This window comes from Panacibacter microcysteis, assembly GCF_015831355.1.
Classification (GTDB): Bacteria; Bacteroidota; Bacteroidia; order Chitinophagales; family Chitinophagaceae; genus Panacibacter; species Panacibacter microcysteis.
The window spans coordinates 288,356-346,026 of record NZ_JADWYR010000003.1 but is presented as its reverse complement, the minus strand read 5'-3'; the positions used below and the strand labels follow the sequence as shown (position 1 = coordinate 346,026).

Genomic DNA, 57,671 nt, shown 5'->3' with positions numbered 1-57,671 from the left:
GTCTTCCGCTCACAAAAAAACCGTCGTAAAAGACGGTTTTCTTTTTTTTAGTTTGCAGGCTTGCGCTCTTTCATTTGTTCTCTCATTCGCTCATCCATTTCCTTCATTTTCTTCACCTGTTCGGCTGTTAGCCCGGCATTTTTTAAACGCTCGTACATTTCCTTTTTCATAGCCTCCATCCTGGTGCGCTTATCGCCTTCCTGCAGGGATTGATCGGTCATAACAGCCCTCATTTTAGGCTGCATTTCCTGTCTTATCGCCACTACCGAATCTATCATTACGTCAGAAAGATTGAGCGAATCTTTCAACCGCTGTCTCATGGCCTCTTTCATCTGGCCTTTCTGGCCGCCGCCTTGCGCAGATGCGCTCAAAGCAAAAAACGATAAAGCCACAACGAGTACTACTGAGCATATTTTTTTCATAACCTGTCTTTTGTTTAAATGTGTAGTAAAGTGACTGATAAAAAACGGTATAGCTTAATGATGTGCTTTATTAAATTGCTAAAATTTGTAAAGAAAAATATGAGCCAGGCATTTGACCGCTCATCAGCATCGTTGCGTCGCACTCTTGTACGCCGGAATGTTAACGCGACTGCAGCCCCCGGTATCAGTCACTAAGCACTGTCCGCAACTTCCTGAAGTAATCAGCAGCATACAAAAGCCTGCTGCCATACCAGCTAAACATTTCACCATCTGCCAGCATAACCTTTACACCAGGCAATACATGTTTTAGTTCATCAATATGTTTTTCTTTGAACGGGAAGGGTTCAGATGAGAGTAAAACCACTGCAGGGTTTAAATCCTTTATCTCTGCCACAGTAATAACAGGGTAGCGATTTTTTGCAACGCAAACATTTTCGAAACCACAATATGCCAGCATATCACTGATAAACGTATCTCCACCAACAGTCATGTAGGGGTCTTTCCAAATGAGGTAACATACACGAATCTTACGATCGTTACCAACTGGCTGTTTAAAAAATTGACTAATGCGTGTGGTGATCTCTGCTGCCCGTGTTTCCCGTGCCGTAATGGCACCGATAGTATTGATCATAGCCAGTGCATCGACGAGTGTGTTTACATCACTGATCCATACCGGTGCAAAAGCCGAGAGCGCCTCTACCTGTTCTTTCACATTCTCTTCTTTGTTTGCAATAATAAGGTCCGGTTGAAGGGCTTTTACTTTTGCAATGTCCACATTTTTTGTACCACCTACCCGTTGCTTTTGCCTGAACCACTGTTCGGGATGCACGCAAAATTTTGTAATACCTGCCACTTCTTTATCAAGGCCAAGATCGAATAACAGCTCTGTTTGCGAAGGAACGAGTGAGACAATACTGCGTGGTGGATGATGCACTAAAGTAACAATGCGCTGTAACTGGTCTTTAATCCGGAACATGCAATAAAGATAAAAGCTAAACAGCTTATGACAATTTTATGCGTGCTGCTTTACCATTGAGACGTTTGTGGCGAAATATATGCGTTGAATTTTGTATGTGAAGCACTGCCTGTGTTCACGGTATTAACCATTGCTGTTTGCAACCACAGGTTACATGCTCCCGGTGTGGCACAGCCGCAGCGCTATCTGCCTGTGATCGCTGCAGCCGCCATAAAATACTATTGTACAAGTGAGTGACACAACAGGCGATGCCACGAAGGGCTATGCCCGTAACATTAGTATTAAACAACTGCTGCTTCTTTTTCGGCATTGCCTGTGGATACGTAAATGGTCTCATGTTCTCCTTTCACCTCGTCTTCTGCCAGTTTTTGTTTGGCCACTTTTGAGGTTTTGTGATCGCCTGTGTGGCTCCAGCCCGGCGGCATAATCATGTAAAGAAGTTTATTCTTCAGCCCGGGTGCATTTTTCATGTCGATGAACAAATAATAAATTTCACCAAAGTAAACATCCCAGAAATTGCGCGGGTTAATCTTTCTTGTAATGCCGTACTGAATGGGCAACTCTCTTTTTTCATCCTGGTATGTGCCAAAAGCCCTGTCCCAAATATTGAGAAGGTTGCAAAAATTGGTATCCATGTATTGCACATTTTTTGCATGGTGCACCCGGTGATGTGACGGCGTTAAAATAAAACGGTTAAGAAAACCAAGCCTGCCGTTTTTTATAATATTCTCCCCTACATGTATAAAACCGCCCCATGTGCCATCTATGAACATGATAAAAAATAACAATGGCGGATTTACACCCAGTAGAATGCAAATAGATGTTCTTATAAAATCTGCGTACGGTGCCTCCAGGAAAAAATGCGCATAGGTTACTGATAAATTCATCTGCTCCGGCGCATGGTGCGTGGAGTGTAAGCACCACAATATTCTAACCTTATGTGCCAGGAAATGATATACGAAATGCGCCAGCTCCCAAACAACATATCCATAGATAAACCAGTACCAGGTAAACGATGTTTTAAAAATGGCGAACTTTTCAAAAAGGCCGATACAGAAAGCCACCGCAGCAACCGAAATAACTCTTGAGATAAGCCTGTTTGCAATGAATATGAAAAACGGCACGCGGTAATCATCTACTTTAAACTTCTTATAAAATGCAGCGCGGATAATTTCAATCAGTAACAGGAATGGCACAAAAGGTACTACTACAGATATTACACCGTCTAACGTATGCAGCTTGCTGTAATCGCCTTTTTTTACCATCTCTATAACGCCACCAATACTAAAAAAGGAAACCACCTCATTGTATAAAAACTCAAATACATTCGCCATGACAAACAATTGGAAGTGAAGAAATAGTGATTCGTTAGTAAGCGCCAAATTACTATTTGTAAAGTTACAAACTCATTGTTTATTAGCACATGCTTGGTGCATATTAACATTTTGCCTGTTGGAATAATAAAAAAATATATACCTTACCTGACCAACTGATTTGTATGAGTAACCCAGGCAACCAGCCAGCCAAAAGGATCGTCTCAATAGATATACTGCGTGGTGCTGTAATGATCATTATGGCGCTGGATCATGTAAGAGATTTTTTCCATATTCATGCATTTGACGATGACCCCACCAATCTTGCCACCACCACACCGTTGTTGTTCTTCACCAGGTGGATAACACATTTCTGCGCACCCGTGTTTCTCTTCCTGTCCGGCACATCAGCATTTCTTGCAGGGCAGAAAAAAACAACCAAAGAGCACAGTATCTTCCTTATTAAAAGAGGCCTGTGGCTGGTGTTTGTGGAATTGATTGTAATTACGCTTGGCTGGACGTTTAACCCGCTTTACAACGTTTTTATTTTGCAGGTCATATGGGCAATTGGCTGCAGCATGATCATTCTTGGTTTACTGGTAAGAACATCACTGCCGGTGATTTTTATAACCGGTCTTATAATTACAGCGGGCCATAACATAATTGATTACATACAGCCTCCGCAGGAGGGGCCTGCATATGTGGTTTACACCATCCTTTTTAAAGGTGCATTTGCTTTTTTTCCTTACACAGCGCAAAGAGGCTTTCTCGATGTGTATGCTATACTGCCATGGACAGGCGTAATGCTGCTGGGCTATGCGGCAGGTAAATATTTTCTGCCGCAGGTAACAGCAGGAAAAAGAAAACAGGCATTAATGACTCTTGGCATTGCAACAACATTATTGTTTGTTGTATTACGTTTTATCAACGGGTATGGAGATCCCAAACCGTGGGCTGCGCAAACATCGGTACTTTATACAATTTTCTCATTTGTCAACACAACGAAGTACCCCGCATCACTACTATACCTGTGCATGACGATCGGGCCGGCACTCATCGTATTATCATTGATCGGGCATGTGCAAAACAGGGTGTCAGCCATACTTATCACTTATGGCCGCGTACCATTTTTATATTATGTGTTGCACTTTTACCTGATCCATCTTTTTTGTGTAATTGCATTTTTTGCTTCCGGGCATGGTGTACATGAAATCATTGATCCCAACTTACCGTTCCTGTTCAGGCCTGTTAAGTACGGCTTCGATCTGTGGGTGGTTTATCTTGTATGGATCATCGTGGTTGTAGTACTGTACTGGCCATGTAAGTGGTTTAACCGCTACCGTGCAACACACCGGCAGTGGTGGCTGAGCTATATATAATTTTTTTTCAGCCGGCTGCGGTAGTGCTATTGAGCTTCGTTGTGTCACTCACTTCAACGCCTTTTTCGTTAATCAACAGCGACCTTCGCAGATATTTTATCATGATCAATAATAATAATTTTTATCTTTCTTTTTCAACACCCTTTCATGCAGGCAACAAAACAACGCATCCATTCAATTGATATTCTCAGAGGTATTGTAATGCTGATCATGGCATTGGATCATGTAAGAGATTTCTTCCATATTCATGGTATGGATGATACCCCAACCAATCTTGCCACAACCACTCCCGCTCTTTTCTTTACGCGGTGGATCACCCATTTCTGTGCACCAACATTTGTATTTCTTTCCGGCATATCGGCCTTTATTGCAGGCCGGCGAAAAACAACAAAAGAACTCAGTGCATTTCTTATAAAACGAGGCCTGTGGCTTATACTGGTAGAAGTAGTGGTTATAACATTTGCCCTTTCATACGATCCTTTTTATAACAAAATATTTTTGCAGGTTATATGGGCAATCGGTTTTAGTATGATTATCCTGGGGGTACTGACAAGAACTTCCATCACTGTTATAACCATTACAGGCCTGCTGCTGGTGCTTGGTCACAACATTTTTGATTATATCAAGTTAGCTGATGGCGCCGGCGCTGCTATCCTCAAAGCCAGTATCGCATCCGGTTTTAACTTCATCCCGTTAGGTGGTAGCAGGGCGATCCTGATGTTTTATACAGCGCTGCCATGGACAGGTGTCATGCTGCTCGGCTATGCTTTTGGAACCATATATAAACAGGAGTACGAAGCCAAAAGAAGAAGGTACCTGATCTTTGTTTCCGGCATAGCAGTTACATTGGTCTTTATATTACTGCGACTGGTAAACATGTATGGAGATCCGGCACCATGGACGGTACAAAAAGACGGCATGCTGACTTTCTTATCTTTCCTGAATACAACAAAATACCCGCCATCGCTCATGTACGTGTGTATGACACTTGGGCCGGCGCTTATCGTTCTGGCACTTACTGAAACCGCGCAGAACAGGCTTGCTAAAATATTGATGGTGTATGGAAGAGTTCCTTTCTTTTATTACGTGCTACATTTCTTTCTTATTCATACGCTGCTGGTAGTTTTGTTTTACTGGTCTGGTTGTACTTCAAAAGATATTGTTGATCCCAATATTCCCTTCAACTTCAGGCCGCTGCATTTTGGTTACGGCTTACCAGTTGTATACCTGATCTGGTTTTGTGTAATTGCTGCGCTGTATTTTCCCTGTAAATGGTTTAACAGGTACAAGGCCACGCATGACCAATGGTGGCTGAGTTATGTGTAAAGTTATAAAACAAAGAGACCGGCGCCTGCGGCGCCGGTCTCTTTGTTTACGTTACAGCTATACAATCCTGTTGTTGTTAACAGAAGTTTTTAGAACCGGGTTTATCTGGTAAGTAACGATTGCACCTGTTTTTAAAACTTCCACGATCCTGTAACCCCTGTATGGCGTACCCCAGTTGCCGCCTGCATGCGAATCGAAAAAGTAGTATTTGTTTTCATGCTCTTTCACATTGTCCTGGTCATGATCATGGCCATGAAAAACAGCTTTCAGGTTTTTCTGGCTGCCAAACATATTCACCAGTTCCGGGCAAGGTAAACCGGCTTTGGTCCAGTTGAAAGGTGTTATATGCATAAATACAAACAACTGCTTTTTATGGTCATACTTTGCAAGTTGTTCTTTTGTCCAGCCAGCATCGGGACAAATATATTTACCGCTGTCATCCGCGCTGTTTAATACGATAAAACCAGTATCACCATGTTCAAACGCGTAGTGCCACCTGGTATTCCATGTTTGCTCCCATACGTTTTCATTTACGCGGTCGTGGTTGCCATGAGACACGTGATAAGGCATGACAAGCATATCCCATTGTTGCTTTACCAACGGCAGCATTGCCGGGTCGTCGTGCAAAAGATCGCCGTTGATAAAAGTAAAATCAACACCCCTGTTTGCCCGTTCTGCATTGATCCATGCTACCATTTCTTTATGCATCTCATCAAATGCAGTACCGGGCTGCCCGTAGTGACCGTCTGAAGCTATGGCAAAGCGCAGCAATACCTCTTCTTTGCGTGGCATCGTAAAATCTGCTGCCGCAAAAGACTGCATCGCATTACCGGCACTTATAATAACAGCACTCCGGAAACCAAGCTGCAGAAACTTTCTCCTGTTTATATACATGGTTCTGGTTTTGTATTGCTAAGTAACCAAATTTATATGATGCAATTGTTAAGTATATTACCACAAAAAAGTTCCGCTCTTTAAAGCGGAACTCTTGAAGATTCATGCTGTTGTTATCTTATTACCACAACGCGGTTGTCCCTGCGGTTTTTGTAAGGCGCATACCTTGCATCGCGGCTGTTTACAATTACAACCTGGCGGTTACGGAAATTTCTGTATTTCCTGAATTGATTCCTGTGGTAATCATGGTAAGCAAATGCCCCTGGCTGATTGAGCACTACTTTGTAACCTGAGTAAAGATCATAATTACGGTAGTTATAAGGCAATGTGTTTGCGTAGATCCACTGACCACGGTTTTGATACACGAATTGTCTTGCCATTACATCGTAATACATATCAATATCCGGCAGGTAATAAAACTGTGCATAATCATAACCTGCAGGCCCCCACATTGGCTGGTTGCCAATGTTGGCATTAATGCGAACACTTACCTGTGCACTTGCTGTTGCTGTGTAAACAATACTTCCAAGTAGTAATGCTGATACGAGTAAAAATCTTTTCATAGTTTTTATTTTTGTTTGATTGCTATATGCCAAAGCAAATGCCAATGATTGTTAGTAAAAACAGAAACATTCTTTATAAAAAACACAAATATTTCTGCAGTATTAAACCTTCTGAAAAACCTTTATGTTACCAGCTTTTGCAGTGCTATGAGGCTATCGTTGCGTCGCACTCTTGTACTGATGAAGCTATATTGGGCAACGCGAAGATTAACGAAGAAGATAATTACCGGAACCAGCAACATAAGACGCAACGAAACGATGCTATGAAAGCGGAACGCACAAGTGAGTGACACAACAGGCGATGACCAAAGAACAAATGCCGGTTACACAATCTTTTACAGCAATATCATAAAGCAGCAAACAAATGCGTTGTAAATTTGACTTTCAGCTATGCGAATAATACTTACAGCTATACTGGCATTGTGCATTTTACAAACAGGCGCGCAATACACAAAATGGGTAATACAATTTACCGATAAGCAGCACTCTCCCTATAGTTTAAGTAACCCTGCAGCCTATCTTTCTGCAAAAGCTATCGAACGGAGAAGCCTGCACCAGGTGCCGCTTGACAGCAGCGACCTTCCTGTAAACCCATTGTATATTCAACAGGTTCTTGCGACAGGCGATGTGACATATTTAAGCCAGTCCAAATGGCTTAACCAGGTATTGATTGTGTGTAAAGATGCAGCAACCATCAATGCTATTAATGCGTTGCCTTTTGTTCAACAATCAAGAGCAGGCAGCCTGTTTAAATCTGCAAACCCTAATACTGAGCGAAGCAATGAACGGATACAAAAACTTAATGTTACAAACAAAACAGCACAGGTGGCCGGTGAAGCATTTGACTACGGCGCAAACTATAACCAGGTAAATATTCATAATGGCGCATTCCTGCATGATAAAGGCTTTACAGGAAAAGGAATAACAATTGCTATACTCGATGGCGGCTTCAACAAGTACAAAGAACTGCGGGCTTTTGACAGCATACGTACACAGCAACTGGTATTGGGAGAAAAAGATTTTGTTGATTACGATAACAGCGTAAATGAAGATCACCCGCATGGTATGTATTGCTTGAGTACCATTGCAGCAAATGTTCCGGGTACCATGGTAGGCACTGCGCCACACGCATCGTTCTGGCTGATGCGTACAGAAAATACAGCGAGTGAATACCCTGTTGAAGAACACAACTGGGTGGCGGCTGCAGAATTTGCTGACAGTGCCGGTGCAGATATGATCAGCTCTTCACTTGGTTATTATGTTTTCGACGATGCCACCTTCAACCATAGCTACAACGACTTTTATAAAAACAGTACTACCGTGAGTATGGGAGCTGCAATGGCTGCAAAAAAAGGTATGATCGTAACCAACAGCGCCGGCAATGAGGGCGCCGGTAGCTGGAAATATATTATTTTCCCGGCAGACGGAGATAGTGTATGTGCCGTGGGTGCAGTAGGCAATGATGGCAACATTGCATCTTTCAGCAGTTACGGCTATCCCGGAAAAGTAAAACCGAATATTGTATCTGTAGGTGCAGGAACAGTTATCTGGGGAACAAATGATATCCCTGTATCGGGCAGTGGCACTTCTTTTTCAAACCCAAATATAAACGGGTTGATTGCATGTCTCTGGCAGGCATTCCCGGCATTTGAAAATATGACCATTCTGAATGCTGTTTATGAAAGTGCTGACCGTTATGCCAATCCCGGCAATCGTTATGGCTATGGTATACCAGACATGAAAAAGGCATACGCCATTTTAAAAAAGAAACAAAATACAGCGCTATACGGAAACGATTGGCTTTTTGCAACACCCAACCCCTTTACCACGAGGATAGATATAAAATTCATTCCACAGGAAGACGGGAACACCACAATATCGCTTATTGATAAAGAACGTAACATCATTCAATCTCTTACGCTATATACAGAAGCGCAGGAAGTGTATGATACCGCTTTTACAGCGCTTGATAATCTGCCGGGCGGCAATTACACGGTGTTGTATAATAATGGAACCAATGCAAAAAGCTTGTCACTGCTTAAGAATGGTATTATAATGCATGACTGGCTGATGGCGGCACCCATACCTTTCGGCAGGCAATTTACCGTTTACCTGGAGGCCCCGGAAACCGGCACGATCAATCTCAGGCTGACAGATGTGGCGGGAAAAACAATCAGTACCAAACAGTTAAACGTTTCCGCAGGTGTACATTACGCCATTCCGTTTAACAACCTCCATAACCTTTCTCACGGCGTTTACCTTCTTCAATATGTGGGCACCAAAAAGAAAACCATCAAAGTAATGCGATAGCACCAACAGCGTTTACCTTATAAACCACTTAAAAAAACGTAAACTACAGCTCTCCTTGCTGCACCTGTATATTCCGTTGCAACAAAAAAATACTGCCGCCAAAGTGCACAACAGCCGCGTTCCATAGCGCGAAAATCAATCGCAAAGCCTCTGCAGGATTAGGCATAACCAACAAACTATTTGGAATTCGGTAACGTTTACGGATTGCCATATGCATGAGTTTGGCCCGGAATTGCTTTTCTATTTTTGTTCAACAACAGCCATTAATTATGCATTAAACAACAGCGGGCAACCTTATCACATTAAATAAAAATATAATTTCGCTTAATCGTACCCAACATAGAACTGAACTACTGCCAGATCCCATGCATGAAAACTAAACCAAATGAATAAAACTTTAATCCGACTATCTTTTATTGCCCTTGTTATTTATGGATGCCAGAAATCTACTGAAGAAGAACAAAGAAATGAAAGCATAACAGGTTCAATTAGTGCAGACGATGCAAGTTCCACGCCTGCCGCGCTTGCTGCTTTTAAAATGCCTGCAAGCGATGACTATGCGGCAATTCCGCAAGACCCCAAAAACCCCATTACTGCCGAAAAAGTGGAATTGGGTAAACTCCTGTTCCATGATTCAAGAATGAGTTCTGCCAGTCTTGCGCACCGCGGGAGATCAACATATTCGTGTGCTACATGCCACCATGCCGAAGCCGGATTTCAGTCTGGTATGGCACAGGCAATTGGCGAAGGCGGGCTTGGCTTTGGCGTTGCCGGTGAAGGCAGATATGCAGACCCTTCCTACATCATAGATGCAATTGATATAGCACCAATCCGTACACCCAGTGTGTTAAACGTTGCCTACAGCGAAGTGCTGATGTGGAGCGGCCAGTTTGGCGGCACAGGTATCAATATAGGCACAGAAGCAAACTGGACACCCGGCACACCACGCTATAATAATTTCCTCGGTTACCAGGGTACAGAAACTACCGGGTTAAGTGCATCATCACGTCACCGGCTTTCCGTTGATGAAGAATATCTTTCATCTATACCCGAATACAAAAATCTTTTCGACCTTGCGTTTCCAGACCTCCCAGAGTCAGAACGCATCAGCAATCTTACCGCAAGTCTTGCCATGGGTGCATACCAGCGTACTTTATTGCCTAATCAATCGCCTTTCCAGTTGTGGTTACGGGGAGATAAAAGAGCAATGAACAAAGACATGACCGATGGCAAAACACTTTTCTTTGGAAAAGCTAAATGCGCAAGCTGCCATTCAACTCCGGGGCTTGGTGCTGCAACCTTTTATTCATTGGGCATGAATGATCTTGCAAATGGTGTGGGTGGCGCTGCAAACGTAGATCCAAAAGCTGTAGAACACCGTGGCAGAGGCGGTTTTACAGGGCTCCAAAAAGATATGTACCAGTTTAAAACGCCCCAGCTGTATAACCTTAAAGATGTGAGTTATTTCGGGCATGGTTCATCTTTTACTTCGTTGCTTGATGTGGTGCATTACATCAACAACGCGGTTCCGCAAAACGGCAACGTTCCTGCTACAAGAATCGCCAACCAGTTCAAACCGCTTTACCTTACTGAAGATGAAATAAACAAACTTGTTACATTTATAAGGGATGGTCTCTACGATCCAAACCTGTCAAGGTATGTGCCTTCAAGCGTACCATCCGGCAGTTGTATCCCTAACAATGATGAACAGTCCCGCACAGACCGTGGTTGTAATTAATTGGTTACCGCCGGCAGTGCTGCTATTGGGCTGTTGTTGTGTCACTCACTTGTACGCCACCGCATTGATCGACAACGATACTTCACTGGCAAAGCCCGTATAAACACAAAGACCTATATCGTTAAAATAAAAACTCCACCGTTTTACCGGTGGAGTCTTTTTATGTGCATAGCAATCGAAGAGGCATGTTTCAAACGACCAAAGCTTTTTAGAAAAAGTCGCTCAATATAAGTAGAATTATTTTGAAATAAGCAAAGGAGCAGCAGATAAAATTTCTTTATTTATACAATGTTCGTATTTCTCAAAGTTTTTAATAAAAAGGGCCGCCAGCTCCGCTGCCTGCCTGTCGTAAGCTTCTTTGTTTGTCCAGGTAGCCCGGGGGTCTAATAACGCTGATGGTACATCTGCACAACTTTTTGGAACCAGCATGCCAAAAACAGGATGCTTTTCATACTCCACATTATTCAGCCTGCCATTTAATGCTGCAGCAATCATTGCCCTTGTATAACGTAATTTAATGCGGGTTCCTACTCCATAGGCGCCACCAATCCAGCCGGTATTTACCATCCATACATTTACGTTGTGCGTTTTCATTTTGCTGCCCAGCATCTCAGCATAATAATCTGGTCTCAGCGGCAAAAACGGTGCACCAAAACACGCACTGAAGGTTGCCTTTGGTTCAGTAACGCCTGTTTCTGTGCCCGCCACTTTTGCGGTATAACCACTGATAAACTGATACATTGCCTGGCCAGGCGTAAGTTTACTAATCGGCGGCAATACGCCATAAGCATCGCAGGTAAGGAAAAATATGTTTTTGGGCAAACCGCCAACAGCCGGCTCAATGGCATTTTTTATAAAATGCAGCGGGTAACTAACCCGTGTATTTTCTGTAATTGTTTTAGAAGCAAAATCAATCTCATCTGTATCATCTATGAATGTTACATTTTCTACCAGCGCACCATCTTTAATAGCGCGGAAAATTGCAGGCTCTTTGTCTTCTGTAAGGTCAATGCATTTTGCATAACAGCCGCCTTCAAAATTGAAAACACAGTTATCATCCCAGCCGTGCTCATCATCGCCAATAAGCTTGCGGTAAGGATCTGCGCTTAAGGTTGTTTTGCCTGTGCCGCTTAAACCAAAGAACACGGCGACATCGCCGTTATTGCCCATGTTGGCGCTGCAGTGCATACTCAGTACGTTTCTATCATGTGGCAGTATGTAATTAAGAATTGTAAAAATACCTTTCTTCATTTCGCCGGTATAACCCGTACCACCGATAAGCACCGTTTTGTGCGTTAACGAAATGATGGCAAAATTTTCCTGGCGTGTGCCATCCGTTGCAGGATCTGCTTTAAAACCGGGCGCCTGTATAATGGTCCACTCAGGATTAAAGTTTTCCAGTTCCTCTTCTGCGGGGCGCAAAAACATGTTATAACAAAACAGGTTGCTCCAGGGGTTTTCATTGATCACCCGTATGTTTACCCGGTAATCCGCAGTAGCACAGGCGTAACAATCGCGTACCCAAACAGCATCTGTGTTGTTTAAATAGTTTAGCATCTTGTCTTTCAACCGGAAGAAATATTGCCCGGCGATGGGAATATTAAAATTGTTCCAGTAAACGGTATTTTCTGTAATGGCATCTTTTACAATAAACTTGTCCTGTGGGCTGCGGCCGGTAAATGCGCCGGTATTGATACAAAGTGCGCCGGTATTGTTTAAAACACCTTCTCCCCTGTTGATTGTTTGTTCGGTCAATGCATCGGGGCTTAGCTGATAATATATATTATTGTTTAGCAAGCCAAACTGGCGCAGGTGTTTTCCGGGTGTCGTCATTACTGATACAGACATAGTCATAGATTTTTAGAGCGACAAAATTAGACTTAAATAACTAACAGTAGTAAGTTTTTACTTTCAAAACTTCGATAACTTCTTTTGCACAACAAGTTTATTTAGATAACTTCTAAATTTTTATGATGCCTGTTGGTGATAAGAGCTAATTTTCATCAGCTCTTTTAAGGTGTACGAATTATGCAAAGCGCGGACTGCAGCTGCTCATGGAACAGGAAGATAAAGTGATTGCGACGCAACAGGCGATGCCATGAAAACTGCAGCCGGTATTACGTCTTTCACAACAGCCATTGCACAAATTAAAACTGGAAGTAAATAAACTGACCCCCATTGAATACACCCACCATTAACAAAATAGTGAGCAGCAGCACATACCCGGTGTACCTTACAACGATGTTTTTGCTGCGTATTATTTGAATGCCGGGATAAAATTCCTGCACATATTCTACGGTGAGCAATAACACGAGTGCAAAAACAAAATACCCGAATGATGAAGGCGGCTCGCCCTTAAAAAGACTGCCGGGTTGTAACGTAAGCATTTTATGCAGCATGGTCCATGCCTGTTCTATATTGGGCGAACGGAAAAATACTCCCATTAACACGAAAATTGAAATGGTAAAAAAGATGCGTACAACATGCTGCAGCGGGCCAAGAAACCTGTGCATGGTTTTGAGTGCGGGACTTAGTATTTGCTCCACCACCAGCACCACACCGTTGAGCAAACCCCATATTACAAACGTCCAGCCGGCACCATGCCATAAACCACTGATGGCGAAAACGATCAGCATGTTTCGCAGTTGTATCAACTTGCCTTTTTTACTGCCGCCCAATGGAAAATACAGGTAATCTCTAAACCATGTTGTAAGTGAGATATGCCAGCGCTGCCACACTTCCTGCACGCTTTTGGCGCAAAAAGGCCGGCGAAAATTGGTCATCAATTCGTAGCCCATTACTTTGGCCGAGCCAATGGCGATATCTGAATAGGCAGAAAAATCGCAGTATATCTGGAAGATAAAAAAGAAAGTTGCAATGATCATGCTGTAGCCGCTATGGTGCGCGTAATTTCCATATACAGCATCTGTATAAATAGCCAGCCTGTCTGCTACCACCAGCTTTTTTATAAAACCCCATAACATAAGGCGCAAGCCTTCTGCCACGCGATCGTAGTTGAAAAATTTTTCTTCGTGAAACTGGTGCAGAATATGCTGCGGTCTTTCAATAGGGCCCGCAACAAGCTGCGGGTAAAACATTACATACAAAGCATAGATACCAAAATGTTTTTCAGGTTCCTGGTTGCCCCGATACACTTCAATGGTGTAACTCATGGCCTGGAACGTATGAAAAGAAAGCCCTACAGGCAAGAGAATATGGAGGTATGGCACAGGATTTTCCTGGTTAACCAAACCAAGCAAACCGGTAAGGTTATCGTTGAGAAAATTATAATACTTGAAAAATGCAAGCACGCTGATGTTTCCTGCAAGGCTAAACACCAGCCAGCGTTTACGCTTTTTTCCCGCGCTTTGCGCAATATAAATGCCGGCGAAGTAATCAATAACAATCGTAAAGCCCAGTATAAGAATATAGATGGGCAAAAAATACATGTAAAAAAAACAGCTTGCTGCCAGCAATAAAAACCACCTGAACCTGTGGGGCAACAAAAAAAATAGCGTGGTGACTATTATAAAAAAGTAGACGAAAATAAGTGAGTTGAATACCATTGAGCAGGCTGTTTTTGTTCGTGTAATCTATTGCTGCCGGTAGTTGTCTTATTACACCTGTACGTTATTAATAACCTATACGTATAGCGGTATTGCCTTTGTGCCTGTTCTCATACATTACCTGCAATGCGCCGGGTAATTGCTCAAACGAAACTGTTTCTGTAAGCACAGGCTTTACTTTTCCATCCATCACAAGGTTATTAAACTCGTGGCATTCATCCACATTGGCAAAATGCGAACCCTGTATGCGTTTGCGTTGCAGCCAGAGATAGCGCACATCAAATGTTGCAAGATACCCCGTCGTTCCTGCACAGGTTACTACCATGCCATCTCTGTCGCATGCAAATAACGAAGTTGGCATGGTTGATTCACCGGGGTGTTCGAGTACAATCCGTGGCAGTTTGCCACCTGTTAACTCTGCTATACGTTTCACAAATTTTTTAGCTTTGGAGCGCCATAGCTCCTGCGTATCGGGCTGCAATGAACCGGGAGGTAACGGCCCCCAATGATCGTAGTCGTTACGGTTAATGGTTAATGCGCCAAGGCTTGCGCAAAACGCTTCTTTGTCTGCAGCGTTTACTACGGCCACCGGCACGCCGCCCGCCATCTTTACCATTTGAATGGCCATTGTGCCAAGCCCGCCTGCTCCTCCCCATATTAGTACTACATCGCCGGGCTTTACCACGTGTGGGTCATACTTAAACAGCATACGATAAACTGTAGCGCCGGAAAGCATATATACTGCTGCCTCCTCCCACGAAAGGTTTTTCGGTTTGGGCACACACTGTGCTTCTTTCACCTTACAAAACTGCGCAAAAGATCCCCAGTTGGTTTCATAACCCCATGCCCTTGCCGTTACGGAAAAAACGGGGTCGCCACCTTTTTTCACCCACGGGTCATCACTGTCAAACCAGCCGGCCTGTATAACCACTTCATCACCCACTTTCACGTTGGTTACATTACTGCCGATCTTGTATACAATGCCAGAGCAGTCACTGCCTGCAATCATAAAATCGAGCGTAGATTCTTTGCGCAGTTGCATTACCTGTATCATATCCATGGGGAAGCCTGTAGATGCCCAAATGGAATTGTAGTTCAAACCGGCGGCCATAACGCCTACCAGTACTTCATCCGGGCCAATATCCGGCACTTTGATTTCTTCAATTACCATGGCTTTTGTAGGTGCACCATAGCGGTTTTGCCTGAGTACCTGTGCGTGCATGTATTCCGGCACGGTACCCACGGGCGGCAGTGAGCCTAAAGGGGAAATTTTCATTGTTACGTTTTTCAGGTTAAAACTTTATATCTTGAAAAGGAAATTTATGTGCCGGGCTGCAGGAATACTATGAAGCATCGTTGCGTCGCACTCTTGTACGGTTTGTTCTCTACCGGGCTCTTCCGGTCACTATCAGCCTTTGATCATGCGCTCTTCCTGTTTCCAGTAAGGTTCCCGTATCAGTCTTCTCAGCACCTTGCCGGTAGCGTTGCGCGGCAGATCTTCCACCTTATCCAGCCGTTTAGGTATTTTATGGTCTGCAATTTTGCCAATGCACCACTGCTGCAGTTCCTGCAGTGTTATATCTGCAACGGCAGGAATAACGACTGCACAAATGGCTTCTCCTGCTTTCTCATCCGGTATGCCTATTACTGCCACATCTTTGAATGCAGTGTGCTGCTGCAGTATTTTTTCGATTTCAGCAGGATAAATATTTACACCCTTCGAAACGATCATGTCATTTTTACGATCTACCAGAAAGAGATAACCCGCTTCATCCAGGTAACCAATGTCACCGGTGCTGAACCATCCATCAGCATAAAAAGTTTTGTCCGTAAGTTCCTGCATGTTCCAGTAACCTTTGGTAATGTTGTCTCCCTTTAAAAACACTTCTCCCGGAATATTGGTACCTGCAGTGGCACCGGCATCATCTACAATTTTTATTTCAATACCCAATGATGGCTTGCCTGCAGACATTAACAACCTGTTATGCACCACATCGCCTGAAGCCAGTATATTTTCGTGATCGTCAAAACGCAGCGCTGTTGCCACACCCGCGGTTTCTGTAAGGCCATATACCTGCGTAAACCTGCAGTGGAACAGCTTCGAAATTTTAAGCAATACATCTCCCGATACAGGCGAACCGCCATACTGTACATGTCTCAAAGAACTGAAGTCCATTTTATCTGTGCCTTCAATAGCAAGTATTAAACGAAACATGACCGGCACCAGTACGGCGTTGGTCACTTTCTGGTGTACAATACTCTGGCATACTGCTGCAGCATCGAACATTCTTACCAGCACATTCGTTGCGCCTGCATATATACCCGCATAAAAAGCCCCGAAACCAAAGATGGAATACATAGGCCCGCATACGAGGTTGCGCGCATCAGGGCCAAAAGACGGGGTATCATACGCACACAACTGAAAGCAACAAAAGAGGTTTGCATACGTAAGCATTACACCTTTCGGGTTGCCTGTTGTACCGGAAGTATACAAGATGGCGCAAACATCCTGTTCCATTGCATCTTCTTCCACATCATCAACATCACTTCCGGCTGCTGTAGGCTGAAGACTTTCCATCTCATGCTTTTGTACATCTGCGGGAAATGGGGTGAAGCCAATCAGTTTACTGAATGCTGCGCCATAAAAAAAATGTTTTATACCGGCATTGTCCAGTATAAACAACAGCTCTTGTGGCATAGCACGCCAGTTGATGGAAACAGGTATGATGCCTGCAAGCATTGCTCCTGTTACAAGATGTATTACACCGGGGTTATTGAGATCAAGGATGCCGATCCTGTCGCCTTTCCTGAGACCCAGAGACCTCAGGTAAGCCGCGCATGACAACGCGTTTTGGTAGTATTCATGATATGAGTATGCTTGTTGTTCAAATACGTAAGCTACTCTTGCGGGATGCGACTGCGCCCTGTATGCCAGCATTGGCCTGAGTGTTGTAATCATATATTCAGCAGAAGATTTATTGTTAACTAAAGTACCAGGCCAGTTGCGCACCACCACATACGGGTAATACGATACCGGTAATATAAGATGCCGCCGGCGATGCAAAGAATGCGACTGCCGCGGCCACTTCCTCCGGTGTGCCGGCGCGCTTTAAAACATTGGTGGTTGAGAGCATTGCCGATACAGCTTTTGGTACGCGTGCTTCTACGGATGGTGTATCAATAAACCCGGGTGCCACCAGGTTTGAGGTAATACCATACTTCCCTTCTTCAACCGCAAGGTTGATAAACACCGCCTCCATAGCAGATTTTTGTGCACCATAAATTGTTTGCCCCGGTATGCCTGCCTGTGCGGTTAAAGAACTGATGCCCACCCAGCGGCCGAAGTTTTCTGCACGCTGGAACTGTAATACCTTTTCCATTATTACAAACAGGTGATCAATATTTACAGAAAAGCTGTCGGCAAAATCCTGCTTTGTGGTATTGATGAGCCTCTTTTTTTGCGATGGGATATTGAGGTTGTTTACCACAATGTGCGGAAAGCTGTGTTGCTCCAGTTGTTGCAACAGTTGCTGCTGGCCGGCATCTGATGCAAGATCTATGGACCAGTACTGATGATTATTTCCGGGCAGATCGTTTTGCAGTGCAGCAAGGTTTTGCTGGTTGCGCGCAACAGCTATTACCGCAGCGCCCTGCGCCGCAAGTGTTTTACAAATAGCATGTCCAATACCTACACCTGCACCGGTTACCAGTGCGGTTTTGCCAGACAGGGTTTGCATAAGTGGTTAAAACTTAGTTTTGGTATACGAGATAAAGCGAACAATCTAGGCTTCGGTAAAAGATGCCATATGCACTGCTGATGAACGTAGTGCGACGCAAGGGACGATGCCATAGCATACAACAGCCCGGTTCAACATTTCTTCCATTCTTTTTACAGCATTCGTCTTCGCTGTTTGTACATACCGGCCTACTTATAACGCCGGCACTTTGTACAATGCAGCACCACCGGTATAGCCTGCGCCTGCTGCGGTTATAAGCACCAGTGCGCCGGGTGTTAGCTTACCTTTTTCGTAAGCCTGGTTTAACGTTATAGGCACTGTGCCGGCTATGCAATTACCTACACGATCTATTGATACTTCCATTTTATCGAGCGGCAGGCCCAGTGCCTCTGCAGCTTTTTTCATAATGTAGTAATTGGCCTGGTGCGGTACAAATACATCTATATCGTGAATACTTACGTTATTGATCTCGCAAACATGCCTGGCCAGTTCAGCCATTTTACCGGCTGCGTTTTCTGCCAGTTCTTTGCCGGTCATGTTCATAACGGTACCGTGCAGGTCTGCATCGACAGTTTCGTGAGATGCCGGCATAGCACTGCCGCCTGCAGGAACATACAATTTATGAATACCACTGCCATCGGCCCATAACTGAATGCCGAGAAAACCTTCATCGGGGCTGCATTTGGTTAATACCACGGCGCCGCCGCCATCGCTGAAAATGGGGAGGAAGACCTGGTCGGTTCGGCGCACAGATTTCGATTTCATATCAGCACCGATTACCAATACATATTCCATACCTGTTGCTACCAACCGCAGCCCGAAATCGAGGGCATACATAAAACTGGAACACGATGCAGTAGTATCGCCCACAGGGCATGTGGCGCCGAGTATTTGTTGTACGTTGCACGATGCTGCAGTGTTTACATAGTCTGCCGTTTGTGTACCCAGAATGATCCGTTGAAGCTGCGATGCATGTATGCCTGCACGTTCCAGTGCCTGTCTTCCGGCTTCGGCAGCAATATGACTGGTGGCTATATCTTTGCCACCCCAATGCCTTGTTTTGATACCTGTGACCGCTGCATGTTTTACAGGATCGAATTCGAGGTTAAGTTTTTCTTTTAATGCCTCATTGGTGATAGGCTCACCGGGCAGGTAAGCGCCATGACCAATAATTTTAACACCCCAGCCCTGCATGTTTATTGTTTTAAGTTGTAAGAATAAGACCGCCCCAGGAAATACCACCACCTGCTGCCAGCAGCATCAGTTTTTTACCATGTTCCAGCGCACCTCGTTTCTTTGCGTGATCAAGTGCCAGCAATAATGAAGCGGAGCCGCAATTGGCGTATTCATGAATAATGTCGATCGTTTTTTCCATTGGAACACCTGCTGCATTTGCAGCATACTGTGTTCTTTTCTTATGTACCTGGTGCGGAATAAGGCAGTCTATATCACCTGCTGTTAAACCGGTTGCCTTATATAACAGTTGCGGGGTAGTTGTCCATGCCTCGTTCAAAAAATCTTCCGCGGCATCACTGTATTCAAGATAATACTTTTCTTCATCAATATCCTGCTGATTTGGCGGCAAAAGCCCGGGCACACCCATATGACCGCTGAAACTGCCATTACTGTTAAGGTAACCGGCCATTATACCTTTTTCAGCACCCGCTTTTGACACAACTACCGCAGCACCCGCATCGCCGCCTGCATAAGCCATGCGACTGGTCATCTTAAGTACCTTGGTATTTGTTTCACCACAGGTGATGAGTACATTTTTTGCACCATTTTGTATTAATTGTGCAGCAAGCGTAAGTGAAAAGATATTAGATGCGCAACCAGACTTCATTTCCATTGACGGTGCATGAATACCTAATCTTCCGCTTACATATGGGCCCATGGAAGTAGAATACCGGGGGGAAGTAATGGTTACTGCAATGACAAAATCAATATCTTCTTTGTTGATTCCGCTGTCTTCAATGGCATGCCGGGCGGCCTCTGTCATAAGGTCTGCAGACGTTAGCTCATCGTGCACTATCGCGGTGCCGGGTGTATGCACCCAGAATCTTTTGCTGAAACCCAGTTGTTGTTCGTAATAAAGCGGATCAAGGTTTTTTGCGGCCATTGGCTGTTGCCATTCATCACCAAAGATCATGCGGTGTATAGTGGCGTTATCGATCCACCTGCCTCCTGCAGGAAATGCAGTGCCGGTTCCGGCAATAGCAATACCAGTGAGATTTCTCAGGGTAAGACCATTCATCTGTTTAATGTTTTTCAAAAAGTATCAGATGATTTTCTCTTTATGCAACGGGTTAATTCGTCAGAAAAAATCAAAATTGGAATATAAACAATCAGCTGGTTCACAGAAGCACTTTACAAGTGTATCCATGTAGTTGTTAAGCATAACGATGTTAAAGCATAATCCCCTGCCTGCAAAATTTTTTTAAAATAAACACTTGTTTTTAGCATAAATACACCTTTTTACCTATGTTCGGCACAATATTTCGCAACCCGTTTAAACTTCAAAGCAACTGCTTTATCAAACAAAAAATTTTTTAATGAAAACACGCCACGTACTCCTTTTCTTTTTTTCAGCCACCATCTTTTTAGCCTGCTCTTCTGCCTCAAACAAACGAATAACCCCGCCCGAACCACCGCCACCCGTTGACACATCTTTTGGACTGGTAGAAAAAGATGTTGAATATGGTACTGCTACAGACTGGACGGGTGCAGAGGTATCACTTAAAATGGACATTTACCTGCCTACAAATATTGACACGTCTAAGCGATATCCACTGATCGTTTATTTACATGGCGGTGGCTACAACGACGGAGACAAAAGCACGTCAGAAAAAAAATGCCGTATACTCGCAGACTCGGGCTTTGTTACGGCAACCGTTAATTACCGGCTAGGCTGGAGCAGTGGTTCAGAAGCTGACCCCTGCGATGGCGATACTACTTCTTTCAATGAAGCATCCTACCGCGCAGTTCAGGATGCAAATGCAGCAATAAGACACCTGCTCTCCAAAACAGACAAATACCGCATAGATACCAACTGGATCTTCATTACAGGTTCCAGCGCTGGTGCAACAGTAGCGTTGGGTGCTGCCTATATGGATGACGGATTTGCACGCAGGCGCTACCCGAATGAACTTACCACTTTTGGAAGTTTATTTACCAGTGGCAACCGCATCAGAACAACGTACGGCATAAAAGGAATCTGCGCTGTGGCCGGTGCGCTTGTAGACTCTAATCTTATCAATAGCGAAAGAGCTTACCCAACCATCACCTTCCAGGGCCAGGAAGATATGGTGATACCGATTGACCAGGGAACATTTATGGACTGTCCCGGCTATCTTACTTTTTATGGATCGCTATGCCAATACCGGCAGCTTACAAGGTTCGGGCAAACAGCAGTAGCCAATTTCTTACCCGATGCAGGGCATGGCGACAATGGCGAAGCTGGTTTTACAGATGAATTTATGATGGGCAATGCAGCCTGCTTTTTCCACCGGATCATAAGAGGCAATCCACCCGGCAGCGCCATTTACCTGGGTACACAGTATAATTGCGACTAACTAATTAAAAACGCTTTGAGGCCACCCGTTACGGGCTCAACAATTATCCGTTTAGGCGCATTTGAAGTAAACGATATCAACTACGCAGTGGTAATCTTTGCAGGTTACCACTTTTTTATTGTACACCACACTCCTTGCCTCCTGCCTCCTTGCCTTTTGCCTTGTCACTGAATATTCTAACAGCTATCTTTGCCGCAAATTTTAAAACCACATGCAAAGAGATAACCTGGTTTTTGACCTCATTCGCAAGGAACTAGAACGCCAGCGCCATGGAATTGAGCTGATTGCTTCTGAAAATTTTACCAGCTTACAGGTAATGCAGGCAATGGGCAGTGTAATGACAAACAAATACGCAGAAGGCTATCCCGGCCGCCGCTATTATGGCGGTTGCGAAATTGTTGACCAAACAGAACAACTTGCAATTGATCGTCTTAAACAGGTTTTTAAACTTGAATACGCCAATGTGCAGCCGCACAGCGGTGCGCAGGCCAATGCGGCGGTAGCACTTGCCTGCCTGCAACCCGGCGATCCTATTCTTGGTCTCGATCTTAGCATGGGCGGCCACCTTACACATGGCTCTGCTGTAAACTACAGTGGTAAATTATATACGCCGCATTTTTACGGTGTTGTAAGAGAAACAGGGCTGGTAGATTATGAAATGCTTGAACAAAAAGCAAGAGCAGAAAAACCAAAACTCATTATCTGCGGAGCAAGTGCTTATAGCCGCGACTGGGATTATGCACGCATCCGCAAAGTGGCAGACGAAGTAGGCGCACTGGTTATGGCCGATATCGCACATCCTGCCGGGCTAATTGCAAAAGGTTTGCTGAGTGATCCTTTTGATCATTGCCATATTGTTACTTCCACAACACATAAAACCTTGCGCGGCCCACGCGGTGGCATTATCATGATCCGCAAGGATTTTGAAAACCCATGGGGCCACAAAGATCCAAAAGGCAATATACGCATGATGAGCAGCCTGATAGACCTGGCGGTTTTCCCGGGTATACAGGGCGGGCCGCTTGAGCATGTAATTGCTGCAAAGGCCGTGGCTTTTGGCGAAATTCTTTCAGACGATTTTACAGCGTATGCAAAACAGGTTGTGGAAAATGCACAGGCAATGGCCAAAGCTTTCAGGGAAAAAGAATACAACATTATCAGCAACGGCACAGACAATCATTTACTGCTTATTGACCTGCGTAATAAAAACATCAGTGGCAAAAAAGCCGAGCAGGTACTTGTACAGGCCGATATAACTGCGAATAAAAACATGGTGCCTTTTGACGATAAAAGTGCATTTGTAACAAGCGGTATTCGTGTGGGTGTGCCGGCAATAACCAGCCGTGGCATGAAAGCGGAACACATGCAGTTTGTTGTAAACGCTATTGATAATGTATTGATGAATGCAGACGATGCAAACGTAGTTGGCGCTGTAAGAAAACAGGTAAACGAATTCATGACACAGTTTGCATTGTATCCTGAACTTGGATAGTGCAACAGCTACGCTATAAAAAAGCCATAAGCACACGCTTATGGTTTTTTGTTTACTGTTGTATAAATAATTTTTTGGCCCTGGCTGTATTGCTGCTATCATCGCCTGTTGTGTCACTCACTTGTACGTTTGGGAACATGGGGCAACAACGAAGCGCTTTGCATAAAGTGTTTTTGAATCTGTCTTTCCAGGCTTCGCACAGGTCTTCGCTTTGCTGCTGTTTATTCATCAGTACAAGAGTGCGACGCAAGGGACGCCTCATGCATGGTCTGCTGCCTGGCAACAAAATAATACAACGGGTTATGGCTGCCGCAAACATGAGAACAGGCATACGGCCTGCACTAACTGCTGCTCCATTTTTAGCAACAGGCGTCAACAAAACAGCTATGGCAAACGTTACTTATAACCAAAGTAAGCCATATGTGCAGGTGTATTGCGGCGCAAACTTTATAAACCCGTTTTCAAAACTGACTACATTTGCAGCAATTTTTAAATGACTTATCCAGCCACATATCAGCAGCAGTTTGACGAACATAAAGTTTGCGTAATTATACCAACTTATAACAACGCAAAAACACTGGCGGCAGTTATTACAGACGTAGCAGCTTACACAACAAATATTATTGTGGTAAACGATGGTTCTGCTGATGATACAGCCACCATACTTGCAGCATTTACCCGGCTGGATGTTGTTGGTTACCAAAAGAACATGGGGAAAGGCTGGGCACTGCGCCAGGGATTTAAGCGGGCCGTTGCATTGGGTTACCTGTATGCCATAACCATTGATTCGGACGGGCAGCATTTTGCCAAAGACCTGCCTGTATTTCTTGAAAAACTGGGAACGGAAAAGCAGGCAATCATCATCGGCTCAAGAAATATGAACCAGGATTTTGTACCTGGTAAAAGCAGTTTTGGCAATAAATTTTCCAGCTTCTGGTTTAGGGTAGAAACAGGTATAAAAGCCCCCGATACACAGTCTGGCTACAGGCTCTACCCTTTGCAGCCACTGAGTAAAAAGCAATTCATTACCCGCAAATATGAATTTGAAATTGAAGTACTGGTAAGGGCAGCGTGGAGTGGTATAAAAATAACTTCGGTACCTGTCTCTGTATATTATGCACCAAAGGAAACACGTGTTTCACATTTCAGGCCGTTCAAAGATTTCACAAGGATCAGCATACTGAATACGGTACTTGTACTGATTACATTCCTGTATATAAAACCACGCGATTTTTTCAGGAGTATTGTAAAAAAAGAAACATGGCGCGCCTTGTGGTACGAGGAGTTTTTAAAACCTTCTGAGCCGGACATTGTGAAAGCCGCCTCTGTTGCATTTGGCGTGTTTATGGGTATTGTGCCCATCTGGGGCTTTCAACTGGTAACAGCTATTTTTTTATCAATATTACTGAAGTTGAATAAGCCGGTTGTAATAGTGTCTGCGCACATCAGCATACCCCCCATGATACCTTTTGTGATTTTTCTCAGTTACATCATGGGTAGTTATTGGATGGGCGAACATGCCATTGACTTTTCGTTTAATACAGAGATCTCTATAGATGCCATTAAACAGAATCTTAAGCAATATATTTATGGCAGCATAACGCTGGCAGTGGTGGCAGGTATTACCGCGGGCTTACTAACGCTGGCACTTCTGAAAATTTTTAAAAAGAAAACGGCAGCAGCAGTTCAGGAATAACAATGGAAAAATTTTTCTCCCGTATATTTCGCTATTTCAGCAACCATAAAACTGCGCTGTATCTTTCATTTGCAATAAGCATTACCGTTTTCGGCTACTGTACCAGCAGGGTAAACTTTGAAGAAGACATTTCGAAAATATTACCCAACGATAAAAAGATTGAAAAGCTCAACAGTGTTTTTCAAAACTCAAAATTTGCAGACAAACTTGCCATTACCATTTCGCTGAGAGATGCTTCAGCCGGCGCGCAGCCTGACAGTCTTGTAAGTTTTGCTGACACTCTGGTTGCACGTGTACAGCAACGTCTTATGCCTTATATAGCCAAACTTAACTATAAGGTTGATGACAATACCGCATTGGAACTGTTCAGCACCATTAATGATCATTTGCCGGTGTTTCTTTCCGCGAAAGATTATACCACCATAGATAGCCTTATACAACCTGCAACGGTACAGCAAACCCTTGAAGGAAACCTGAGAACACTGGTGTCGCCATCAGGCTTTGCACTCAAGCAAATGATCAGCAAAGACCCGGTAGGTATTTCTTTTATCGGGCTCAAAAAAATACAGCAACTTCAATACGATGATAATTTTGAGCTGTATGATGGTTATATTATTACAAAAGACCAGCGGCACCTGCTGATCTTTATAACGCCTGCCTATACTGCCGGCAATACCGGTAAAAATGCTGTTTTGATACATGGCCTGGACGATATTATAGATAGCCTGACTAATACTGCTTACAAAAATATTACAGCGGATTACTTTGGCGCCGCCGCCGTTTCATTGGGAAATGCCGAACAATTGCGTAGAGACACATTGCTTACACAAGGCATTACTGTATTATTTGTCATTGCTTTCATAGGCATATACTTTAAAAAGAAAAGGGCGCCGCTACTGGTTTTAATACCGGTAATGTATGGTGCGCTGTTCTCACTTACAGCTATTTATTTTATCAAGGGTAGTATTTCTGTAATAGCACTGGGTACCGGTTCCGTTATACTTGGCATAGCTATTAATTACTCACTGCATGTATTCAACCATTACCGTCACACGCGCAGCATAGAACAAACGATAGCAGATTTATCTTTTCCTTTAACCATTGGCAGCTTTACCACGATTGGCGGCTTCCTTTGCCTGGAGTTTGTACAATCTGAATTACTGAAAGACCTTGGTTTATTTGCAGCATTTAGTTTGATAGGCGCTGCATTGTGCAGTCTTATTTACCTGCCCCACTTTATACAAACGAAAAAGGCAGACGTAGCTCAAAACCATACAGTTTCTTTGATTGATAAACTGGCGGCGTACAGCCCGCAGCGAAACAAAGTATTGATTACTGTTATCCTTGCCCTCACCATTTTCTTTTCCTTTTATGTAAGCAGGGTTGGCTTTGATGCCGATATGCTGCACATGAACTACATGCCGGAAAAACTGCAACAATCGGAGGCCGCGCTCAATAACCTCAACCAGGCTGCACTTAAATCCGTTTATCTTGTTGCAGAAGGCAAAAACCTCGATGAGGCACTGCGCAATAACGAGCGGCTCTCGCAAACAATAGATTCACTGAAAACAAAACAAATTGTTACGCGCTACTCAGGTGTTTCCTCACTGGTTATTTCTGACTCTTTGCAAAAACAACGTATTGCCATGTGGCAGCAATACTGGACAGAAGCAAAGAAACAGGCGCTGCTGCAAACATTACAGTCAGCAGGCGGTGCGCTGAAGTTTTCCGCAACGGCATTTGATCATTTCGAAACACTGTTGAATACAGATTTTCAGCCGATGAATGATACGGTGTTGAATGATATCAGGAAAAAATTCCTGGACGATTATATTTCAGAAACATCGGCAGGTGTAAACGTGGTAACACTGCTGAAAGTGGCCGATAACAATAAACCAATTGTATACGCACAATTCGATGACGAACAAAATGTGACCGTTCTTGACAAGCAATACCTGGCAGATAAAATGGCCGGCGTAATAAGGGATGATTTTAGCAGTATTGCTTATATGTCATCAATACTGGTGTTCGTGGTATTACTGATCACGTACGGCAGAATAGAACTTGCGCTCGTATCATTTATACCAATGTTTATTACATGGATATGGATCCTGGGTATTATGGCACTGTTTAATATCCAGTTCAACATCATCAACATTATTGTATCGGCGCTGATATTTGGTCTTGGCGATGACTACAGCCTGTTTATAATGGATGGACTGATCCAGGAATATAAGACGGGCAAAAAAAATCTTTCCTCGTTCAAATCTTCCATCTTTCTTTCAGCAATCACCACCATAGCAGGTTTGGGTGTGCTGATCTTTGCAAAACACCCGGCACTGAAGTCCATTGCATTTATATCCATCACCGGTATTCTTTGCGTGGTGCTTATTGCGCAGGTAATGATTCCTTTTCTATTCAACTTTCTGATCGCTGACCGGGTTAAACAACACAAATTTCCCTGGACAGCATCTGGCTTATTTAAATCTGTCTTTTCTTTTACATACTTTTTTTTGGGCAGTATTTTGCTGACCATTGCCGGGTTCTTCCTGGTCATTATTTTTCCTTTTGGCAAAGAGCGCGGCAAACTGATCTATCATACCCTGCTGTCGAAATACACATGGTCGCTGATGTATATCATGAGCAATGTGAAAAAGCGCATCATCAACCAACACAAAGAAGATTTTAAAAAGCCTGCAGTCATCATCTGCAACCACCAGTCTTTTCTCGATATTCTCTGCACCACCATGCTATACCCAAAACTTATCCTGCTTACCAATCAGTGGGTATGGAAATCGCCGGTGTTTGGCTGGGTAATAAAAATGGCCGACTATTATCCTGTTGCAGATGGTATTGAAAACAGTATAGAACTTTTAGCCGACCGTGTAAAACAGGGCTATTCCATTGTTATATTTCCCGAAGGCACACGCACGGTTGATGGTAATATGAAACGATTTCATAAAGGTGCATTTTACCTTGCTGAAAAACTAAACATCGACATACTGCCCATTATTTTTCATGGCTCGGGTTATACCATGACGAAACATGATTTTTTGCTGAAAGACGGAACCATTACGCTTACCATCGAAGAAAGAATACCGCCGGGGGCGGGGGCATCGGTGTTTGGCGACGATTACGCCACCAAAACAAAAAACATCAGCCGTTGGTTTAAGCACCGCTTTGCTGAAATAAGCTCCGCTATTCAACAACCGGCTTACTACAAAGAACAACTGAAGTACAATTATATATACAAAGGGCCGGTGCTGGAATGGTACATGAAGATCAAGACAAGACTGGAAAAATATTACCAGCCTATACACGACCTGCTGCCCAAAAGTGGTAACATGCTCGATCTTGGGTGCGGCTATGGGTTTATGAGCTATACCCTGCATTTCGCATCGCCGGAACGAAAGATCACAGGAATAGATTATGATGAAGAAAAAATAGCTGTGGCCAGTCATTGTTTTAGTAAAGACGACGGTATACATTTCATGCATGCTGATGCCACGGCTTTTGAAGGCAATACGTACGATGCCATAATCATGGCTGATATGTTGCACTACCTTACGTCTGACCAGCAAAAAGCGTTAATAGCAAAATGTATTGCACACCTGAATGCTGGGGGTACAATACTGATACGCGATGGCAACACAGAGCTGAAAGAGCGGCATGCCAACACAAAGCTTACCGAGTTCTTTTCAACTAAGCTGACCGGTTTTAACAAAACCTCAGGCAAGGGGCTAACGTTCTTTTCTGCGCAACTGGTAAAAGATATTGCACAAGCATACGATATGCAATGCATTGAAGTAGATAACACAAAATATACATCGAATGTTATTTACCTTTTGCGGCATAGCAGTAAACAAATTAGTGATACCGAAGCAAGACTGAACAATGCTGAATAGTATTGTTGCAGTACAAGTGAGTGACACAACGAAAGCAAAATAGCAGCAATGCAGTTGGTTACATAAACAATATTTTTGGGCCATGCATTTGAATAAGTATGAGACACCTGTTGCGTCGCACTCTTGTACGGTTGAAGCAACATTGGGCAACGCGAAGACAGTTTGCAAAAAATGAAACACAACAACGTTATAATAATCGGAAGCGGCATTGGCGGCCTTGTTTGCGGCGATATCTTAAGCCGCGAAGGTTACAGCGTTTGCATAATAGAAAAAAACCGCCAGCTTGGTGGTTGCCTGCAGGTATATGCACGCAATAAAGTTGTGTTTGATTCCGGTGTGCATTATGTGGGTGGTTTGGCCAAAGGGCAAAACCTGTACCAGTTGTTTAAATACTTAGGCATTATCGGCAAAATGAAACTGGAGAGAATGAATGCTGATGCGTTTGATAAAATCATGATCAGCGGCGATGATAAAGTATATGCACTGGCACAAGGGTATGATAATTTTATTGCCACATTACTAAAAGACTTTCCCGAAGAAGAAGCTGCCATTAATACCTACTGCGATAAAATAAAAGAAGTTTGTTCAAAGTTTCCGCTATACAACCTAGAAGCCGGAGATGGCTTTGATGAAAAGCTGAGCGTGATGAGTATTGATACAAAAACCTACCTCGCATCCATCACAGAAAACAAGAAGCTGCAACAGGTGCTTGCCGGCAACAACGCTTTGTATGCCGGCGTTGGCAACGAAACACCGTTTTATGTTCATGCACTTATTACAAACAGCTATATAGAAAGTTCGTGGAAGTTTGTTGATGGCGGATCTCAGATTGCAAAATACATGGCGGCCAACATACGGGCACATGGCGGTAAGATCATCAACAATGCAACTGTTACAAAGATCGTAGAACAGGATGGCAGGGTTACACATGTATTACTGCAGGATGGCACAGCGCTGTACGCAGACCATTTTATTTCGAACATGCACCCGGCCAAAACGATAGACATTACAGAAACAACTTTTTTTAAAACGGCCTACAAAAACAGGATAAAAAGTTTGAAAGACACCATCTCGGGTTTTATTGTAAACATTGTATTAAAAAAAGATTGCTTTCCCTACTTCAAGCACAATTATTACTGGCACCGGGAAGGTCACCTGTGGTCACAGGCAGATTACACTGCAGAAAACTGGCCGTTGGGCTATGCCATTTTCTTATCTGCCACATCAAAAATAAAAGCGTGCGCCGAAGGTTTTACCATATTTAGCTATATGCGTTACGAAGACGTACAACAGTGGGAAAATACATTTAACACCGTAACACACGAAAATGACCGCGGTGAAAGTTACGAGGCCTTTAAAAAGGAAAAAGCGGAACGGCTGATCGATGTTGTATGCGAAAATTTTCCGCAACTGAGAGATTGCATCAGCACATACTACGTTTCAACACCGCTAACCTTTCGCGATTATATTGGCACAGATGACGGATCTTTATACGGTATAGCAAAAGATTATAAAGAACCTTTAAAAACATTTATGTCGCCGCGTACAAAGCTGCCAAATCTTTACTTTACAGGCCAGAATCTAAATCTGCATGGCGTATTGGGTGCTGCTATCAGCGGTATAGTAACCAGTACCGCTGTAATGAACAGCAATGAAATCATTAAAAAAATAAAGGATGCTTAAACGAAGGAAGTTCTGGAAAAGAGTGGCGTATGTATTGGGCAGTTTCCTTGCATTGCTCCTGATTTTATTTATTTACCTGGCTTCGGTCTCAAAGATTGACCCACCGGAAGTAAAAGATAGAAGCAGTTTACAACTATCACGTACAGAGATCAGCCCCAACTTTTACGCATTAAAGAATGACTGGTTCCATAAAAGCAATACAGGCTTATACGAACTGTACACAGAAGGAGAGCCTTTTGAGCGCGGTGTTATCAACGGCAAACTAACCACAGAACTCATCAAAAGACAGGAAGACTATTTTAGTGCACAGATCAAAAAAATGATCCCCTCAGATTTTTACCTGCGCTTCTTAAAATACTTTATCGGCTTTTTCAACCGCAACCTGGCAGACAATATTACAGAAGAGTACAAAGAAGAGATTTACGGTGTTTCGCAATCAGCATCTGACCAGTATGACTACATTGGCGATAATTATTCACGTATTCTAAACTATCATGCGGCGCATGATATTGGCCACGCATTGCAAACAATGGCGCTCGTAGGCTGTACCTCGTTTGGCACATGGGGTGCTATGAGCCAGGATAGCACAATGATCATTGGCCGTAATTTTGACTTCTACATCAACGATGATTTTGCCAAAGAAAAGATCATCTCTTTCTGCAACCCGGCACAGGGATATAAGTTTATGTATGTAACCTGGGGCGGTTTTACCGGCGTGGTTTCTGGTATGAACGAAAAAGGATTAACTGTTACCATCAACGCTGCAAAGTCAGATATACCGGGCGGTTCGGCTACACCGGTGTCGCTGGTTGCTAAAGAAATTGTACAATATGCGCAGAATATTGATGAAGCCGTTGCCATAGCCAGGAAAAGAAAAATGTTTGTATCAGAATCTTTTCTTGTAGCGTCTGCGGCCGACAAAAAAGCCGTGGTAATAGAGAAAACGCCCGACTCTTTAGACATCTACGATCCCAATAAAAACTTTATTACCTGCGCCAACCACTTCCAGGGAAACCAGCTAAGCAAACTGGCGTCTAACAAAGAGCAGATGGACCAGAGCGCATCTGTGTACCGGTACAACCGGTTGTCGCAGTTACTACAGCAAAATGGCAAAAACACGGTAGAAAAAACGATCGCAATTCTAAGAGATCATGCAGGCATCAATAACGCCAACATCGGGCTTGGCAACGAGAAAGCACTGAACCAGTTTATTGCACACCATGCCATTGTTTTCGAACCCGAAAAACTGCGTGTATGGATCTCTACTTCGCCATGGCAGATGGGCCAGTTTGTTTGTTATGATCTGCATACCGTTTTTGCACTTGCCGGCTTAAAGACCAGCCGCGAAGTGTACGATTTTTCGCTCACAGTAGCCGCAGATCCGTTTATGCAAACACAGCAATTCAAAGACTTTATCACTTACAGGAATTATGCGCATGACATCAGCGATGGTAAAACGATCAATACCGACAGCCTCATTGCAAAAAATCCCGGCTATTATCATGCGTATGTGTTGGCCGGCGATTATGCTTTCAACAGAAACGAATATCAAAAAGCGCTGGGTTATTATAAAACTGCATTAACCAAAGTTATTGCTACCAAAAAAGAAGAGGCACATATCAAAGAACAGATAGCTGCCTGCAACGAAAAACTACATCAGTAAACATCCATGCCTTCGTGGTTAATGAGTAATTTTTTTCCAGGCATTTGTAGTCATGGCATCGCCTGTTGTGTCACTCACTTGTACGTTCTATCTTTGTGGCGGCTGTAGCGTTCCTTATCGCGATCTGGCCGCACTGCAGTTATTACATCTTTTCTATACAAACATTGGCCAGGATACCACCCCGAGAAACTACTACCCTTCATTATCGCAGCTTTATAAAGAACATATTATAGCCTGTCAACCTTGGTGCTTATTCCTTACTTTGCGTACTTTGCATTACTCAACATTTACACAGCAACTGCAATGATAAAAGGCATCGGCACAGATATTATAGAAGTAGAAAGAGTAGCGCAGAAAATTCAGAAAGAACAGGGGTTTCGTGAGCTCGTTTTTTCTGTGGCAGAAATCAATTACTGCGAAGCGAAGACGAATAAATTTGAACATTATGCTGCGCGTTTTGCTGCCAAAGAAGCACTGGGCAAAGCGCTGGGTCTTGGCTGGGCAGAGGGCACAACCATTAACGAGGTAGAAATACTCAATCGGCAAAACGGGCAGCCATACATACATTTTCTTGGTGAAACTGCTGCAAAAATTGCTGCATTGAATACAGGAAACATTTATGTTTCTTTGTCGCATATAAAAACATTTGCCACTGCCATCGTAATTATTGAACAACAGCATGCATAATAACAGCAACATTGCTTTTCAGCCGGCAACAGTTATACAAACATTCCAGGAAACAAAACTTAAAGAGTTACTGGCATACCTGCAGCAGCGTTCACCTTTTTATCAGCAGTTGTTTGCAGCCGGAAAGATAGATGTGGCTGCTATCAATTCCCTTAGCGACCTGGCAATGTTGCCAACAACAGGTAAAGAAGATCTCCAAACAAGAAACGATGAGTTTTTATGTGTGCCTAAAAGCAACATAATAGAATATACTTCTACTTCAGGAACAATTGGCAAACCTGTAACCATTGCACTAAGCGATCATGACCTGGACCGCCTGGCTTACAACGAATACTCATCTTTCATTTGCGCAGAAGGTTCATCGAACGATATTTACCAGTTAATGCTTACGCTGGACAGGCAGTTTATGGCCGGCATGGCCTATTATACGGGCATACGTAAAATGGGTGCAGGCATTATACGTGTGGGGCCCGGTGTTCCATCTTTGCAGTGGGAAACCATTGCCCGTCTGCAGCCAACGGCCATTGTTGCAGTACCCTCTTTCATTGTTAAACTAATGCAGTATGCAGAGCAACATAAGATCGACATCAACAACACATCTGTAAAAAAAGCAATCTGCATTGGCGAGAATATTCGCCACACCGATTTTTCGCTGAATGTACTCGGCAAAAAAATTACCGGCGCCTGGAACATTGATTTGTATTCAACGTATGCTTCTACTGAGATGCAGACTGCCTTTACAGAATGCAGGGCACAGCAGGGCGGGCATTTGCAGCCAGACCTGCTGATTGTGGAATTACTGGATGACAATGACAATCCTGTTGCACCGGGCAACCCCGGCGAGGTAACGATCACCACATTGGGTCTTGAAGCAATGCCGCTGCTGCGGTACAAAACCGGCGACATTTGCATTGCACACCATGAGCCCTGCAGTTGCGGCAGAAATTCATTACGGCTCTCTCCTGTTATAGGCCGCAAAAAACAAATGATCAAATACAAAGGCACCACACTGTTTCTGCCGGCTTTATCAGACATCCTGAACGATATGGAAGACATTGTTGATTTTGTAGTGGAAGTGTATGCCAATGACCTGGGTACCGACGAAATCTTATTGCACCTAGTACGCAGGCATGATACACCAGAATCAGATCACAAGATAAGAGCCTACCTGCAGGCAAGGCTACGGGTTAGTCCCCACATAACTTATATAACCAGGGAACAGATGGTGCAACTGCAATTTCCCGATGGCGGAAGAAAACCATTGAAGTTTATTGATAAGAGGTAACCCTACGCTAAATTTCTTCAGAAAATATACCTCACCCTATATCCCTCTCCAAAGGAGTGGGATTTTAAATGTTCATGTTAAACGCTTTGCTATTCTTAATTTACGCCTCCATCTTCGCATTGCTGAATAAAGCGCTATGCGTACAAGAGTGCGACGCAACGAAAGCTCAATGCCTGTACTGCTGCCCGGCCCCAAAAATTTATCATACTTTTTGCTGCTTTCGGCTGTAATATTACAACCCATTTTATGCAGCTAAAAAAGACGATAGGATACCGTGTAATCAAAGATTGGTTTACGTTGAAGCAATTTGCACCATTTACATTCCAGGAAGAAACCTGGCAACATCTCATCAATGGCAAAAGCGGCCTGGTAAATGCACCCACGGGTTGTGGTAAAACGTTTTCCGTGTTTATCGGCAGTGTAATACAGTTCATCAATGAGCATCCAGCCACCTATCAAACCAAGGCAAAAAATGGCTTGCAGTTGTTATGGATATCGCCATTGCGGGCCCTTGCAAAGGATGTTGGCCGTGCAATGGAAGAAGTAATTGCAGAATTGGGCATGCAATGGAAAGTGGGCATCAGGAACGGAGATACAGATGTTGCGGTGCGGCAGCAACAGAAAAGAAATATGCCCGAGGTGCTGATCATTACCCCGGAAAGCCTGCACCTGCTGCTGGCGCAAAAAAACTATCCTGATGTGTTTAAACAACTACGCACCATTGCTGTAGATGAATGGCATGAGTTGATCGGCAGTAAACGCGGTGTGCAGGTAGAACTGGCCATCAGCAGAATTGTGCACCTGCTTCATACAACAAAACTGAGTGTGTGGGGTATTAGCGCCACTATTGGCAACCTGGAAGAAGCAAGGGAAGTATTGCTTACGCCGGCAGGTTATAAAGAGAGCGTGATTGTAAAAGCCAACCTGCACAAACAAACAGAGGTCTTTTCCATTATCCCGGACGAAATAGAAAAATACCCCTGGGCAGGGCATCTTGGTATAAAGCTGGCAGCGCACATCATCCCCATAATTGAGAACAGTAATACCACGCTTATTTTCATTAACACCAGAGGTATGAGTGAGCGCTGGTACCAAACCATATTAGACATTGCACCACAACTGGCGGGCGCCATTGCACTGCACCATGGCAGTATAGAACAGGAGTTGCGCTTATGGGTAGAAGATGCATTACACACACAACGGTTAAAAGCAGTGGTTTGTACGGCCAGCCTCGATCTTGGTGTGGATTTTCGCCCGGTTGATACCGTGATACAGGTGGGTTCGCCAAAAGGTGTATCACGCTTTATGCAACGTGCCGGCCGCAGCGGGCACAGACCCGGTGACGTTAGCAGGATATACTTTCTGCCAACGCATACGCTTGAACTGGTAGAAGCGGCCGCGCTGAAAGAGGCCATCAAAGAAAAAGTGATCGAGAGCCGGGAACCGATGGTACTTTGCTTTGACGTACTGATACAATACCTCTGTACACTGGCTATTGGCGAAGGTTTCAGCGCGCCGGAAATACTGGAGGAAATAAAAACGACATATTGTTTTGCTGACATCAAAGAGCGTGAATGGCAGGAAGTACTGAACCATATTACCTACGGCGGCAGGGCTTTGGAACACTACGATGAATACAAAAAAGTAGAGTTTGAAGATGGCCTTTACCGTATACGCAACCGGCGTATTGCCATGCGCCACCGTATGCATATTGGCACCATTGTAAGCGATGCCATGATGAAAGTGAAGTTTATGACGGGTGGCTACATCGGCGTTATAGAAGAATGGTTCATCAGCAGGCTGGAGCCCGGCGACGTTTTTGTTTTTGGCGGCTATAACCTTGAGCTGGTGGCCATCAAAGACATGACCGTGCTTACACGCAAATCGAAATCCAAAAAGGCCATTGTACCCAGTTGGATGGGCGGCCGCATGAGCCTTACCGCCAACCTCGGTCATGTGCTGCGTGCAACATTCAACAAAATTGCAGCCAACGACCTGGATGAAGTTGAACTAAAAAGCCTTGAACCACTTTTCGTATTGCAAAGAACGCTTTCACATATTCCGCAATCCAATGAACTGCTGATAGAACACATTGAAGATAAAGATGGTTACCACCTGATTGTTTACCCGTTCGAAGGCAGGCAGGTACACGAAGCCATGAGTTCGCTCATGGCATACCGCATCAGTAACATTACGGCCATTACATTTTCCATTGCCATGAATGATTATGGGTTTGAACTGCTGAGCGACAAACCCATACCCGTTGATGATACAAATGTTTACGAACTTTTTACCACCACAAACCTGCTGGCAGATATACAGAAGAGTGTAAATTCTGTTGAAATGGCTACAAGAAAATTCAGGGATATTGCTGTAATAGGCGGGCTTATTTTCCAGGGTTTTCCCGGCGAGCAAAAAAAGGCGCGGCACCTGCAATCCTCTGCCGGACTGCTTTTCAAGGTATTCAGCGAGTACGACCCCAACAATATTTTATTGCGGCAGGCATACCAGGAAGTATTTGACCAGCAAATGGAAGAAGTACGTTTACGCAATGCGCTGGAACGCATACAACAAAGCAGGATCATGCTCATGTTTCCTGAAAGACTTACACCACTCTCCTTCCCCATTATAGTAGATGGTCTCAGCCGTTATAACCTTTCATCAGAAAGGCTGGAAGACAGGATAAGAAGAATGCAGCAACAACTCGAAGAAGATTGATGTAACCGGCAGCAGTGCTGGTGGCATCGCCTGTTGTGTCACTCACTTGTACTACAGCAACTGTATGCAGCACGCCTGGTCTATCTTGCAAAAGTTCCGTTTAGCCTTCGCATTATGTTGAGCGGGTTACCGTCTTTCAACGCATCAGGCAAAAGCTCCTGTGGGCAATCCTGCCAGCAAAAAGGCCTGGCAAAACGTTTTATGGCATCTGCACCTACAGAAGTACTGCGTGCATCTGTTGTAGCGGGGTATGGGCCACCATGCACCATAGCATAGCAAACTTCTACACCGGTAGGTACGCCGTTATAAACGAGCCGCCCAACTTTTGATGACAGTGTTGCTATGCAATCTTCAAATTCGTGGATGTCTGCTGTAGTGCCTGTAACAGTGCCTGTAAGCTGACCGTGCAACGCCTGCAGGGCCTGCTGCATCTCGTTTTTATTATTGCATTCCACAATTAATGTGGCCGGCCCGAACATTTCTGTTTGTAGTACTTCGTTGTTAATAAAATCCTGCGCAGCAACTTTTAGCAAAGCAGTGGCCGCTTTTGTTTCCTGTGCAAGGCTATCATTGTTAAAGATGGTTTCTACGCCACTTTCTTTCATCAACTGCTCTTTATTGGTATAATAGCCTTTGCACACATTTGCATTGAGCATTACTGCGGCAGGCGTGGCCTGTAATTTTTCAGCAAGCTGCCGGGTAAAGGTCCTGGTGCCTGCATCGTTTAATACAAACAACAAGCCCGGGTTGGTACAAAACTGCCCCGCACCCAAAGCTACAGACGCGGCAAACTGTGTAGCTACTTTAGCTGGATCTTCAGCAAGTTGTTTGGGTAAAATAAGTACGGGGTTTATACTGCTCATTTCTGCATAAACAGGAATGGGTTCTTTACGCTCGTTGGCTGCTTTGTATATAGCCATGCCTGCTTTGTAAGAACCGGTAAACCCAACGGCTTTTACCAGCGGATGTTTTACCAATGAAAGGCCAGTGCCTGCACCTGTGCCATTGAGGGAGGAAAAGACACCATCAGGCATATTACATTTTTTTGCTGCGCTGATGATGGCGCCGGCCACCATTTCGTTTGTACCCAGGTGCGACTCATGTGCTTTAACGATCACCGGGTTGCCTGCGGCGAGTGCAGCAGCGGTATCTCCACCGGCAGTGGAAAAAGCAAACGGAAAATTGCTTGCGCCAAATACCACAACAGGCCCGAGAGGCACGAGCATTTTCCTGAGATCAGAACGCGGCAGAGGTTTTCTTTCCGGCAATGCTTCATCAATTACAGCTTCTACCCATGAACCTTCGCGCAGCAAGTCTGCAAACAACTTCAACTGGCCTGTTGTTCGGCCTCGCTCACCAAGCAGGCGCGCCTCGGGCAAACCGCTTTCCTGCATGGCGCGTTGTATCAGTGCATCGCCCAGCAACATTATTTCGTCTGCTATTGTTTCCAGGAAGATTGCTCTTGCTGTAGCCGGTATATTTTTATAGGTACTGAATGCTTCTGAGGCTTTGCTTACTGCTTCGTTTACTTCTTTGTCTGTGGCTACAAAAAACTGCTCCTGCAGAGTGCTGTTGGTTACAGGGCTAAACGCTGTAAGTGTTTCTTTTCCCAGGGCTGTTTCTGCAAAGCCGGCATAATTGATTCCTTTGACCATGGTACATATTTTTATGAAGTAAACGAAGTTCCTTGTTTTGCCTGTTACTGCTATGCTGACGGGTAAATTTTTAGCAGTTTATTTTTGTGGTGCGATGCATGCGGCAGGTTGTATATCGGTTAGCGTGGCTGTGCACATGCTGAATAAAGATGCAAAAGTACAAGTGAGTGACACAACAGGTGATGAATAAAGTACAACAGCCGGCCACAAAAATTTTGTATTGTATTAAAAAAGCTTAATTTAATGTATTGCTTACTGCTTGCACTACAGAAACTAAAAACCGGCACCATTATGATCAAACCTTTAAATTGTTTTATACCGACGAATCTCATCTTTAGTAAGTTTTACAGGCTGCTATCAGGCGTATAAAGCGTGGCCCGCGTAAAACCTTTATCACCAGGAGATGCAACGATGCATACCGTGCGCAATTGATAAATGCGATGGCTTATGTTAGATTGACCAATAACAGGTAATTAAAATACGATTAACAATCGGTTAATGACTCTGGTATTTGTCTCCGAAAAATAGCAAATGCACTTACATTTACACAGATAGCGTTTAACACCCCAATGCATTTTTGCAGAACAACCAGCTGACCAGGATAAAACAATGTTATGAAGAAACTTTTTTTGGGGGTTGCTATGTTGATGCTTCTCTCTCTTTGTTCTAACGCTAACGAACCGGCAATAGAGAAAGGAGTTCTTGATTTAAGCAATTATAAATGGGAAAACGGACTAGTCGACCTAAGGGGCGAGTGGGAATTTTATTGGAGCAAATTTCATAACCATTCATTCTTCTCAGATACAGCTACCCCTCACGAAAAAACTTTTGCATATGTACCTGCTTTCTGGAACGACGAAGTGCCTGATAACGGAGCTTTTAAACCTGCTTTTGGATATGCCACTTACCGGTTACTGATCAAATGCCCGAATGCTGCCAACAAACTAGCCATAAAATTTTTAACTGTAGAATCTGCATACGATGTATACATCAACGGTAAACAGACAGCCCGGGTGGGCAACCCCGGTGTAAGTGCTGCTACCACTACGGCAGACCTGAGACCAATCATCATCAACGTGCAACCGGAGAATGGGGTACTTGATATTGTGGTGCATGTTTCCAACTTCAACAACCGTGTGGGCGGCTTATGGGACGACATAAAGCTGGGCACTGAAAAGCAGGTGGAATACCGGTTTATCAGCAATATTGTGCTGGAGTGTTTTGTGGCGGGAGCATTTTTTCTCACCGCTATCTATTACCTTATTCTTTATTCATCTTTCAGAAAACGGTATACGCTTTTATATTTTGGCCTGCTGTGTATTGTAATATTCACCCGCAGCATGGTGGTGGGTGAAGTTCCGCTGTATTACATTTCTGACTGGGGCTGGAGCGTAGCAAGAAGGCTGGAATATATATCGCTTTACTGCTCTGTGCCCATAATGTGCCTCTTTTCCTATCACCTTTTTCCGCATGAATTTGAAAAGAAAGTGCTCTACGTGGTAGTGCCGTTATGCAGTCTTTTCGTGTTATTGTCGCTGGTTGGCCCTTATTATTATTACACTTATGTGGTGCGTTACTTCCAGCTGATAATACTTGCCACTGCATTGTACGGCTTGTATGTTTATATAAAAGCCTGTATAGCCAAACGCGCCGGAAGTATACTTTTTCTCAGTGCGTTTATCATCTTCCTCATCACCATTATAAATGATGTGCTGTATGTAAACCTTGTTATTCACAGCTGGCCGTTGTTTTATGTTGGCCTGGCAATATTTGTTGTAAAGCTTTCTATTATTTTATCCAGGCAGTTTTCTGACACCTTTAGCCAATTGCAGTTCGCGAATAAGAAATTGCAGGAAACCAATGATGAACTGGGCATCATGAATAAAGAGATCGAACACAAGCATATTGAACTCAAAAAAATCAATACGGAACTAGACTCTTTTGTTAACCGTACTTCTCATGATCTGAGGGCACCCATTACATCGCTGCTGGGAATAATTATGCTGGCCGAGCAGGAACAAAATCCTGAGACAATGAAAAAGTACCTGTCTATGCAGGAAAAAACCCTTAAACGCATGGACAGCCTTATTGCTGATATCATTGACTTTTCCAAGAATAAACGACTTGACCTGGAATTGAAAGACGTGGAGTTTGAGCAAATTGTTCATGACAGCCTGGAAGACCATGCATACCTGAATGACTCACAGAAAATAGCGAAAATTGTAAGGATCAACCAATACGAGAAATTTGTATCTGACCCGCGCAGGGTAAGCATTATAATCAACAACCTGATCTCTAATGCTATCAAATATGCCGATTATAGCAAACTGCAGCCTGAAATACATGTAAACGTTACCGTGGTAGACAATGTGGCCACGCTGGAAGTTTCTGATAACGGTATTGGTATTGAAGAAAAACACCTGGATAAGATCTTTACATTATTTTATCGAGTAACCAATAGTGCAACTGGTTCCGGCCTGGGTTTATACATCATTAAAGAAACGGTGGAAAAGCTTGGCGGCTATATCATCATCAACTCAACAAAAGGTGATGGCACAAGCATTAAAGTTATGCTCCCGAATATAGGCTACAGGCTATAAGGTTTTAAGTTGCATCAAAGCGGTCTGATTACTCAATTTATTCTTTCTTCTGCGGCAGGCAGCCTGCACAAACTCTTCACAGGTACAGGAAGAGCACCGGTAAACATTCATAGAATTTATACTGTTCGCTTTTTATTTTACTTTAGCCTATTATGCCGGTGCAGAAAAAAATTATTTACATCGCTTCATTTACAGCATTTGCACTGGCGTTGGTTTGCTATAACCCTTTCGCTTTATACTTTCAGAATGATGACTTCATCCATATTCCGCTGAGCGCTGAAGGCAAACTGTTGCAGCATAATTCTTTCCGGCCCGTTTGCGACCTGAGTATCATGCTGGACTATTTTCTATGGAAAAAAAATGCATGGGGCTACCATTTTACCAATCTCATTTTACATGTGACTGCCTGTTGTATATTCTATTTTTTTGTGCAACTTTTACTAAAGACTTATTCAACCGTAAAAGATATTCGTACAACATCCTGGCTCGTAACCGTATTGTTTTTTATCTACGCCATGCACAGCGAACCCGTGTTGTGGATACTGGGCAGATCTGCTATACTGGCAACCATATTTTCTTTGTTGTGCCTGTATTTTTATATTAAAAGAAATGATGGCCGCTACAGTTTTATTCTTAGCCAGTTATTTTATGTTGCCGGTTTACTAACATACGAATCTGTATGGGCGTTGCCGGCAATTTGTGTTGTGATTGCAACGACCACTCTTAAACAGCAACACAGCACATTAAAAAAGGAAATCGTATGGCTGACGATCATTTTTGCAACGCTGGCATTGACACTTTTTATAAGGGGAGGTTTTATTCATGAAGTTGCGGGCAATTACGAAGTGTCGTATATATTAAACGGAAATTACCTGCTGCTATTCAAGCATTACACATTGCTTTTTATCAGAAGTTTCCTGCCGGCATTTATCAATAACCCGGTTTTGCTTGCCGGTTACATATGCACTATCGCTTTTTCGATCCTGTTGTTTTTTAAAAACAGGGATCGGGCAATGCCTGTGATCATCCTTTGCTTTCTGCTTAGCCTTCTTCCTTACATAACCCTGGGGATTGATACAAACGGCACAGAATCTGAACGTTTTCTGTACTTCCCAACCATGGTGGTTTGTATTATGTTTGCCTTTTTAGCCAGTCATATGGCTGACAGTGTAAAAATGATCCTCTTTGCGGCTTTATACGCTTTACACATTATTACACTTTTTGTGGTTACACCAAATTATGTGGTGGCAGGAAATATAGTACAGGAAATAAGCAAAGCCATAAAACAGTTGCCGGATAAGAAAGTGATACTTGCCGCAGATGTACCGCAGGCCCAGCATGGAGCTTTTATCTTCCGGCAGGGGCTTGGCGAAATGATACAATGGCTGGGCGAAAAAAAGCCGGACACAGTGATCATTTGCTCTCAACGTTATGAACTTTTGCCACTGCAATATCCATACAGAATTGAAAAAAGAAATACCGGTTTCATAGAATGCAACAACAATATCCTGAATGCTTCAGCAGATACGTTACTTCTGCAATTCACAGATGATGCACTGATCATTATCCAAAAATAAAATAGAGGTTCTTAAGCAGATAGTGTCCGGCACGTGTAAATACAACCCTTAATCACGTTTCAACAGCACGGAATCCACTCCGTAATAGGCTTTAAGCGTGTTCACTGAATATTCAGTGTCAAGGTCGTCTTCAAAAAAGATAAACAAAGGCTTTTGCTGTACAAGATCGTATAACGTTTTTGTACTGCCTGCATAATCCTTTTGTAAAATGGTTTTCATTTGTGCATCGTAAGTTCGCAATATAGCTGGCGTACCCTTAACAGCAGCCTGTTGCAGCGTTTGCGCTCTTATCTTCATAATATTACTGTACAACGGTGCGGCTACAACGCTTTTATAGGCATCTTTTATGTAGTTATTACTTAATATACAAACAGCATACACAAATAACAACACCAGCCTTGTTTCTTTGGCAAACAGGTTAAAAGCGATACGTTTTGCAAAAATACCTTCTGAAAAAACCATTAACAACAGGCCCGAAACCATTATTACAATCACACCATTTACATAACGGTCGGGTATTACGCCTCCTTTTAAACCAACTACGGCCACCGCAATCATCGTAACAAAAAATAGCAGCAGCATTAAAGGCAATAACCACCGCCTGCCTTTGAAAAAACGCGCAAACAACAGCTCCTGAAACTGGTCTTTTCTTGTATTGGCGTACAGGAAAGTTATCAGGAGAATCACCCATAAAAGCGGTTTACTAAAAATGCTCCACAAAACTTCTGCAAGATGATAACCGATGGCAACACCGCCCACCAATATTCCTTTGGGTTCTATAATAGCTGTACGTTCGTGTATACCCGGCGACAACAGTACAACAAAAGCGCTCAGTATAAAAGCTACAATAACCGAAAGCAGCAAGACAGTGCTTAACCGCTTGTATGCTTTGGAAAGCATAGGCAGCAATAGCATGAATGTCTGCACAATTATAAACAGTTCATTGAAGCCATTTATAACAAACACCAGTAACGGCATTACAACAGCAGCAGCTAATTTTCCAAAACCGTTTTTTGAATGCAATAAGATGATCCATAACCCGGCTTCTACCTGCAGCAATATAATTGGCAACTGGTAAGTTACAGCACTGCTAAACCAGAACTGGTAAGTACTTACTTCCACTACAGACATCAGTTGCAGGCACATATACAACAGGCATATCCACACAATATTTTTATGCAACTTTTCATCTTTCAACACGTGTTTATTGATGAGAAAAAAGGTAAAAAATACAGACGCAACATTCAACACAAAGAGTAAAAGACTATGCAGGTAATAATGATCATATAAAAAACCATCGGCCGCAAACAACGCACCGGTAAAGGTTGCAGAGAACCTGCCACCCCAGTTATTGTATATAAAAGTCTGATAGCCCAGGAAGCCTTGTTCCCGTAAATGATACCCGCAGATATAATCATCTGCACACGGATGGTTAAAGAATGGCAGTACAAACAATGGCGCAAAAAAAACGACAAAGGCTAATATCAGCAGTAGTTTGGCAACAATGATCAGTTTGGAAATAATGTAATCTCTGTCAGTAAAAAATTCCCGCATGGTTGTTCATTTACAAACTATTGCTTAATCATTCGTTGAATATATTTTCCTATAATATCAAATTCAATGTTCACAACAGAACCTTCCATTACCTGCTGCATATTAGTATGCTCGTATGTATAGGGTATGATGGCAACCGAGCATGTGTCTTCACCAACATTGAACAAAGTAAGGCTGATGCCATTGATAGCAATCGACCCTTTTTCTATTACCAGCGAGGCAAACTGTTTTGGAAACTGAAAAGTAAATTCCCAGCTACCATTCCTATCTGCACGTTTAATGCAGGTTGCAGTAGCATCTACATGCCCCTGCACTATGTGTCCGTCCAGCCTGCCGTTCATAATCATGCATCGTTCAATATTTACCAGGTCATTCACCTGCCAAACACCAAGGTTTGATTTTTCCAGTGTTTCTTCTATGGCTGTTACGCGGTGCATACCATCTTCAACAGCTTCAACGGTAAGGCATACGCCGTTATGACTAACGCTTTGATCAACTTTAAACTGATGAGAAAGCGACGAACTGATATAAAAAGTTTTGTTCGTACCCTGCGTGGTAATCTTTTCAACCTTGCCTATGTTTTCAATAATGCCTGTAAACATGCCTGCAAATTAAAGTTTTTGATACGTATAAAACAAAGAGATAATTTGGGTACAGGCTGCAGTACTGCTATAAAGCTTTTGTTGTGTCACTCACTTGTACTGCAAAGCGCTATGCAACAGCGATGCGCTGTCGGCGCAGGTTGCCCATGTTTAAACCAACATACAAAAAACACAGGAAGAAGCGGACATATACAAAGCCCAATTGAAAATAACAACTGCCGTGTATAACTGTTATCATTATTTTCGGTCCCGGTTTTGCCTTTTCAATCTATATACAAAAACACTACAATGAACTGGATCATACTCATCATCGCCGGCTTGTTTGAAGTAGCTTTTGCCTTTTGCCTTGGCAAGGCAAAAGACGCCACAGGTATTGAGATGTATTGGTGGTATGCGGGATTTATCGTTACCGTAAGCACCAGTATGTTGCTGCTTATAAAGGCATCGCAAACGATACCCATTGGTACCGCTTATGCGGTTTGGACAGGCATCGGAGCTGTAGGAACCGTATTAACCGGCATTCTTTTTTTTAAAGAACCTGCCACCGCATTGCGGTTACTCTTCATGGGTACGCTGATCGCTTCGATCATTGGCTTAAAAGTAGTCTCTCATTAATGATTTCCAATTCCCGTTCGCAACAGTGTTGTTTACAGGTGTGCATGTAAATTGTATTACCGTGGCAGCATTATTGTCTTCGCTTCTTTCTTCGCGTTTGCTCCATACAGTTGTTGCAGTACAAGTGAGTGACACAACAAAAGTTTCATAGCAGCACTGCAGCCCGTTACCATAATAATCCTCCACTCCATAGCGTGTTTTGTACAATTCATACACGTGGCGCAATGATTACAACCTTTAGCAGCTAAGCTTTGCGGTCATAAAATTTATTACGACTCAAAAAACTTACTTGTATGGCGTACCTATTTACCAAAACACCCAATGCTTTAAAAAGAACAACTGCTTTACGGGCATGCCTGCTCTGCTATATAGCGCTGAGCAGCTTTTTTACATCCCAGGCGCAGGATGTGCTTGCAGGCCTTACTTCAAACGGTGGTGCCGACGGCCTGGGCACTATGTTTACGATTAAAACAAACGGCAGTGCATTTGCTGTACTGCAAAATTTTATCGATTACGGAAAAGCGCCGCAGGGCGATCTTTTCAAGGATACTGATGGCAATTTTTACGGCATGACATGCAATGGCGGCACTTACAACCAGGGCACTATTTTCAAGATGACACCCGGTGGCGTTGTAACCATTCTAAGGCATTTAAACAGCCCTGTAGACGGCGGAAATCCTTACGGTGAGCTGATCAAAGGCACCGATGGTTTTTTATATGGCGTAACCAGCGGCGGCGGCAACAATACATATGGCACGATCTTTAAAATAATGCCGGATGGCAGTTCTTTTACCGTACTCAGGCACCTTACTTATGCTACTGACGGCACCAATCCGCGTGGCCATCTTGTGCAGGCAAATGATGGCAACTTTTATGGCATTACTTATGGTGGTGGCGCCAACGGTTTGGGCACAATCTTCAAAATAACACCAACCGGAACTTTTACAACACTCAAAAGCTTCAACAGTACAACAGACGGCAACAGAAGTTATAACAGCCTTACACCCGGCACTGACGGCAACCTTTATGGTATTACCTACTATGGCGGTACCTATGGGTACGGAACGATTTTCAAAATAACAACAGCCGGTGTTTACACAGTTATCAAAAGCCTGAACGGGCCGGTTGATGGCGGTTACTCGCAAAGTGATCTTGTGCAGGGCAAAGACGGGCTGCTATATGGCACCTGCAGCAGTTATGGTACATATGGTAATGGCACCATTTTTAAAGTTACCACTACCGGCACATTTACAGTGTTACGTCATCTTGCTTCAGGCAAAGATGGCGGTTACCCCTATGGCGGTCTTTACCAGAATACAGATGGTACATTTTACGGTTTAACAAGAACAGGTGGCACAGGTTCTGCCGGTACAGCATATAAAATAACCAGTGCAGGTGTTTATACGGTTTTACATTCTTTTCTTCCGGATACAGAAGGCAGTACGCCCAACGGCGCTTTTACAAAAGGCAATGACAACAACCTGTATGCAATGACCAGCACAGGCGGCACATTTACTTTTGGCACGGCATTTAAAATGACTACAGCAGGCGCTGTAACAACCCTGGTGAAGTTCAACGAATCTGGTAAGGGTAATATACCTATGGAATCCCTGGTAAAAGGAACAGACAGCGCCTACTATGGCACCACGAGAGAGGGTGGCACTTACAACCATGGCACCATATTCAAGAGATGTGGCAACACATTTACTATACTTAAATCACTAAACAAAAGCGTAGACGGTGGCTACCCGCAGGGCAGTCTTATACAGGCAACAGATGGCAGTTTTTATGGCATGTGTTACGATGGAGGCACATCCGGCTACGGCACCATATTTAAAATTACGGCAGGCGGTGTGTACAAGGTACTGAAGCATTTTACCGGTATTGCAGACGGTGGTAACCCTACAGGCAGCCTGGTACAGGCAACTGACGGCTTTCTGTACGGCATGACGAGAAACGGCGGTTCAGGAGGCGGCGGCGTGGCGTTTAAAATATCAACAGCCGGCGTATTTACTTTACTACACACATTTGTATACGCTACAGAAGGCAGCAACCCCGAAGGCGACCTGCTGCAGGCAACTGATGGCAATTTCTATGGCATGACAACCTCCAACGGAAGAATTTTCAAGATGACATCAACAGGTACAGTAACGGTGTTAAAAACTTTTGTATCGGGTACAGATGGCTATATTCCTTTCGGCAGTCTTATACAGGCCAAAGATGGCAAACTATACGGTATGACCACCAGTGGCGGCACTTATAGCTACGGTACTATTTTTAATATTACTACTACCGGCACGTATAAAGTAATGAAGCACTTTAACCCCACACCCGATGGAAAAGTGCCAAAAGGAAAACTGCTGCAGGCCAATGATGGCAGCTTTTACGGCTTAACAAGCGCAGGCGGCACCAACAACGCCGGTACTATTTTTAAGATTACCACTGCCGGTGCATACAGTGTACTGAAGCACTTTGCAATGGCTGCAGACGGCGGCAATCCTTTTGGCAGCCTCGTTATTGCGCCTGTTAATAACCTGGTAGCAAATGCGCAGAACGTTACAACAAATGAAGATGTGGCTAAAGCAATTACGTTAACAGGTTCGGGCGGCTCGCCACTTACATTTGCTATAACTACGCAACCAAAACGCGGTAAACTAACCGGCACAGGTGCAGTACGTACCTATACACCCAATGCAAATGTGGCCGGTAAAGATTCGTTTGCATTTTCTGTAAGCATCGGCTGTATTGCTTCAGCGCCTGCAATGGTGAGGATAACGATCAATGCAGTGGCAGATACGCCCGTGCTGGCATCGATTGGCAACAAATCTGTGGTTAAAAACAGCAACCTAACATTCACCGCTACTGCAACGGATGCAGATGCTGGTCAGAAAATAACTTACTCATTGATTGGCGCTCCTGCTGGTGCTTCGATCAACAGTACAACAGGCGTGTTTACCTGGACACCCGCTACCGCCGGTAACTTCAGCTTTAAAGTGCGTGCAACAGATAACAGCACATTGTTGCTGTACGATGAAGAATCAATTACGGTTACAGTAACCAATACACTAACCGCCATTACACAAAGCGCCGCAACCGCAATAGCGGAGGAAAAAACAATGGCAACAATTTATCCAAACCCTGTTCACGACAAGGCTTACATCACACTCAATGCAAGCCAGGGAAAAGTTACCGTGCGTATATTAGATGTAAATGGAAAGGCAATCAGTGCCAATGTGTACGATGCAGGTGGTAAAAACCGGATTGATATAGATGCTGCACAACTCAGCCGCGGTATCTATTTTGCCGAAGTGCAAACACCGGAAGGCAGAACCACGCTCAGGTTTATCAAACAATAAAAAGAGCAAACCCCTTATTAAAAAAAGAATGCAGCAGGTCTGCATTCTTTTTTTGTGTTGGCAAGCTGTAGTGCAAGCATGAAGCTTTGGTTGTGTCACTCACTTGTACGTTCCGTACGCTATGCAGCACGTGCACAGCCAGGTTTATAACTGCAACCTTCAGCTATAGTTTAACAGCTATGCCGCCATAATAATTTCTTGCGGGCGCCGGATTATAAAACCTGCCTCCAAAGGCGTTGATATCATTACCCAAACTGTATACTTCATTTAAAAGATTATCGGCACCGGCAAATATGTTCAACCGGAATTTATTAAATCTGATAAGTTTGGCAATTTTTACCTGCAATAAATGATACGCTTTGGCTTCAGCCGTATTGGCATCATCCAGTTGTATAGATGATGTATAATTAAACATCGCATTCAGACTAACGCCACCGGCAAATCTTGCATCAATACCTGAAACATTAATGTACCTGGGAACACCAGTTAAACTGTTACCGGAAAAATCATCTTCACCGGATTTATAGTCATCGAATTTATACGGCTGGTAACTAAAACTATTCCATACACCCAGCGAACGTACAAAACCCTTATCCCGGTTTACGACATTACCATTGAGCCACAATTCCATTCCCTTTTGTACTGTGCCGCCTGCGTTTACAAAAAACTCATTTCCGTCTGCATCTACCCTTCTTACAATCGCATTTTTCAACGCAAAGTAGTACACAGAGCCGTTGTATTGAAGGTGATTGTTAAAAAGACTACCTTTTAAACCCGCCTCATAGTTCCAGCCATATTCGGCCTGCAATGTTTGTGTAAATGTGCCGCCGGATGGTAACACTTCTGCAAGCGTTGGTGGTGAAAATCCTTTGGCAGCAGTAACGTAAAAAGATAAAGACTGATCCACTGCATAACTAAGCCCCAGGCGTGGGCTTACTGTATTACCCGTTTTCCTGATGATGGGGTAAAGATTGACAGAGTCAGTCAGACGGTTGTACCAGTAACGCAGGCTGTTGGTGCTGGCGCCAGCCTGCAGCAACCAGTTCTTAGCTTTCAGGCTAAGCTGCCCGAATAAAAAATATTGGGTGGTGTGTACTTTATCCCTGAACTGGTTATCTGCTGTTTCACCACCGTTATTGTCAAATACCTGTATGTAAGAATGGTTGTACTGCGCTTCTGCGCCAACATTGGCTTTTAATGAAAAGTCTTTTTTGTCGGCAAACACGTATTGAAAATTGGTACGTGCGCCATAGTTCTGTTCGCGCCGTCTCTCGTAATTGGTAATAAAAGGATTGTTGAAGTTGGTATAACTAAAAACGATTAATGTGGTGTTGCTGAAGCGTTCGGTGAATGCAGCATTGTATGTAACGGCTCCTAAATAAGTGGCGTTATAAATACCTGCATTTTGCTGTATGGCACCGGGTGTGCTGCCTGCAGGTAATCTCGCCAGTCTGGGCAGCGAATCCATCTGCGCTTTGGTTATGCCACCAGGTGTTTCGTAATGCAGGTTTGCATACAGGCCTAAAAAAGTAAGGGACGAAAACTTATTTACTTTCCAGCCCAGTTTGCCCTGCACCACATCTCTTCTCAGTGCACTTTGCTGCCTGTAGCCATCACTTTGCGTATGTGACTGCTGCAAACCAAATGATAATTTGTCTGTATGTTCTTTTACGCTTACATATTCTTTGAAGAGGCCAAAAGAACCACCACTTAAACCAGCTTCTATACCGCGTTTGTCATCGGTATTAAGAATAACCGCGCCACCTGTATTGGCTCCATAAAAACTGGATGATGGCCCTTTAATGATCTCTACTGATTGTAACTGGTTCAGATCAATAAGATTGAGGTAGGTGTTGCCTGTTGCATCGGTTAGCGGCAGGTCGTCCATGTAAATTTTTATGTTGCGTACGCCAAAAGGTGAGCGCAATAAACTACCACGTACAGACAACCTGTAACTGCCCGGTGAGCGTTCTTCCATGCGTACACCGGTAACGCTGTTTATTATGGGCACCAATGATGTGCCATCAAATTTTGCCAGTTGCGTCTTGTTTAGTATTGCTACCGAAGCGGGTACATCTTTCCATTTTAAGCCGGCTGAAAAGGCCTTTACAGTAACGGCATTCAGCGTGGCTGTATCTGTTGAAGCTGTATTGGCAGTATCCTGCGCCGCTGCACCGGCAGCAAAAAACAGGCAAAAAAGTAACGGGCTGCACATTGCTGCAAAGCGGACAGGAAGTACAAGAGTGCGACGCAACAAAAGCTTCATAGTAGTAATTGAGTCTGGTTCCAAAATAAAATCCCGCTGCTTGCGGCATCGGGATTTGCTATAAAGTTATACAACTTACGTGTTTACTTTTTTATATACATTACTTCTTTTACCAGTTTTACCGTATTTTCTACAGTTGGCAGGTAAGCAGCAGCAAGGTTTGGCGCATAGTGCATTGGCGCGTCTGCGCTGGTTATGCGGCGGACAGGTGCATCAAGATAATCGAAACCTTCTTTTTGTATACGGTACGCAATTTCTGAAGATACAGAACACATGGGCCACTGTTCTTCTACAATCACCAGGCGGTTTGTTTTCTTCACGCTTTCGAGAATCGTCATCCAGTCCAGCGGGCGAATGGTTCTTAGGTCTATCACCTCTGCGCTCACACCTTCTTTTTCAAGTTCCGTTGCAGCATTCAGTGCCACCTTCATCATTTTGTTATACGATACGATTGTTACATCGCGGCCCTGCCTTTTTACATCAGATTTGCCCAGCGGAATGTAGTATTCTTCTTCCGGCACTTCTGCTTTGTCTCCGTACATTACTTCGCTTTCCATAAACATTACGGGATCTTCTTCGTAACGGATGGCCTGTTTGAGCAACCCTTTTGCATCGTACGGGTTGGATGGAGATACCACTTTAAGGCCGGGAATATTTGCGTAATAGCTTTCAAATGCGGTGGAGTGCTGTGCGCCAAGCTGGCCGGCACTGCCATTGCCACCACGAAAAACGATGGGGCAGGAAATCTGGCCGCCGCTCATAGCAAGCATTTTAGATGCCGTATTCAAAATCTGGTCGAGCGCCAATACCGCAAAGTTCCATGTCATAAACTCTACAATGGGGCGCAGGCCGTGTTGTGCAGCGCCAACACCAACAGCGGTAAAACCAAGCTCTGCGATAGGTGTATCTATGATTCTTTTAGGACCAAATTCGGCCAGCATACCCTGGCTAACTTTGTAGGCGCCGTTGTATTCGGCTACTTCTTCACCCATCAGGAATACTCGCTCATCTCTCCTCATCTCCTCGTTCATCGCTTCACGAATGGCTTCACGAAATGCAATTTGTCGCATAATGATGTATTGGTTTGTACGCTTGAATCTTGTTTGTTACGGGATGCAAAAATATAGGTTTATGGGTAATAAAAAACAATGCATAAAAGCTTTGGCGATAAATGTTGGAAGGCTAAAAAACACAGCAAAGAAAAACCGCCGCAACATTGCGGCGGTCTTATAAAGTAAACTGTATGTAGACGTTAGAGTGAATTATTCACCTACCACTTCAAATTCCATTTCGGCTACGTTACCGCCGCCAAAATCTATAGAAGCTTTGTATGTGCCCAATTCTTTCACCTCATCAACAATAGAGATGCGTTTGCGATCTATTTCGTAGCCTTTCTGGTCTTTCACAGCACGTGCAATCTGCAGTGGTGTCACGCTACCAAAAATTTTACCGCTGGTGCCTGATTTGGCACCGATTTTAATTGCGCCATCCTGCAGTGCATTGATAACCTGTTTAATCTGGGCCATCATTGCAGCTTCTTTTTTCGCTTTTACTTTCAGGCGCTCTTCCATTTGCTTAAGGTTAGAAGGGTTAGCTTCTACAGCAAATTTCTGCGGTATCAGGTAGTTACGGGCATAGCCGTTTTTTACTCTTACCAGCTCGCTTGCCTGGCCTAAGCTATCTACATCCTGTATTAATATTACCTGCATGGTTTTTTGTTTTTAGTTCCCAGGGCCCAATCGGGGAATTTGATTAAGACTGTCTCCCGGCATGCACCGGGATTAGGGAGTGGTTACTAATGATTTTGCCTATTTCAACAGATCTGTTACGTAAGGCAGTAACGCCATCTGGCGTGCTTTTTTAATAGCATCAGATACTTTACGCTGATATTTGAGTGAGTTACCGGTTAAACGGCGTGGTAAAATTTTACCCTGCTCGTTAATAAATTTTTTCAGGAACTCCACATCTTTATAATCGATGTATTTAATACCATACTTCTTAAAACGACAGAATTTCTTCTTAGGTTTTTCCTGCTTAATCGCGGTAAGGTATTTTATTTCGTTTGCCTTTGCCATAATTATTGCGCAACTTTTTCAGTTCCTGTAGGTACACCACTTCTCTTTTTAGCATTATACTCGACGGCGTATTTATCGAGCACAGTGATCATGTGACGCATTACCTGCTCGTCACGCAGCATTTGTACTTTAAACTTCTCATTGAAGCTGGATGGCGCACTGTACTCTAAGACCCAGTAAATTCCGGTTGTCTTTTTCTGTACAGGATAAGCCAGTGATTTCAGACCCCAGGGATTGCTGTGCGTAATGCTTCCACCGTTTTCAGTAATGAAATCAGTGTATTTTTTCTGAGACGCTTTAAATTCATCTTCAGAAAGCACAGGGGTAAAAATCACCATCAATTCGTAATTGTTCATTACCCTGATTTTTTTTGTTAATTAATAAAATTTGGGCTGCAAAGGTAAGCGTTAGCAGGCACAAACAAGCATAAGTGCCATCTTTTTTGTTTTTAGGAGCCAGGGCTGCATTGCTACTATGATGCTTTTGTTGCGTCGCACTCTTGTACTGCAACAAAAAAGTGGGCAAGGGTGCCTGAACCCGTTATCTGTCATATTCTTATAAATAGCAGATTTTGCTATAACCAAATTCTTAAAAACCTGCCCGGTTACGCAAATATCAGCCGGCACTGCTTAACTTTAGCGCTCCTAACGAAAAATACATTTTTATGCCACATGTACTCAACGATGCAGAAGTTAAAGCCTTTCATAAAGACGGGTTTGTAATTGTAAAAAACTTCTTCAATAAAGAAGAAATTGACAAGCTGTACGGAATTGCTACCGGCGACAGTGTTGTAAAACAAAATGCAGTTGATCTTAATGACCAGACCGGTCGTAAAACAAAGCTTACGCTATGGTTTACTCCCGGTAACGATGTGTACAGCATGTTGCTGCGCAGCGAACGCATGGTACATTCTGTAGCAAAGCTGCTGGACAGCGATGCACCTGTATGCCATTTTCACACAAAGCTGATGCAAAAAGAACCAAAGGTTGGAGGCGCTTGGGAGTGGCACCAGGATTATGGCTATTGGTATAAAAACCAGTTCCTTTTTCCTGACCAGCTCGTAAGTGTGATGATCGCTCTTACAGAAGCCAACAAAGCCAACGGATGCCTGCAGGTCATTAAAGGCACGCATAAGTTAGGCCGCGTAAATCATGGCTTTGCAGGCGAGCAGGTAGGTGCAGATATGACCATGGTAAACAATGCGCTGCAAACAATGGAGCATGTGTATGTAGAACTTGAACCTGGTGATGCATTGTTTTTCCACAGTAATATCTTACACCGCAGCGAAGCCAACCTGAGCGACAGACCAAGATGGTCCCTGATTTCCTGCTACAACTCTCTCAGCAATCCTGCTTACAACGATGAAAGCACATCGTGGAGAGAGCCGGTGCAGGTTGTGCCAGACAGTGCCCTTATGGATTCTGCCATTGGCGGCGCCGCAAATGACGGGGACTTTTTAAAGAAAGAAAAAGACCCTGCTTTAAAAGAAACCGGCTGGGAAAAAGAGGTGGCTACCACTTAAGGAGTACCTGTAAAAATTTCAACAGTTTGTTGATTTAATTAAAGGTGCTTTTGTATCTTCCGCTTGCCAACATTAACTCGTAAAATTAAAACATTGCTATGCCACTGGTAAAAGTTATTGAAGTAATCGCATCCTCAGACGTTAGTATAGATGATGCCGTAAAGAATGCAGTAAAAGAAGCCTCAAGAACAATCCGCAACATTGACTCGGTGTGGGTTAAAGACATCAAAGCACATGTAAAGGATGGAAAGATTACTACGTTTGGCGTAATCTGTAATATCTCTTTCAGACTAGATTCGGCGCCTTTGTAGAGCGTAATATGTTTTATGTTTGGCAGCCTGCACTTGTGCAGGCTGTTTTATTTGCCGGATGCGCCTGTGTATGACCATGTATACGAAACGCTGCAGTTGCCATAAAAAAGGGACGTACAAGTGAGTGACACAACAGGCGATGCCATAAAAAACTATTGCTGAAAAATTACTTGTATTTTAGATAACGGCTTTATTCTTCGAGCGTACCGGTATCTGTTTTACCGGTAAAAATGCCCTGCATATCTTTTGCGGTGTATATGTTGCGATTAAGTTTGTTGCCTAACACAATGAGTACCGCGGTATCTTGTACAAGTCTTGTGAAAACGGTGTTGCTTCCGTGCCATTTACCATTGTGATAAATGATCGTATCGCCGTTGTTAAAGTACAAATGCCAGCCAAGGCCGTAGTTGTGCATGGTGCGTTTTTCAAAACTATATGGTTCATAGGCCATTTCGGCGGTGGATTTGCGTACAAATTTGTTTTCAAACAATACTTTGTCCCATGTTAGCAGGTCCCTTGCTGTGCTGTACACATTTTTATCACCATAAGTACAGTCCAGGTGATCCATCATAAACGGTTTGGTTACAGAATATGTAGGATTATAACGGGCAGTATCTGCACTGGAAAAAACGTAAGTATCTTTTAAACCGAGCGGTGTAAAGACGCTGTCTTTCATGTAGGTGGGGAACGGCTTGTTGGTTACGATCTCCACGATGAGCGCCAGCAGCACGAAGTTGGTATTGCAATAATGGTATACACGGTCGGGCATAGCATCTGCAAGCGGCTTATGGGCGATCATATAATTTACAACATCCCAGTTGGTGGCTTTTCTTTTCTTATCCCATGCAGAATCCATAAAGTACAGGTAATTCGGCAAACCGCTGCGGTGGTTCAGCAACATTTTTACCGTAACCCCATGATAAGGCAACTGAGGGAAAAATTTTTGCAGGCTGTCATCAAGGTTTAACCTGCTTTCTTCCCAAAGCTTCAGCACCGTCATGGCAGTAAAAGTTTTGGAGATAGATGCCAGGTGAAACGCCGAATGTTCATCAACAGGCTGCTTTGTTTTAAAATCGTAAAAGCCTTTGTAATCTTCATACAGTATCTCCCCGTTTTTTGCCACGAGAAAGCTGCCGTTAAAACCTGTTGCCACCAACCGTTTATTATAAAAATGCTCTACTGCACTGCCATATCTTTTTACCTCAGCGGCTGTTAACGGCCTGTATAAAGAATCAGTAATATCATTACTTGCGGATGTTAGTTTGCTTTTATTGTCACTACTCTGGCCGCAGCCAAATGCAACAAGAAAAAACAGTAATATATAGATCGATCTGTTCACTTTTATTAACGAGTTATCTGTAATTGGGGAAAGCGGCAAAATAAAAGAAATGAGGTTACATAACTTTGCAATTATCTTCATTCTAACATTTACTTTACAAATTGTGGATAATAAATGAGCATCGTATTATTTGATAACATTGACCGCAAACATTTATACCCGTTGAATAACGCCTGCGCCAATGCTAAACTGCGTACAGGCATCTGTACCGCGATAGAGCGCTGGCAACTGCACGCAGGCAGCAATGTGTACGTGCATACAGATGCTTACCTGGCACCACTGTACGAAACAATTCCGCCGGACATTCATTACTGGATAGATGCTGCCATACTGCCCGATGCAAAACTGGCTGAACGCATACTTGCATTGAAAGAGGGCGAAGCATTGTTTAGCAACAACACACTTGTTGCGGGTTGCGCCAGGCTGGATGCAGCAAAGGTTACAGCCGAAGACCTGCATACATTCTTTACAAAACAACATGACTGTGGCAGCATAAGAAAACTGGTACACGGGTGGGATATTTTTGAATACAACGATGTAATGTTGCGCGAAGATTTTGATCTCCTCCGTCATCAAAAAACTTCTTTGCCAATACCTGCAAACTGCCAGGTTATAAATGCAGGAAACATTTTTATTGAAGAAGGTGCATCACTAAATTTTGCTACAATTAATGCAACTGCCGGTCCTGTATACATTGGCAGGAACGCAGTTGTTATGGAAGGTTGCCTCATTCGCGGGCCGTTTGCAATGTGCAGCGATTCGGTATTGAAAATGGGTGCAAAAATATACGGCGCCACAACGCTTGGGCCATACTGTGTGGCAGGCGGGGAAATAAAGAATGCCGTACTACAGGGCTACAGCAATAAAGCACATGATGGTTACCTTGGCGATGCAGTTATTGGCCGCTGGTGCAATCTTGGTGCAGGTACCAGCAACAGCAATGTAAAGAATACTGGCAGCATAGTAAAGATGTGGAATAAAGTAGCGCACGATTATGTGGAAGCAAATATGAAATGTGGCTTTGTGATGGGAGATTATTCCCGCACGGCCATCAATTCTTCTATCAATACCGGTAGCGTTATCGGCACCTGCTGCAATATTTTTGGAGACGGTCTGCTGCCAAAATACATTCCCGATTTTCAGTGGGGTGGCAAAGGCATAACAAAATATGAGCTGGAAAAGAGCTTCAAAGACATAGACAACTGGAAAAAAATGAAAGGCCGCTCACTTACAGATGCTGAAAAAAAAGTTTTGCAGTATATCTTTGAGACCAC

The 57,671-nt window shown here is 43.7% G+C and carries 41 protein-coding genes and 1 tRNA gene (2 of these 42 running past the window's edge); 21 read left to right on the top strand and 21 right to left on the bottom strand.

The features are described 5' to 3' along the window. Nucleotides 1-10: transfer RNA gene (locus I5907_RS20855), tRNA-Gly, on the top strand; it begins 63 nt to the left of the window's first position. A 37-nt stretch (nucleotides 11-47) separates the two neighbouring features. On the opposite strand, the gene I5907_RS20850 is transcribed toward I5907_RS20855, so the two are convergent. The 3 genes from I5907_RS20850 to I5907_RS20840 all read right to left on the bottom strand — a co-directional run bounded on the left by I5907_RS20850 (nucleotide 48) and on the right by I5907_RS20840 (nucleotide 2,732). Continuing rightward, complete coding sequence (locus I5907_RS20850; RefSeq protein ID WP_196992785.1) at nucleotides 48-422, bottom strand: hypothetical protein; 375 nt, start codon at nucleotides 420-422, stop codon at nucleotides 48-50. A 184-nt stretch (nucleotides 423-606) separates the two neighbouring features. Further along, nucleotides 607-1,398 carry an ABC transporter substrate-binding protein gene (locus I5907_RS20845; RefSeq protein WP_196992784.1) on the bottom strand — a complete coding sequence of 264 codons (792 nt, stop codon included), beginning with the start codon at nucleotides 1,396-1,398 and terminating at the stop codon, nucleotides 607-609. A gap of 281 nt (nucleotides 1,399-1,679) precedes the next feature. Beyond that, complete coding sequence (locus tag I5907_RS20840; protein ID WP_196992783.1) at nucleotides 1,680-2,732, bottom strand: sterol desaturase family protein; 1,053 nt, start codon at nucleotides 2,730-2,732, stop codon at nucleotides 1,680-1,682. A gap of 164 nt (nucleotides 2,733-2,896) precedes the next feature. Here I5907_RS20840 and I5907_RS20835 point away from each other — a divergent pair, with 164 nt between their 5' ends. Then, entirely contained in the window at nucleotides 2,897-4,090 is a 1,194-nt protein-coding gene (locus tag I5907_RS20835; protein WP_196992782.1) for an acetyltransferase domain-containing protein, read from the top strand. Nucleotides 4,091-4,237: 147 nt separating this feature from the next. After that, nucleotides 4,238-5,416, top strand: a complete 1,179-nt coding sequence (locus I5907_RS20830) for an acetyltransferase domain-containing protein (protein ID WP_196992781.1) — start codon at nucleotides 4,238-4,240, stop codon at nucleotides 5,414-5,416. Between the two features lie 57 nt (nucleotides 5,417-5,473). On the opposite strand, the gene I5907_RS20825 is transcribed toward I5907_RS20830, so the two are convergent. Together I5907_RS20825 and I5907_RS20820 are read right to left on the bottom strand one after the other, a co-directional pair. Further along, on the bottom strand, nucleotides 5,474-6,310 hold the full coding sequence (locus I5907_RS20825) for a metallophosphoesterase family protein (protein WP_196992780.1): 837 nt from the start codon (nucleotides 6,308-6,310) through the stop codon (nucleotides 5,474-5,476). A gap of 113 nt (nucleotides 6,311-6,423) precedes the next feature. Next, nucleotides 6,424-6,873: a hypothetical protein gene (locus tag I5907_RS20820; RefSeq protein ID WP_196992779.1), complete on the bottom strand. Its 450-nt coding sequence runs from the start codon at nucleotides 6,871-6,873 to the stop codon at nucleotides 6,424-6,426. A gap of 390 nt (nucleotides 6,874-7,263) precedes the next feature. Here I5907_RS20820 and I5907_RS20815 point away from each other — a divergent pair, with 390 nt between their 5' ends. Both I5907_RS20815 and I5907_RS20810 read left to right on the top strand, forming a co-directional pair. Beyond that, complete coding sequence (locus tag I5907_RS20815) at nucleotides 7,264-9,183, top strand: S8 family serine peptidase (protein ID WP_196992778.1); 1,920 nt, start codon at nucleotides 7,264-7,266, stop codon at nucleotides 9,181-9,183. Nucleotides 9,184-9,568: 385 nt separating this feature from the next. After that, the gene (locus I5907_RS20810; RefSeq protein WP_196992777.1) at nucleotides 9,569-10,921 is read left to right on the top strand and encodes a cytochrome-c peroxidase; all 1,353 of its coding nucleotides are present in this window, start codon (nucleotides 9,569-9,571) and stop codon (nucleotides 10,919-10,921) included. Nucleotides 10,922-11,158: 237 nt separating this feature from the next. Here I5907_RS20810 and pckA read toward each other — a convergent pair whose 3' ends face one another. From pckA to I5907_RS20775, 7 genes are all read right to left on the bottom strand, one after another. Continuing rightward, entirely contained in the window at nucleotides 11,159-12,769 is a 1,611-nt protein-coding gene (gene pckA / locus I5907_RS20805) for a phosphoenolpyruvate carboxykinase (ATP) (RefSeq protein ID WP_196992776.1), read from the bottom strand. Between the two features lie 299 nt (nucleotides 12,770-13,068). After that, nucleotides 13,069-14,370: an MBOAT family O-acyltransferase gene (locus I5907_RS20800; protein ID WP_231402212.1), complete on the bottom strand. Its 1,302-nt coding sequence runs from the start codon at nucleotides 14,368-14,370 to the stop codon at nucleotides 13,069-13,071. A gap of 184 nt (nucleotides 14,371-14,554) precedes the next feature. Beyond that, nucleotides 14,555-15,763 carry a crotonyl-CoA carboxylase/reductase gene (ccrA, locus tag I5907_RS20795; protein WP_196992774.1) on the bottom strand — a complete coding sequence of 403 codons (1,209 nt, stop codon included), beginning with the start codon at nucleotides 15,761-15,763 and terminating at the stop codon, nucleotides 14,555-14,557. 132 nt (nucleotides 15,764-15,895) lie between these two features. Next, entirely contained in the window at nucleotides 15,896-17,446 is a 1,551-nt protein-coding gene (locus I5907_RS20790) for a class I adenylate-forming enzyme family protein (protein WP_196992773.1), read from the bottom strand. 22 nt (nucleotides 17,447-17,468) lie between these two features. Next, complete coding sequence (locus I5907_RS20785) at nucleotides 17,469-18,224, bottom strand: SDR family NAD(P)-dependent oxidoreductase (RefSeq protein ID WP_196992772.1); 756 nt, start codon at nucleotides 18,222-18,224, stop codon at nucleotides 17,469-17,471. A gap of 192 nt (nucleotides 18,225-18,416) precedes the next feature. Beyond that, the gene (locus I5907_RS20780; protein WP_196992771.1) at nucleotides 18,417-19,418 is read right to left on the bottom strand and encodes a 3-oxoacyl-ACP synthase III family protein; all 1,002 of its coding nucleotides are present in this window, start codon (nucleotides 19,416-19,418) and stop codon (nucleotides 18,417-18,419) included. Between the two features lie 10 nt (nucleotides 19,419-19,428). Further along, on the bottom strand, nucleotides 19,429-20,496 hold the full coding sequence (locus I5907_RS20775) for a 3-oxoacyl-ACP synthase III family protein (protein WP_196992770.1): 1,068 nt from the start codon (nucleotides 20,494-20,496) through the stop codon (nucleotides 19,429-19,431). A 280-nt stretch (nucleotides 20,497-20,776) separates the two neighbouring features. Between I5907_RS20775 and I5907_RS20770 the strand changes: the two genes are divergently transcribed. From I5907_RS20770 to I5907_RS20730, 9 genes are all read left to right on the top strand, one after another. Next, nucleotides 20,777-21,796: an alpha/beta hydrolase gene (locus tag I5907_RS20770; RefSeq protein WP_196992769.1), complete on the top strand. Its 1,020-nt coding sequence runs from the start codon at nucleotides 20,777-20,779 to the stop codon at nucleotides 21,794-21,796. Nucleotides 21,797-22,007: 211 nt separating this feature from the next. Further along, nucleotides 22,008-23,288 carry a serine hydroxymethyltransferase gene (locus tag I5907_RS20765; RefSeq protein WP_196992768.1) on the top strand — a complete coding sequence of 427 codons (1,281 nt, stop codon included), beginning with the start codon at nucleotides 22,008-22,010 and terminating at the stop codon, nucleotides 23,286-23,288. 493 nt (nucleotides 23,289-23,781) lie between these two features. After that, nucleotides 23,782-24,984, top strand: a complete 1,203-nt coding sequence (locus tag I5907_RS20760; protein ID WP_196992767.1) for a DUF2062 domain-containing protein — start codon at nucleotides 23,782-23,784, stop codon at nucleotides 24,982-24,984. A 2-nt stretch (nucleotides 24,985-24,986) separates the two neighbouring features. Continuing rightward, nucleotides 24,987-28,889 carry a 1-acyl-sn-glycerol-3-phosphate acyltransferase gene (locus I5907_RS20755; RefSeq protein ID WP_196992766.1) on the top strand — a complete coding sequence of 1,301 codons (3,903 nt, stop codon included), beginning with the start codon at nucleotides 24,987-24,989 and terminating at the stop codon, nucleotides 28,887-28,889. Nucleotides 28,890-29,060: 171 nt separating this feature from the next. Continuing rightward, on the top strand, nucleotides 29,061-30,572 hold the full coding sequence (locus tag I5907_RS20750; RefSeq protein ID WP_196992765.1) for a phytoene desaturase family protein: 1,512 nt from the start codon (nucleotides 29,061-29,063) through the stop codon (nucleotides 30,570-30,572). Next, complete coding sequence (locus tag I5907_RS20745) at nucleotides 30,565-32,235, top strand: C45 family autoproteolytic acyltransferase/hydrolase (protein WP_196992764.1); 1,671 nt, start codon at nucleotides 30,565-30,567, stop codon at nucleotides 32,233-32,235. The genes I5907_RS20750 and I5907_RS20745 overlap by 8 nt, the downstream gene beginning before the upstream one ends. Nucleotides 32,236-32,538: 303 nt before the next feature. Continuing rightward, nucleotides 32,539-32,922: a holo-ACP synthase gene (gene acpS, locus I5907_RS20740; RefSeq protein ID WP_196992763.1), complete on the top strand. Its 384-nt coding sequence runs from the start codon at nucleotides 32,539-32,541 to the stop codon at nucleotides 32,920-32,922. Continuing rightward, nucleotides 32,915-34,207, top strand: a complete 1,293-nt coding sequence (gene flxY, locus I5907_RS20735; protein WP_196992762.1) for a flexirubin biosynthesis putative acyl-CoA ligase FlxY — start codon at nucleotides 32,915-32,917, stop codon at nucleotides 34,205-34,207. The genes acpS and flxY overlap by 8 nt, the downstream gene beginning before the upstream one ends. Before the next feature lie 246 nt (nucleotides 34,208-34,453). Further along, entirely contained in the window at nucleotides 34,454-36,925 is a 2,472-nt protein-coding gene (locus tag I5907_RS20730; RefSeq protein WP_196992761.1) for a ligase-associated DNA damage response DEXH box helicase, read from the top strand. Nucleotides 36,926-37,005: 80 nt separating this feature from the next. Here the strand turns inward: I5907_RS20730 and I5907_RS20725 are convergent, their stop codons facing one another. Further along, nucleotides 37,006-38,580: an aldehyde dehydrogenase (NADP(+)) gene (locus I5907_RS20725; protein ID WP_196992760.1), complete on the bottom strand. Its 1,575-nt coding sequence runs from the start codon at nucleotides 38,578-38,580 to the stop codon at nucleotides 37,006-37,008. Between the two features lie 614 nt (nucleotides 38,581-39,194). On the opposite strand from I5907_RS20725, the gene I5907_RS20720 reads away from it, so the two are divergent. Beyond that, entirely contained in the window at nucleotides 39,195-41,180 is a 1,986-nt protein-coding gene (locus tag I5907_RS20720) for a sensor histidine kinase (protein ID WP_196992759.1), read from the top strand. 152 nt (nucleotides 41,181-41,332) lie between these two features. Further along, a complete protein-coding gene (locus I5907_RS20715; protein WP_196992758.1) occupies nucleotides 41,333-42,757 on the top strand; it encodes a hypothetical protein in 1,425 nt (474 codons plus the stop codon). 48 nt (nucleotides 42,758-42,805) lie between these two features. Here I5907_RS20715 and I5907_RS20710 read toward each other — a convergent pair whose 3' ends face one another. After that, entirely contained in the window at nucleotides 42,806-44,311 is a 1,506-nt protein-coding gene (locus tag I5907_RS20710) for a hypothetical protein (protein ID WP_196992757.1), read from the bottom strand. A 17-nt stretch (nucleotides 44,312-44,328) separates the two neighbouring features. Beyond that, entirely contained in the window at nucleotides 44,329-44,913 is a 585-nt protein-coding gene (locus I5907_RS20705) for a riboflavin synthase (protein WP_196992756.1), read from the bottom strand. Between the two features lie 288 nt (nucleotides 44,914-45,201). Between I5907_RS20705 and I5907_RS20700 the strand changes: the two genes are divergently transcribed. Together I5907_RS20700 and I5907_RS20695 are read left to right on the top strand one after the other, a co-directional pair. Then, nucleotides 45,202-45,528 (top strand): DMT family transporter, encoded by a 327-nt coding sequence (locus I5907_RS20700; protein ID WP_196992755.1) that lies wholly within the window; start codon nucleotides 45,202-45,204, stop codon nucleotides 45,526-45,528. Nucleotides 45,529-45,821: 293 nt separating this feature from the next. Continuing rightward, on the top strand, nucleotides 45,822-48,884 hold the full coding sequence (locus tag I5907_RS20695; RefSeq protein ID WP_196992754.1) for a T9SS type A sorting domain-containing protein: 3,063 nt from the start codon (nucleotides 45,822-45,824) through the stop codon (nucleotides 48,882-48,884). 163 nt (nucleotides 48,885-49,047) lie between these two features. Here I5907_RS20695 and I5907_RS20690 read toward each other — a convergent pair whose 3' ends face one another. From I5907_RS20690 to rpsF, 5 genes are all read right to left on the bottom strand, one after another. Then, nucleotides 49,048-51,150, bottom strand: a complete 2,103-nt coding sequence (locus I5907_RS20690; protein ID WP_196992753.1) for a TonB-dependent receptor — start codon at nucleotides 51,148-51,150, stop codon at nucleotides 49,048-49,050. 83 nt (nucleotides 51,151-51,233) lie between these two features. After that, nucleotides 51,234-52,220 carry a pyruvate dehydrogenase complex E1 component subunit beta gene (locus tag I5907_RS20685; protein ID WP_196992752.1) on the bottom strand — a complete coding sequence of 329 codons (987 nt, stop codon included), beginning with the start codon at nucleotides 52,218-52,220 and terminating at the stop codon, nucleotides 51,234-51,236. Nucleotides 52,221-52,412: 192 nt separating this feature from the next. Beyond that, nucleotides 52,413-52,859 carry a 50S ribosomal protein L9 gene (rplI, locus tag I5907_RS20680; RefSeq protein WP_196992751.1) on the bottom strand — a complete coding sequence of 149 codons (447 nt, stop codon included), beginning with the start codon at nucleotides 52,857-52,859 and terminating at the stop codon, nucleotides 52,413-52,415. A gap of 99 nt (nucleotides 52,860-52,958) precedes the next feature. Beyond that, nucleotides 52,959-53,225, bottom strand: a complete 267-nt coding sequence (rpsR, locus tag I5907_RS20675; RefSeq protein ID WP_196992750.1) for a 30S ribosomal protein S18 — start codon at nucleotides 53,223-53,225, stop codon at nucleotides 52,959-52,961. Nucleotides 53,226-53,227: 2 nt separating this feature from the next. Continuing rightward, a complete protein-coding gene (gene rpsF / locus I5907_RS20670; protein WP_196992749.1) occupies nucleotides 53,228-53,581 on the bottom strand; it encodes a 30S ribosomal protein S6 in 354 nt (117 codons plus the stop codon). 308 nt (nucleotides 53,582-53,889) lie between these two features. Between rpsF and I5907_RS20665 the strand changes: the two genes are divergently transcribed. Both I5907_RS20665 and I5907_RS20660 read left to right on the top strand, forming a co-directional pair. After that, complete coding sequence (locus I5907_RS20665) at nucleotides 53,890-54,747, top strand: phytanoyl-CoA dioxygenase family protein (protein ID WP_196992748.1); 858 nt, start codon at nucleotides 53,890-53,892, stop codon at nucleotides 54,745-54,747. 98 nt (nucleotides 54,748-54,845) lie between these two features. Beyond that, nucleotides 54,846-55,058, top strand: a complete 213-nt coding sequence (locus I5907_RS20660) for a dodecin family protein (RefSeq protein WP_196992747.1) — start codon at nucleotides 54,846-54,848, stop codon at nucleotides 55,056-55,058. 190 nt (nucleotides 55,059-55,248) lie between these two features. Here I5907_RS20660 and I5907_RS20655 read toward each other — a convergent pair whose 3' ends face one another. Further along, nucleotides 55,249-56,478, bottom strand: a complete 1,230-nt coding sequence (locus I5907_RS20655; RefSeq protein WP_196992746.1) for a serine hydrolase domain-containing protein — start codon at nucleotides 56,476-56,478, stop codon at nucleotides 55,249-55,251. Between the two features lie 33 nt (nucleotides 56,479-56,511). Between I5907_RS20655 and I5907_RS20650 the strand changes: the two genes are divergently transcribed. Beyond that, nucleotides 56,512-57,671: the 5' portion of a putative sugar nucleotidyl transferase gene (locus tag I5907_RS20650; protein WP_196992745.1), read on the top strand. Its footprint extends 4 nt past the window's final position; the window shows 1,160 of its 1,164 coding nt (coding positions 1-1,160); its start codon is at nucleotides 56,512-56,514; its stop codon lies off the right edge, out of view.

What these genes read in the sequence shown, in the direction of transcription:
- I5907_RS20850 (WP_196992785.1), bottom strand. Translation starts at nt 422, where the DNA reads ATGAAAAAAATATGCTCAGTAGTACTCGTTGTGGCTTTATCGTTTTTT.
- I5907_RS20845 (WP_196992784.1), bottom strand. Translation starts at nt 1,398, where the DNA reads ATGTTCCGGATTAAAGACCAGTTACAGCGCATTGTTACTTTAGTGCAT.
- I5907_RS20840 (WP_196992783.1), bottom strand. Translation starts at nt 2,732, where the DNA reads ATGGCGAATGTATTTGAGTTTTTATACAATGAGGTGGTTTCCTTTTTT.
- I5907_RS20835 (WP_196992782.1), top strand. Translation starts at nt 2,897, where the DNA reads ATGAGTAACCCAGGCAACCAGCCAGCCAAAAGGATCGTCTCAATAGAT.
- I5907_RS20830 (WP_196992781.1), top strand. Translation starts at nt 4,238, where the DNA reads ATGCAGGCAACAAAACAACGCATCCATTCAATTGATATTCTCAGAGGT.
- I5907_RS20825 (WP_196992780.1), bottom strand. Translation starts at nt 6,310, where the DNA reads ATGTATATAAACAGGAGAAAGTTTCTGCAGCTTGGTTTCCGGAGTGCT.
- I5907_RS20820 (WP_196992779.1), bottom strand. Translation starts at nt 6,873, where the DNA reads ATGAAAAGATTTTTACTCGTATCAGCATTACTACTTGGAAGTATTGTT.
- I5907_RS20815 (WP_196992778.1), top strand. Translation starts at nt 7,264, where the DNA reads ATGCGAATAATACTTACAGCTATACTGGCATTGTGCATTTTACAAACA.
- I5907_RS20810 (WP_196992777.1), top strand. Translation starts at nt 9,569, where the DNA reads ATGAATAAAACTTTAATCCGACTATCTTTTATTGCCCTTGTTATTTAT.
- pckA (WP_196992776.1), bottom strand. Translation starts at nt 12,769, where the DNA reads ATGTCTGTATCAGTAATGACGACACCCGGAAAACACCTGCGCCAGTTT.
- I5907_RS20800 (WP_231402212.1), bottom strand. Translation starts at nt 14,370, where the DNA reads ATGTATTTTTTGCCCATCTATATTCTTATACTGGGCTTTACGATTGTT.
- ccrA (WP_196992774.1), bottom strand. Translation starts at nt 15,763, where the DNA reads ATGAAAATTTCCCCTTTAGGCTCACTGCCGCCCGTGGGTACCGTGCCG.
- I5907_RS20790 (WP_196992773.1), bottom strand. Translation starts at nt 17,446, where the DNA reads ATGATTACAACACTCAGGCCAATGCTGGCATACAGGGCGCAGTCGCAT.
- I5907_RS20785 (WP_196992772.1), bottom strand. Translation starts at nt 18,224, where the DNA reads ATGCAAACCCTGTCTGGCAAAACCGCACTGGTAACCGGTGCAGGTGTA.
- I5907_RS20780 (WP_196992771.1), bottom strand. Translation starts at nt 19,418, where the DNA reads ATGCAGGGCTGGGGTGTTAAAATTATTGGTCATGGCGCTTACCTGCCC.
- I5907_RS20770 (WP_196992769.1), top strand. Translation starts at nt 20,777, where the DNA reads ATGAAAACACGCCACGTACTCCTTTTCTTTTTTTCAGCCACCATCTTT.
- I5907_RS20765 (WP_196992768.1), top strand. Translation starts at nt 22,008, where the DNA reads ATGCAAAGAGATAACCTGGTTTTTGACCTCATTCGCAAGGAACTAGAA.
- I5907_RS20760 (WP_196992767.1), top strand. Translation starts at nt 23,782, where the DNA reads ATGACTTATCCAGCCACATATCAGCAGCAGTTTGACGAACATAAAGTT.
- I5907_RS20755 (WP_196992766.1), top strand. Translation starts at nt 24,987, where the DNA reads ATGGAAAAATTTTTCTCCCGTATATTTCGCTATTTCAGCAACCATAAA.
- I5907_RS20750 (WP_196992765.1), top strand. Translation starts at nt 29,061, where the DNA reads ATGAAACACAACAACGTTATAATAATCGGAAGCGGCATTGGCGGCCTT.
- I5907_RS20745 (WP_196992764.1), top strand. Translation starts at nt 30,565, where the DNA reads ATGCTTAAACGAAGGAAGTTCTGGAAAAGAGTGGCGTATGTATTGGGC.
- acpS (WP_196992763.1), top strand. Translation starts at nt 32,539, where the DNA reads ATGATAAAAGGCATCGGCACAGATATTATAGAAGTAGAAAGAGTAGCG.
- flxY (WP_196992762.1), top strand. Translation starts at nt 32,915, where the DNA reads ATGCATAATAACAGCAACATTGCTTTTCAGCCGGCAACAGTTATACAA.
- I5907_RS20730 (WP_196992761.1), top strand. Translation starts at nt 34,454, where the DNA reads ATGCAGCTAAAAAAGACGATAGGATACCGTGTAATCAAAGATTGGTTT.
- I5907_RS20725 (WP_196992760.1), bottom strand. Translation starts at nt 38,580, where the DNA reads ATGGTCAAAGGAATCAATTATGCCGGCTTTGCAGAAACAGCCCTGGGA.
- I5907_RS20720 (WP_196992759.1), top strand. Translation starts at nt 39,195, where the DNA reads ATGAAGAAACTTTTTTTGGGGGTTGCTATGTTGATGCTTCTCTCTCTT.
- I5907_RS20715 (WP_196992758.1), top strand. Translation starts at nt 41,333, where the DNA reads ATGCCGGTGCAGAAAAAAATTATTTACATCGCTTCATTTACAGCATTT.
- I5907_RS20710 (WP_196992757.1), bottom strand. Translation starts at nt 44,311, where the DNA reads ATGCGGGAATTTTTTACTGACAGAGATTACATTATTTCCAAACTGATC.
- I5907_RS20705 (WP_196992756.1), bottom strand. Translation starts at nt 44,913, where the DNA reads ATGTTTACAGGCATTATTGAAAACATAGGCAAGGTTGAAAAGATTACC.
- I5907_RS20700 (WP_196992755.1), top strand. Translation starts at nt 45,202, where the DNA reads ATGAACTGGATCATACTCATCATCGCCGGCTTGTTTGAAGTAGCTTTT.
- I5907_RS20695 (WP_196992754.1), top strand. Translation starts at nt 45,822, where the DNA reads ATGGCGTACCTATTTACCAAAACACCCAATGCTTTAAAAAGAACAACT.
- I5907_RS20690 (WP_196992753.1), bottom strand. Translation starts at nt 51,150, where the DNA reads ATGAAGCTTTTGTTGCGTCGCACTCTTGTACTTCCTGTCCGCTTTGCA.
- I5907_RS20685 (WP_196992752.1), bottom strand. Translation starts at nt 52,220, where the DNA reads ATGCGACAAATTGCATTTCGTGAAGCCATTCGTGAAGCGATGAACGAG.
- rplI (WP_196992751.1), bottom strand. Translation starts at nt 52,859, where the DNA reads ATGCAGGTAATATTAATACAGGATGTAGATAGCTTAGGCCAGGCAAGC.
- rpsR (WP_196992750.1), bottom strand. Translation starts at nt 53,225, where the DNA reads ATGGCAAAGGCAAACGAAATAAAATACCTTACCGCGATTAAGCAGGAA.
- rpsF (WP_196992749.1), bottom strand. Translation starts at nt 53,581, where the DNA reads ATGAACAATTACGAATTGATGGTGATTTTTACCCCTGTGCTTTCTGAA.
- I5907_RS20665 (WP_196992748.1), top strand. Translation starts at nt 53,890, where the DNA reads ATGCCACATGTACTCAACGATGCAGAAGTTAAAGCCTTTCATAAAGAC.
- I5907_RS20660 (WP_196992747.1), top strand. Translation starts at nt 54,846, where the DNA reads ATGCCACTGGTAAAAGTTATTGAAGTAATCGCATCCTCAGACGTTAGT.
- I5907_RS20655 (WP_196992746.1), bottom strand. Translation starts at nt 56,478, where the DNA reads ATGAAGATAATTGCAAAGTTATGTAACCTCATTTCTTTTATTTTGCCG.